The 54,235-nt window shown below is 67.4% G+C and carries 59 protein-coding genes and 1 pseudogene (2 of these 60 only partly in view); 35 read left to right on the top strand and 25 right to left on the bottom strand.

Annotated elements, in window-relative coordinates; all coding sequences use genetic code 11:
• Positions 1-379: the 5' portion of a GNAT family N-acetyltransferase gene (locus tag ABIB14_RS06380; RefSeq protein WP_354234992.1), read on the bottom strand. The gene continues 314 nt to the left of window position 1, outside the view; only the first 379 of its 693 coding nucleotides appear in the window; it begins with the start codon at positions 377-379; the stop codon falls past the left edge of the window.
• Between the two features lie 141 nt (positions 380-520).
• Here ABIB14_RS06380 and trhO point away from each other — a divergent pair, with 141 nt between their 5' ends.
• Positions 521-1,408, top strand: coding sequence for an oxygen-dependent tRNA uridine(34) hydroxylase TrhO (gene trhO, locus ABIB14_RS06375; protein ID WP_354234990.1), 888 nt, complete (start codon positions 521-523; stop codon positions 1,406-1,408).
• Between the two features lie 39 nt (positions 1,409-1,447).
• On the opposite strand, the gene ABIB14_RS06370 is transcribed toward trhO, so the two are convergent.
• The 4 genes from ABIB14_RS06370 to srmL all read right to left on the bottom strand — a co-directional run bounded on the left by ABIB14_RS06370 (position 1,448) and on the right by srmL (position 4,108).
• A complete protein-coding gene (locus tag ABIB14_RS06370) occupies positions 1,448-1,993 on the bottom strand; it encodes a DUF6023 family protein (protein ID WP_354234988.1) in 546 nt (181 codons plus the stop codon).
• Positions 1,994-2,204: 211 nt separating this feature from the next.
• The gene (locus ABIB14_RS06365) at positions 2,205-2,333 is read right to left on the bottom strand and encodes a hypothetical protein (protein ID WP_354234986.1); all 129 of its coding nucleotides are present in this window, start codon (positions 2,331-2,333) and stop codon (positions 2,205-2,207) included.
• A gap of 74 nt (positions 2,334-2,407) precedes the next feature.
• Complete coding sequence (locus ABIB14_RS06360; protein WP_354234984.1) at positions 2,408-2,863, bottom strand: DUF6023 family protein; 456 nt, start codon at positions 2,861-2,863, stop codon at positions 2,408-2,410.
• A gap of 132 nt (positions 2,864-2,995) precedes the next feature.
• Positions 2,996-4,108: a PheS-related mystery ligase SrmL gene (gene srmL, locus ABIB14_RS06355; RefSeq protein ID WP_354234982.1), complete on the bottom strand. Its 1,113-nt coding sequence runs from the start codon at positions 4,106-4,108 to the stop codon at positions 2,996-2,998.
• Positions 4,109-4,440: 332 nt separating this feature from the next.
• Here srmL and ABIB14_RS06350 point away from each other — a divergent pair, with 332 nt between their 5' ends.
• The 8 genes from ABIB14_RS06350 to ABIB14_RS06315 all read left to right on the top strand — a co-directional run bounded on the left by ABIB14_RS06350 (position 4,441) and on the right by ABIB14_RS06315 (position 13,744).
• A complete protein-coding gene (locus ABIB14_RS06350; protein WP_354234980.1) occupies positions 4,441-5,202 on the top strand; it encodes a MerR family transcriptional regulator in 762 nt (253 codons plus the stop codon).
• A 76-nt stretch (positions 5,203-5,278) separates the two neighbouring features.
• Positions 5,279-6,916 carry a DUF7059 domain-containing protein gene (locus ABIB14_RS06345; protein WP_354234978.1) on the top strand — a complete coding sequence of 546 codons (1,638 nt, stop codon included), beginning with the start codon at positions 5,279-5,281 and terminating at the stop codon, positions 6,914-6,916.
• A 104-nt stretch (positions 6,917-7,020) separates the two neighbouring features.
• Positions 7,021-7,686 (top strand): ArsR/SmtB family transcription factor, encoded by a 666-nt coding sequence (locus tag ABIB14_RS06340; RefSeq protein ID WP_354234976.1) that lies wholly within the window; start codon positions 7,021-7,023, stop codon positions 7,684-7,686.
• 167 nt (positions 7,687-7,853) lie between these two features.
• A complete protein-coding gene (topA, locus tag ABIB14_RS06335; RefSeq protein WP_354234974.1) occupies positions 7,854-10,598 on the top strand; it encodes a type I DNA topoisomerase in 2,745 nt (914 codons plus the stop codon).
• 709 nt (positions 10,599-11,307) lie between these two features.
• Positions 11,308-11,607 (top strand): putative endonuclease domain-containing protein, encoded by a 300-nt coding sequence (locus ABIB14_RS06330; RefSeq protein WP_354234972.1) that lies wholly within the window; start codon positions 11,308-11,310, stop codon positions 11,605-11,607.
• Between the two features lie 131 nt (positions 11,608-11,738).
• On the top strand, positions 11,739-12,188 hold the full coding sequence (locus ABIB14_RS06325; RefSeq protein ID WP_354234971.1) for an SseB family protein: 450 nt from the start codon (positions 11,739-11,741) through the stop codon (positions 12,186-12,188).
• Between the two features lie 78 nt (positions 12,189-12,266).
• Positions 12,267-13,283 carry a Ppx/GppA phosphatase family protein gene (locus ABIB14_RS06320; RefSeq protein WP_354234969.1) on the top strand — a complete coding sequence of 339 codons (1,017 nt, stop codon included), beginning with the start codon at positions 12,267-12,269 and terminating at the stop codon, positions 13,281-13,283.
• A gap of 119 nt (positions 13,284-13,402) precedes the next feature.
• Positions 13,403-13,744: a YciI family protein gene (locus tag ABIB14_RS06315; RefSeq protein ID WP_354234968.1), complete on the top strand. Its 342-nt coding sequence runs from the start codon at positions 13,403-13,405 to the stop codon at positions 13,742-13,744.
• On the opposite strand, the gene ABIB14_RS06310 is transcribed toward ABIB14_RS06315, so the two are convergent.
• Positions 13,741-13,926, bottom strand: a complete 186-nt coding sequence (locus ABIB14_RS06310) for a hypothetical protein (RefSeq protein WP_354234967.1) — start codon at positions 13,924-13,926, stop codon at positions 13,741-13,743. The two genes, ABIB14_RS06315 and ABIB14_RS06310, sit on opposite strands and share 4 nt — an antisense overlap.
• Positions 13,927-14,325: 399 nt before the next feature.
• On the opposite strand from ABIB14_RS06310, the gene proC reads away from it, so the two are divergent.
• Positions 14,326-15,159 (top strand): pyrroline-5-carboxylate reductase, encoded by an 834-nt coding sequence (gene proC / locus ABIB14_RS06305; protein ID WP_354234966.1) that lies wholly within the window; start codon positions 14,326-14,328, stop codon positions 15,157-15,159.
• A 55-nt stretch (positions 15,160-15,214) separates the two neighbouring features.
• Positions 15,215-15,799 carry an HhH-GPD-type base excision DNA repair protein gene (locus ABIB14_RS06300; RefSeq protein ID WP_354234965.1) on the top strand — a complete coding sequence of 195 codons (585 nt, stop codon included), beginning with the start codon at positions 15,215-15,217 and terminating at the stop codon, positions 15,797-15,799.
• A 121-nt stretch (positions 15,800-15,920) separates the two neighbouring features.
• On the opposite strand, the gene ABIB14_RS06295 is transcribed toward ABIB14_RS06300, so the two are convergent.
• Complete coding sequence (locus ABIB14_RS06295; RefSeq protein ID WP_354235125.1) at positions 15,921-16,559, bottom strand: potassium channel family protein; 639 nt, start codon at positions 16,557-16,559, stop codon at positions 15,921-15,923.
• Between the two features lie 40 nt (positions 16,560-16,599).
• A complete protein-coding gene (locus ABIB14_RS06290) occupies positions 16,600-18,033 on the bottom strand; it encodes a TrkH family potassium uptake protein (RefSeq protein ID WP_354234963.1) in 1,434 nt (477 codons plus the stop codon).
• A 103-nt stretch (positions 18,034-18,136) separates the two neighbouring features.
• Here ABIB14_RS06290 and ABIB14_RS06285 point away from each other — a divergent pair, with 103 nt between their 5' ends.
• The 3 genes from ABIB14_RS06285 (at position 18,137) to gdhA (ending at position 21,479) form a co-directional block, all read left to right on the top strand.
• On the top strand, positions 18,137-19,360 hold the full coding sequence (locus ABIB14_RS06285) for an acetoin utilization protein AcuC (RefSeq protein ID WP_354234961.1): 1,224 nt from the start codon (positions 18,137-18,139) through the stop codon (positions 19,358-19,360).
• Between the two features lie 100 nt (positions 19,361-19,460).
• Positions 19,461-19,997, top strand: coding sequence for an ArsR/SmtB family transcription factor (locus tag ABIB14_RS06280; protein WP_354234959.1), 537 nt, complete (start codon positions 19,461-19,463; stop codon positions 19,995-19,997).
• Between the two features lie 144 nt (positions 19,998-20,141).
• Positions 20,142-21,479 (top strand): NADP-specific glutamate dehydrogenase, encoded by a 1,338-nt coding sequence (gdhA, locus tag ABIB14_RS06275; RefSeq protein ID WP_354234957.1) that lies wholly within the window; start codon positions 20,142-20,144, stop codon positions 21,477-21,479.
• 87 nt (positions 21,480-21,566) lie between these two features.
• Here the strand turns inward: gdhA and ABIB14_RS06270 are convergent, their stop codons facing one another.
• A complete protein-coding gene (locus ABIB14_RS06270) occupies positions 21,567-22,949 on the bottom strand; it encodes an alpha-hydroxy acid oxidase (protein ID WP_354234955.1) in 1,383 nt (460 codons plus the stop codon).
• 88 nt (positions 22,950-23,037) lie between these two features.
• Between ABIB14_RS06270 and ABIB14_RS06265 the strand changes: the two genes are divergently transcribed.
• From ABIB14_RS06265 to ABIB14_RS06250, 4 genes are all read left to right on the top strand, one after another.
• Positions 23,038-23,727 (top strand): FadR/GntR family transcriptional regulator, encoded by a 690-nt coding sequence (locus ABIB14_RS06265; RefSeq protein WP_354234953.1) that lies wholly within the window; start codon positions 23,038-23,040, stop codon positions 23,725-23,727.
• A 249-nt stretch (positions 23,728-23,976) separates the two neighbouring features.
• On the top strand, positions 23,977-25,089 hold the full coding sequence (locus ABIB14_RS06260; RefSeq protein ID WP_354234951.1) for a 3-deoxy-7-phosphoheptulonate synthase: 1,113 nt from the start codon (positions 23,977-23,979) through the stop codon (positions 25,087-25,089).
• Between the two features lie 192 nt (positions 25,090-25,281).
• Positions 25,282-25,494, top strand: a complete 213-nt coding sequence (locus ABIB14_RS06255) for a helix-turn-helix domain-containing protein (protein WP_354234950.1) — start codon at positions 25,282-25,284, stop codon at positions 25,492-25,494.
• Positions 25,495-25,687: 193 nt separating this feature from the next.
• On the top strand, positions 25,688-25,786 hold the full coding sequence (locus tag ABIB14_RS06250) for a 30S ribosomal protein bS22 (RefSeq protein WP_003792170.1): 99 nt from the start codon (positions 25,688-25,690) through the stop codon (positions 25,784-25,786).
• Between the two features lie 104 nt (positions 25,787-25,890).
• Here the strand turns inward: ABIB14_RS06250 and ABIB14_RS06245 are convergent, their stop codons facing one another.
• The gene (locus ABIB14_RS06245; protein ID WP_354234948.1) at positions 25,891-26,709 is read right to left on the bottom strand and encodes an HAD family hydrolase; all 819 of its coding nucleotides are present in this window, start codon (positions 26,707-26,709) and stop codon (positions 25,891-25,893) included.
• 177 nt (positions 26,710-26,886) lie between these two features.
• Between ABIB14_RS06245 and ABIB14_RS06240 the strand changes: the two genes are divergently transcribed.
• Together ABIB14_RS06240 and ABIB14_RS06235 are read left to right on the top strand one after the other, a co-directional pair.
• The gene (locus ABIB14_RS06240; RefSeq protein ID WP_354234947.1) at positions 26,887-27,171 is read left to right on the top strand and encodes a glutaredoxin family protein; all 285 of its coding nucleotides are present in this window, start codon (positions 26,887-26,889) and stop codon (positions 27,169-27,171) included.
• A 101-nt stretch (positions 27,172-27,272) separates the two neighbouring features.
• The gene (locus ABIB14_RS06235; RefSeq protein WP_354234945.1) at positions 27,273-27,968 is read left to right on the top strand and encodes a redox-sensing transcriptional repressor Rex; all 696 of its coding nucleotides are present in this window, start codon (positions 27,273-27,275) and stop codon (positions 27,966-27,968) included.
• Between the two features lie 95 nt (positions 27,969-28,063).
• Here ABIB14_RS06235 and ABIB14_RS06230 read toward each other — a convergent pair whose 3' ends face one another.
• The 3 genes from ABIB14_RS06230 to ABIB14_RS06220 form a co-directional block, all read right to left on the bottom strand.
• A complete protein-coding gene (locus tag ABIB14_RS06230) occupies positions 28,064-28,747 on the bottom strand; it encodes a hypothetical protein (protein WP_354234943.1) in 684 nt (227 codons plus the stop codon).
• Positions 28,748-28,923: 176 nt separating this feature from the next.
• Positions 28,924-29,535, bottom strand: coding sequence for a hypothetical protein (locus ABIB14_RS06225; protein WP_354234941.1), 612 nt, complete (start codon positions 29,533-29,535; stop codon positions 28,924-28,926).
• 205 nt (positions 29,536-29,740) lie between these two features.
• Positions 29,741-30,289, bottom strand: coding sequence for a YceI family protein (locus ABIB14_RS06220; RefSeq protein ID WP_354234939.1), 549 nt, complete (start codon positions 30,287-30,289; stop codon positions 29,741-29,743).
• Positions 30,290-30,503: 214 nt separating this feature from the next.
• Between ABIB14_RS06220 and ABIB14_RS06215 the strand changes: the two genes are divergently transcribed.
• From ABIB14_RS06215 to ccsB, 5 genes are read left to right on the top strand one after another with little or no spacing between them, the layout of a single operon-like run.
• Entirely contained in the window at positions 30,504-31,169 is a 666-nt protein-coding gene (locus tag ABIB14_RS06215) for a histidine phosphatase family protein (protein WP_354234938.1), read from the top strand.
• A 2-nt stretch (positions 31,170-31,171) separates the two neighbouring features.
• A complete protein-coding gene (locus ABIB14_RS06210; RefSeq protein WP_354234936.1) occupies positions 31,172-31,783 on the top strand; it encodes a TlpA family protein disulfide reductase in 612 nt (203 codons plus the stop codon).
• 10 nt (positions 31,784-31,793) lie between these two features.
• The gene (locus tag ABIB14_RS06205; RefSeq protein ID WP_354234934.1) at positions 31,794-32,549 is read left to right on the top strand and encodes a cytochrome c biogenesis CcdA family protein; all 756 of its coding nucleotides are present in this window, start codon (positions 31,794-31,796) and stop codon (positions 32,547-32,549) included.
• Positions 32,549-34,366: a cytochrome c biogenesis protein ResB gene (gene resB, locus ABIB14_RS06200; protein WP_354234932.1), complete on the top strand. Its 1,818-nt coding sequence runs from the start codon at positions 32,549-32,551 to the stop codon at positions 34,364-34,366. The genes ABIB14_RS06205 and resB overlap by 1 nt, the downstream gene beginning before the upstream one ends.
• Entirely contained in the window at positions 34,366-35,466 is a 1,101-nt protein-coding gene (gene ccsB / locus ABIB14_RS06195) for a c-type cytochrome biogenesis protein CcsB (protein WP_354234930.1), read from the top strand. The genes resB and ccsB overlap by 1 nt, the downstream gene beginning before the upstream one ends.
• 101 nt (positions 35,467-35,567) lie before the next feature.
• On the opposite strand, the gene ABIB14_RS06190 is transcribed toward ccsB, so the two are convergent.
• Positions 35,568-36,362, bottom strand: coding sequence for a hypothetical protein (locus ABIB14_RS06190; protein ID WP_354234928.1), 795 nt, complete (start codon positions 36,360-36,362; stop codon positions 35,568-35,570).
• 400 nt (positions 36,363-36,762) lie between these two features.
• Positions 36,763-37,191 carry a PLD nuclease N-terminal domain-containing protein gene (locus ABIB14_RS06185; protein ID WP_354234926.1) on the bottom strand — a complete coding sequence of 143 codons (429 nt, stop codon included), beginning with the start codon at positions 37,189-37,191 and terminating at the stop codon, positions 36,763-36,765.
• A gap of 141 nt (positions 37,192-37,332) precedes the next feature.
• Between ABIB14_RS06185 and ABIB14_RS06180 the strand changes: the two genes are divergently transcribed.
• Positions 37,333-37,650: a DUF4229 domain-containing protein gene (locus tag ABIB14_RS06180; protein ID WP_354234924.1), complete on the top strand. Its 318-nt coding sequence runs from the start codon at positions 37,333-37,335 to the stop codon at positions 37,648-37,650.
• 53 nt (positions 37,651-37,703) lie between these two features.
• Here ABIB14_RS06180 and ABIB14_RS06175 read toward each other — a convergent pair whose 3' ends face one another.
• The 5 genes from ABIB14_RS06175 to ABIB14_RS06155 form a co-directional block, all read right to left on the bottom strand.
• Positions 37,704-38,585: a 1,4-dihydroxy-2-naphthoate polyprenyltransferase gene (locus ABIB14_RS06175; RefSeq protein ID WP_354234922.1), complete on the bottom strand. Its 882-nt coding sequence runs from the start codon at positions 38,583-38,585 to the stop codon at positions 37,704-37,706.
• Positions 38,586-38,643: 58 nt separating this feature from the next.
• Positions 38,644-39,792 (bottom strand): AMP-binding protein, encoded by a 1,149-nt coding sequence (locus ABIB14_RS06170; RefSeq protein ID WP_354234920.1) that lies wholly within the window; start codon positions 39,790-39,792, stop codon positions 38,644-38,646.
• Between the two features lie 7 nt (positions 39,793-39,799).
• The gene (locus ABIB14_RS06165) at positions 39,800-40,768 is read right to left on the bottom strand and encodes a 1,4-dihydroxy-2-naphthoyl-CoA synthase (protein ID WP_354234918.1); all 969 of its coding nucleotides are present in this window, start codon (positions 40,766-40,768) and stop codon (positions 39,800-39,802) included.
• A gap of 21 nt (positions 40,769-40,789) precedes the next feature.
• Complete coding sequence (locus ABIB14_RS06160; RefSeq protein WP_354234916.1) at positions 40,790-41,230, bottom strand: VOC family protein; 441 nt, start codon at positions 41,228-41,230, stop codon at positions 40,790-40,792.
• Between the two features lie 82 nt (positions 41,231-41,312).
• Complete coding sequence (locus ABIB14_RS06155) at positions 41,313-42,062, bottom strand: CPBP family intramembrane glutamic endopeptidase (RefSeq protein ID WP_354234914.1); 750 nt, start codon at positions 42,060-42,062, stop codon at positions 41,313-41,315.
• A 209-nt stretch (positions 42,063-42,271) separates the two neighbouring features.
• Between ABIB14_RS06155 and ABIB14_RS06150 the strand changes: the two are divergent.
• Positions 42,272-43,731 (top strand): annotated as a pseudogene (locus ABIB14_RS06150) (amino acid permease).
• A 111-nt stretch (positions 43,732-43,842) separates the two neighbouring features.
• Here ABIB14_RS06150 and ABIB14_RS06145 read toward each other — a convergent pair.
• Positions 43,843-44,586: a dienelactone hydrolase family protein gene (locus ABIB14_RS06145; protein ID WP_354234912.1), complete on the bottom strand. Its 744-nt coding sequence runs from the start codon at positions 44,584-44,586 to the stop codon at positions 43,843-43,845.
• Positions 44,587-44,718: 132 nt separating this feature from the next.
• A complete protein-coding gene (locus ABIB14_RS06140) occupies positions 44,719-44,895 on the bottom strand; it encodes a CsbD family protein (protein ID WP_354234910.1) in 177 nt (58 codons plus the stop codon).
• A gap of 138 nt (positions 44,896-45,033) precedes the next feature.
• On the opposite strand from ABIB14_RS06140, the gene ABIB14_RS06135 reads away from it, so the two are divergent.
• The 5 genes from ABIB14_RS06135 (at position 45,034) to ABIB14_RS06115 (ending at position 49,276) form a co-directional block, all read left to right on the top strand.
• Complete coding sequence (locus ABIB14_RS06135; protein WP_354234908.1) at positions 45,034-45,549, top strand: SRPBCC family protein; 516 nt, start codon at positions 45,034-45,036, stop codon at positions 45,547-45,549.
• On the top strand, positions 45,549-46,217 hold the full coding sequence (locus ABIB14_RS06130) for a pentapeptide repeat-containing protein (RefSeq protein WP_354234906.1): 669 nt from the start codon (positions 45,549-45,551) through the stop codon (positions 46,215-46,217). The genes ABIB14_RS06135 and ABIB14_RS06130 overlap by 1 nt, the downstream gene beginning before the upstream one ends.
• Before the next feature lie 145 nt (positions 46,218-46,362).
• Positions 46,363-47,574, top strand: a complete 1,212-nt coding sequence (locus ABIB14_RS06125) for a thiolase family protein (protein ID WP_354234904.1) — start codon at positions 46,363-46,365, stop codon at positions 47,572-47,574.
• Complete coding sequence (locus ABIB14_RS06120; RefSeq protein WP_354234902.1) at positions 47,574-48,386, top strand: enoyl-CoA hydratase/isomerase family protein; 813 nt, start codon at positions 47,574-47,576, stop codon at positions 48,384-48,386. The genes ABIB14_RS06125 and ABIB14_RS06120 overlap by 1 nt, the downstream gene beginning before the upstream one ends.
• 2 nt (positions 48,387-48,388) lie before the next feature.
• Positions 48,389-49,276, top strand: coding sequence for a 3-hydroxyacyl-CoA dehydrogenase family protein (locus tag ABIB14_RS06115; RefSeq protein WP_354234900.1), 888 nt, complete (start codon positions 48,389-48,391; stop codon positions 49,274-49,276).
• 14 nt (positions 49,277-49,290) lie between these two features.
• Here the strand turns inward: ABIB14_RS06115 and ABIB14_RS06110 are convergent, their stop codons facing one another.
• On the bottom strand, positions 49,291-49,731 hold the full coding sequence (locus ABIB14_RS06110) for an SRPBCC family protein (protein WP_354234898.1): 441 nt from the start codon (positions 49,729-49,731) through the stop codon (positions 49,291-49,293).
• A gap of 97 nt (positions 49,732-49,828) precedes the next feature.
• On the opposite strand from ABIB14_RS06110, the gene ABIB14_RS06105 reads away from it, so the two are divergent.
• Positions 49,829-50,452 carry a GNAT family N-acetyltransferase gene (locus tag ABIB14_RS06105; protein WP_354234896.1) on the top strand — a complete coding sequence of 208 codons (624 nt, stop codon included), beginning with the start codon at positions 49,829-49,831 and terminating at the stop codon, positions 50,450-50,452.
• Here ABIB14_RS06105 and ABIB14_RS06100 read toward each other — a convergent pair.
• Positions 50,449-51,285 (bottom strand): SGNH/GDSL hydrolase family protein, encoded by an 837-nt coding sequence (locus tag ABIB14_RS06100; protein WP_354234894.1) that lies wholly within the window; start codon positions 51,283-51,285, stop codon positions 50,449-50,451. The two genes, ABIB14_RS06105 and ABIB14_RS06100, sit on opposite strands and share 4 nt — an antisense overlap.
• A gap of 216 nt (positions 51,286-51,501) precedes the next feature.
• Between ABIB14_RS06100 and ABIB14_RS06095 the strand changes: the two genes are divergently transcribed.
• Complete coding sequence (locus ABIB14_RS06095) at positions 51,502-52,236, top strand: tyrosine-protein phosphatase (RefSeq protein WP_354234892.1); 735 nt, start codon at positions 51,502-51,504, stop codon at positions 52,234-52,236.
• Positions 52,237-52,259: 23 nt separating this feature from the next.
• Here the strand turns inward: ABIB14_RS06095 and ABIB14_RS06090 are convergent, their stop codons facing one another.
• Positions 52,260-52,592 (bottom strand): hypothetical protein, encoded by a 333-nt coding sequence (locus ABIB14_RS06090; RefSeq protein WP_354234891.1) that lies wholly within the window; start codon positions 52,590-52,592, stop codon positions 52,260-52,262.
• Here ABIB14_RS06090 and ABIB14_RS06085 point away from each other — a divergent pair.
• Positions 52,591-54,235, top strand: the 5' portion of a protein-coding gene (locus ABIB14_RS06085) for a S1 family peptidase (RefSeq protein ID WP_354234890.1). It continues 740 nt past the right edge of the window; 1,645 of the gene's 2,385 nt are visible here — the first part of the coding sequence; it begins with the start codon at positions 52,591-52,593; its stop codon lies beyond the right edge, outside the window. The genes ABIB14_RS06090 and ABIB14_RS06085 overlap by 2 nt on opposite strands.

Genomic DNA, 54,235 nt, shown 5'->3' with positions numbered 1-54,235 from the left:
ACGGCACCCACCTGAGATCGTCGTCGGGAAGCCAGGGGTCCTCGGAGTCCTGGGTCTCCATGTCCGCGATCATCATGGTCTGCGACGCCGAGTTCACGTTCAGCCCGTGCTGCCGGGCCAGGGAGATGAAGCGTGCCGTGTCGTTCGTGAGCACCGTAAGGATCCGGGCCGGGACCCCAACCGTCCTGGCGGCCAGGTCCGCGAACTCGGCATCGGACGGATCATGGGCGAAGTATTCCCATTCGCGGGTCGAGTCCGCCCTCAGCACCGCGGGAAAGCGGCCCTCCCGGCGTGTCTCATAACCCCGGCAACCAGCCCACCCGGCAACCCAAACCTCGAGGAGATGGGTGGTGTCCTCAACCATGGCGTCAAGACTCATGAGATGAGCGTATTCCAGCCCCGGCACAAGCAACAGGGGCACGGATCGGGTAGGGCGCCCGCAGCCGTAAACATTGCGCTCGCGGACGGACGTGAGCAGCGACCGGCGGCGCGTTTTGCCCGGCCCAGTACGCTTAAATACGTGAATCGAATTGTGCTCTTTTACGGCTTTACCCCCATCCCGGACCCGGAGGCCGTCCGGCTCTGGCAGCGCGCGCTCTGCGAAAAGCTCGGGCTGACCGGCCGGATCATCATCTCCAAAGACGGCATCAACGCGACGGTCGGCGGCGAGATCGGGGCGGTCAAGCAGTACGCCAAGACGACACGCGAATACCGGGGCTTCCGCGGCATCGATGTGAAGTGGTCCGACGGCGGAGCCGCGGACTTCCCCCGGCTCAGCGTCAAGGTGCGCGACGAAATTGTCTCCTTCGGCGCGCCGGGCGAGCTCAAGGTGGACGAACACGGCGTCGTCGGCGGCGGGACACACCTTACGCCCGAGGAGCTGCACCGGCTCGTCGAGGCCAAGAAACAGGCCGGTGACGAGGTGGTGTTCTTCGACGGGCGCAATGGCTTCGAAGCCCAGATCGGCAAATTCAAGGGCGCCGTCGTTCCCGACGTCGCGACGACCCACGATTTCATCAAGGAACTCGATTCCGGCAAGTACGACGCATTAAAGGACAAACCGGTGGTCACCTATTGCACCGGCGGCGTCCGCTGCGAGGTCCTCTCCAGCCTGATGGTCAACCGCGGCTTTAAAGAGGTCTACCAGCTCGACGGCGGGATCGTCCGCTACGGCGAGGCGTTCAAGGATCAGGGTCTCTGGGAGGGTTCGCTCTACGTGTTCGACAAGCGCATGCACCTCGAGTTCAGCGAGGATGCCAAGGCAATCGGACAGTGCGTCCGTTGCGCGGCGCCCACGAGCAAGTTTGAGAACTGCTCCAATCCCAACTGCCGCACGCTGACGCTGTACTGCGCTGATTGCGCCTCGGACCCGGCGAAGGTGTGCTGCCCCGACGGCTGCGCAACCTGACAGGCGCCCGACATCTGCGCAACCTGACAGGGCCCGGACTCAGAACCGGCTCACGCGGTAGGCGAAGTTTGCCGGCGCCAGCGACTCGATCCTGACCGACAGGACCGTGTCCGCGGCGAGCTGCACCACGTTTACCCGCGAGGTGCCGCACTGAAGGCTTAGATCCACCAGGACGCTCTCTTTGTCCGCGATGGTGAAGGACACCCGCCGGGTACTCCGGCAGACCAGCGTGATGGCGTAGGTGCCGCTCGGCAATTGCGTGGTGGTCTCATTCCGCGTCGCACCGGCGTCCAGCAGCCCGTTTCCGGTGTGGAAGACCTGGCCCTGGGTCTCCGGCAGGACGTCGGCAACCCAGCGGTCCAGTTCCGCCCCGGTCACCGGCCGGTTCCGGGCGGGGTCCTGGGGAAGGGCTGCGTCGGTAAAGGTTGGGGAGCGCGAAGTTCCGGCCGAATGGCCGTCGTCGTACTCATATTCGCAGGCTGACAGCCCGCAGGAAAGGACGGCGGCGATCACGGAGGCGGTGAGGGCGACGGCGGCGGCCTGGCCGTGCGACCGCTGTAGCCGGGGCGCCAGCGCGGTGGGCATATTCCGACTTTAGGGCCGCCCGCGGCCCCGGGCCAGAGCCGGCTGAACCGGCGCCCCGTACCGCCCGTCCGCTAGGACGAAGGTCGGCGCTCGATCCTGAAACCGGCCACGGCGCCAAGGCCCGGATCCGTCATATTCCGGAAGATTTGCACTGTGGCCAGCCCCGATTCCAGGTCCACGGCCGCCTCGACGACGCGCCCGCACTCGACGCTCAGTAGGACGCCTGCGGCGGCCGGGCTGCGGAGGGCAGGGCCGACGGGCCGGCATGGGAGGCCGGGATCCCGACGTCGTCCGCGACCTCGCAACCGGACAGCCCCGTGCCCAGCAGGATCAGTGCCATCAGCGCCGGGCCCCTTAGCCTTCCCCCGGCAGCAACCATGCACCGAGCCTACTGGCAGCGGCGCCCGGCGAAAATCAGCCTGCCGGCACCACCTGGTAGGCAAAAATGAGCGGGCCGTCGACGCTCGAGGCGCTGATCGTCAGCCGGCCCGCGGCGGGCACCGTGACCCGGGCAGTTTCGCGGCTGCCGTTGCACGCGGCCCCAGCCTCCATCAGGCGCTTGCCGTCGAGGGAGATTTCGAAGAATTCCTTGCCGCCGCCGTCGCAGCTCATCGTCAGCGTGTAGCTGCCCGCCGGGACATTGGCGTCTTTGGCAATCGGATCACGGTTCAGGATCTTGCCCGCGTCCGCCAGGACGATCCCGCTTGCCGACGGCAGCGCGGTGGCCTTCCAGGAGGCGACGTCGGTGGATTCGATCGATCCGGTCGGAGAACAGGCCGAGGCGCCGAGTGCGACGGCGACGCCGGCCGCGGCGGCGAGGACGCTCCGGGCGAGGCGGGGACGGGACGGCAAGGGGGGAGCGAACAGCATGCCTCCAACTTACCGGCTTGGGCGCGGCGGCCCGGCCCCCCGCTGGACCTGCGCCACAGACGGCGCCCCGGGGTTTGGCGCCGGCCTTGCCCCGAGGGGCGGCGCCCCGATCCCGGCGTCGTGCGGCTGCCGCTAGTCTCCCGTCAGCTCCAGCACCTTCCCCCGGTGCAGGGCCAGGTACACGCGGTCGCGCACCCGGTTCGCCTCCCCGTCGGTCAGGGTCCGGTCCAGCGGCTGCAGGACCAGCCGGACGAGGACGTTCACCTGATCCGGGCCCAGGCCGAGGCGTTCGACGGCGGCCGGCGCCAGCGCGGTGGCCGGCGTCACGGCCCGGACCTCCAGCGCCGCCAGGAGCACGGCATCCGCGCCGAGGGCGGTGCGGGCGAGGTCGCCCAGCAGCTCGACGTCGGCGTCGTCCGCCGAGCCGAGCACCAGGGACAGGTCGCGGCGGACCTCCGGCATGGCCGACACCGGCCGATACCGCGCCAGGTCCTGCAGCTGTGCCCGGACCTCCGGGTGCTCCGAGCGCAGCAGCCGGATGTCCCCGATGCCCTTGCGCGGCATCAGGGCCCGGTCCAAACCGAGGCCCAGGGCAAGCCCGGCCCAGCGCCGCGGGTCCAGCCCGGAACCCCGCAGGACCCGGGCCGCCACGAGCCCGCACTCGGCCAGTTCCAGCCATTCCCGGCTGCCGTCAGGCCGGGTGAGGCACACATCCAGTTGCTGCCCCAGCGCCGTGTAGCTGTGCTCCGCCGGCGTGGCCCGCCACTGCACGTCCGGATATTCAGCGGCCGGCAGCACGGCTTCCACCACGGCGGCCATCATCGCGTGGTGCTCGGCGGGGCCGAGCAGGCCGCGGGCCTTGAGCCGCCAGAGGTCCACCTGGTGCGGCGTGCCGACGTGGGTCCGGTCCACCGCGTCGCGCCGGTAGACCAGGCCCGGCAGTACGTGGAGCCGGTCGTAGCGGCCGAGCTCGCCGTGGAGCGCGTCCAGCACTGCAGGGACGCCGGCCGAGGTATGGCTGCGGAGCATTACGGTGGGGCTGACATGGCGGGAATAGCGCGAGTCCCGGGTGACGTCGTCGGCCGAGTAGCCCAGCCGGTCGTAGTTGTCGGCGGTGGCCACGAGGGGGCTGTACCGGTGCGTCGCCGCGGGAATGTCCCAGAGCCGTTCCAGACCGGTCACCACCTCGGCCAGCAACTGCTGGGCGGCGTGCGGTCCGCCGGCGGGATCGGACAGATCGCGCACGGCGAGGGCGGTTTTGAGCTCGGACAGGGAAAAAGATACTTCTTCATGGCGGGGTCCTTGAGGTCTTGAGGCGGGGAGGGAAGGTCACCCTCAGCCGCTGCGCCGGACGGACCCCGGCGGCCGCAGTTAGGCGCGGGTCAGGAAGCCCGTGCGGCCGGTGAGCGGCCGAGGGCTGATAAATCGCTGCCGCCTGTGCATACGTCCATGGTAAGCCCGCTGGATGCCGTGGACGCCGGGCAGCCTTGACCTTTGCCCCTTGACCTTGACGCAACGTCAAGATTTACGCTCGAGATAGCGGACCGGACAGCCCCGGGCGCGGAAAGGATGAGCTCATGGACTGGTCTGTGCAGCAGCTCGCGAAAATCGCCGGCACCACAAGCAGGACCCTGCGCCACTACGACGCCGTCGGCCTGCTCAAACCCAGCCGCACCGGGGAGAACGGCTACCGGTACTACGACCAGGGCGCACTGCTCCGGCTGCAGCGGATCCTGCTGTTGCGCGATCTGGGACTGGGCCTTCCGGCCGTCGCCGACGTCCTGGCGCACCAACCGCAGGCGGAGACCGCGCTCGCCGGGCACCTGGGCTGGCTGCGGCAGGAACAGGACAGGCTGGCCCGGCAGATCGCCTCGGTCCAGCGCACCATCGAAGCAGTAAAGGAAGGAAGGGACATCATGGCGGACGAAATGTTCGACGGCTTCGACCACACCAGGTACCGGGACGAGGTGGAACAACGCTGGGGCCAGGATGCGTACGCGCAGGGTGACTCATGGTGGCGCGGCATGAAGGCCGCCGAAAAGGACGCCTGGAAGCAGCGTTCCCGCCAGCTCGGCGGGGATTGGGCCGCCGCGGCGGAGGCGGGCGTCGCCCCGGACAGCCCCGAAGCGCAGGACCTGGCCCGGCGCCAGGTCGAATGGCTGACCGGCATCCCGGGCACCCCTGCGGCCGCCGGCGCCGCCGGGAACCTGTTGGGCTACCTGGTCGGGCTCGGCGAGATGTACGTGGCGGATCCACGCTTTGCCGCGAACTACGGCGGGGCGGTCGGGGCGGCTTTCGTGCGGGACGCCCTGCTGGCCTACGCGGCCAAGCGCCTTTGAGGGTGGTCCGCACCGGCGGCGCGCACCGGCGGTCCGCCCCGGCGGTCCGCGCCGGTGGCGCGCCTAAGCTTGTCCGGTGACCCCCTCAACGCTTTTCACCGCCGGCAACACCCCCGACGCTCCCCGCAGTGATCTCCCCGGGCTGGTCCGGGCGCTCGCCGAGGACCTGGCCGCCCTCGGCTACACGGTCGACGGCGTCGCGGGGCTGCTGGGGGACGCCGCCCACGCCGCCCTGGGCCGGGACCAGCTCGTCCCCGCCCTGATCGCCACCGAGGCCGCAGCCCGCAGCACACCGGCGACGGCGGCGCTCGCCGCCGTCGTCCGCCTTTGGCTGCTGGCTGAACCGCAGCCAGCCGGGACCCTCGACGCCGCCCTGCCCGGCATCCGCACCGAGGGGCTACTGCGGCTCGGACTCGTGGAACCGGCCACCGGGGGCCAGCTTCAGGCGAAAGCCGATCTGCGGCCCTACGGCTGGGACCCGACCGTGGAGGACGACGGCACGGCCAGCGGCGGCGCGGACCTCTGGGTGGCCAGCGACCTGGCGGCCCACCAGCGCCCGGGCGTGCTGCGCCACGACCACGTCCTGGGAATCGGCCAGGCATCCACCACCCTGGTGCAGGTCACCGCCCGGCGGCACGTGGCCCGCGCCCTGGACCTCGGCACCGGCTGCGGCATCCAGTCTTTCCACCTGCTGCACCACGCCGAACACGTCACGGCCACCGACATCTCCGAGCGGGCATTGGCCTTCGCACGCTTCAACCTGGTGCTCAACGCGGTGGCGCTGCACCTGGATCCGGCCGAGCTGGAGAGCCGGGTGAGCCTCCGGCTAGGCTCCCTGCTGGAACCGGTGGCCGGGGAGGAATTCGACCTGGTGGTCTCCAACCCGCCGTTCGTCATCACTCCGCGCGGCGCGGGGGACAGCGCCGCGGAGCAGTTCACCTACCGCGACGGCGGCCTGCCTGGCGATGACATCGTCGCCAACCTGGTCCGGGACCTTCCCTCGGTCCTTCGCCGCCGCGGAACAGCCCAGCTATTGGGCAACTGGGAGATCCCCGCGGGCACCGCATGGGCCGACCGGCCGCAAGGCTGGGCTGGCCCGGACCTCGACGTGTGGTTCATCCAGCGCGAGCAGGTCAGCCCGGAGCAGTACGCCGAGACGTGGCTTCAAGACGCCTCCGAGGCGCGCGACCGGCGGCACTACCAGGACTCCTACGCCGCATACCTGGCCGACTTCGCCGCCCGGAACGTGGAAGCCATCGGTTTCGGGATGATCTGGCTGCGGCGCCCGGCGCCCGGCGCCCGGCCCGTGATCTCCCGCTTTGAGGAGATCACCTACCCGATCGAACAGCCCGTCGGCCCGCACTTGGCCGCCGCCGTCGAACGCGCCGACTGGCTGGAAGGCAACGACCTGGAGCCCGCCCACCTGCTGGTCGCGGAGGACGTCACGGAGGAGCGGCACCAGCGCCCCGGCGCCGAACACCCCGGCGTCATCCTGCTGCGCCAGGGCGCCGGCTTGCGCCGCACCAACCTGCTGAGCACCGAGCTGGCGGGTTTTGTTTCGGCGTGCGACGGCGAGCTCTCTGTCGGGCAGATCATCGGGGCCCTTGACGCCCTGCTGGGCGGATTCGAGGGCTACGACGGCGGGGCGTTCCGTGAGAGGCTCCTGCACGAGGTCGGCAATCTGGTGCGGGACGGCTTCCTGCTCCCTGCCTGAGCCTGACGACGTCGGAGGCTCCGGATCCGCAGCGAAGTAGAGTGATCTCAACATGGTGTCAAGCATTTATTTCATAGTTTGGCGTGCCTCGTTAGACTGAGTGGGTGAATGCAGATAACCCCAAGGCGGAGCCAGTCGCCGCTCCTGCCGCCGCTGCGGCCGCAAAGCGCAGACCGCGTCCGGAAAAGAAGGTCGAGATCACCGACCCAAAGGCCATTAGGGCGCTGGCGCACGCCGCCCGCCTCGAGGTCATTTCCGAACTGTATTCAACCCAGGTCAGCCGCACGGCCACCGAGTTGGCAGCCCAGACCGGCCTCACCCCGAGTGCCATGAGCTACCATCTGCGCGCGCTGCAGAAGTGGGGCATGGTGGTGCCGGCAGCCACCGCTGGCGACGCCCGGGAACGCCGCTGGAAAGCCGCAGGCACCGACTTCACAATCCATTCGGGCGGCGGAGGGGCGAGCCCGGAGTTTGCCGTGCTCGATCTTGAACTGGATGCCTACCGGCGCCGGGTTAGGGCTTACGCCAAGACCCGGGACGAGCAGCGCCAGCGTTGCGAATCCGAAGACAAGCCATCCTCGGTGGTGTTGGCCAGCAACCTGCTCTACCTCACCCCGGCCCAGCGTGCGGAACTGAACCGGAGGCTCTTCGATCTCCTGAAGGACTACGAGCTTGAGGATCCGGATCATATTCCGGCCGGCACCCAGCGGATGGCGACGATGTGGTCGATGATTCCGGACGACCGGGGCAACGCCGCGCCGGCCTCCTGAGCACCGGCGGAGCCTGCATGGCGGCCGGGGCCGGACGCTTCAAGACCTCCGAAAGAGGTTCCGGGAAGCCTGTCTTTTCCACCCGAATGCGCGGGAATCTGCAAAATATGGTGAACTAGGCGGGTATGGGCGCATCTGCCCGAGCCACCTTTTTCTGTAGGAGCACCGTGCCAAGCAAGGCCCCCACCGGCAAGAAACTCGTGATCGTGGAGTCTCCGGCCAAGAGCAAGACCATCGCCAAGTACCTGGGCGAAGGTTTCATCGTTGAGGCCTCCATCGGTCACATCCGCGACCTGCCGCAGCCCTCGGAGCTCCCTGCAGATTTGAAGAAAACCTCGGTGGGCAAGTTCGCCGTCGACATTGACAACGACTTCAAGCCCTACTACGTGGTGTCGCCGGACAAGAGAAAAAAGGTGACCGAGCTCAAGGCTGCGCTCAAAGACGCCGACGCCCTCTATCTCGCAACCGATGGGGACCGCGAGGGCGAGGCCATCGCGTGGCACCTGCTGGAAGTCCTCAAGCCCAAGGTGCCGGTGTACCGGATGACCTTCGGTGAAATCACCAAGGAGGCCATCCACCGCGCCATGGACAACCTGCGCGATGTGGACCAGGACCTGGTGGACGCGCAGGAAACCCGCCGCGTACTGGACCGCCTCTACGGCTACGAGATCTCCCCGGTGCTGTGGCGCAAGGTGGCCCGCGGCCTCTCTGCGGGTCGTGTGCAGTCCGTCGTGACCCGCATGGTGGTGGACCGCGAACGCGAACGGATGGCGTTCAAGTCCGCGGCCTACTGGGACCTGACAGGCCAGTTCGGCGCGGATTCCGGGACTGCTGCTTCGTTCAAGGCGAAGCTGGCTTCCGTCGACGGTTCCAAGGTCGCCAGCGGCCGGGACTTCAACGACGCCGGCGAACTCACCTCGCGAAGCGTCGTGCACCTGAACCAGGAACTCGCCACGGCCTTGGCCGACGGCCTGCAGGACGCGGACTTCCGCGTCCGCTCGGTTGACACGAAGCCCTACACCCGCCGGCCCGCGGCGCCGTTCACCACCTCCACGCTGCAGCAGGAAGCCGGCCGCAAGCTGCGCTTCACCTCCAAGAGCACCATGCAGGTGGCACAGCGCCTCTACGAAAACGGTTACATCACCTATATGCGTACGGACTCGTCCGCCCTGAGCAACGAGGCCGTCACCGCCGCGCGGCGCCAGGCCTCGGAGCTGTACGGCCCCGAGTACGTCCCGCAGTCGCCCCGCGTCTACACCGGCAAAGCGGCCAACGCGCAGGAGGCCCACGAGGCCATCCGCCCCGCCGGTGACTCCTTCCGCACCCCGGCGCAGGTTGCGAAGCAGCTCTCCGGCGACGAATTCCGACTGTACGAGCTGATCTGGAAGCGTACCGTCGCCTCCCAGATGGCCGACGCCAAGGGTTCCACCGCGACGATCCGGCTCGGCGCCGTCACCGTGGGCGGCGCTGCCGCCGGCCGGGACACCGAATTCTCAGCTTCCGGCACCGTCATCACGTTTCCGGGGTTCCTTGCCGCCTACGAAGAGGGCAAAGACGAGAGCCGCGACGACGAGTCCGAGGAAGCGCGCCGGCTGCCGAACGTGGCTAAGGACGATGCCCTGACCGCCACGGAGATCGTCGCCGTCGGGCACGAAACCTCGCCGCCGCCGCGCTACACCGAAGCCTCCCTGACCGCAGAGCTGGAAAAGCGGGGCATCGGCCGCCCGTCGACCTATGCGTCCACGATTTCCACCATCCAGGACCGCGGGTACGTCCGGAAGCAGGGGTCCGCGCTGGTGCCGAGCTGGATCGCATTCTCTGTGATCCGGCTCCTCGAGCAGCATTTCCATGACTACGTGGACTACGAGTTCACGGCTGACATGGAAGCGGACCTGGACAAGATTGCCAATGGCCAGGCGGCCGGACCGGCCTGGCTCAAGCACTTCTACTTCGGCGAGGACTCCGAGCCCGGGCTGCTGAGCATCGTGAACAACCTCGGCGAGATCGATGCCCGCGAGATCAACTCCATCCCCGTCACGGACGGGATCACCCTGCGGGTCGGCAAGTTCGGCCCGTACCTGGAAAGCTCGGTCCCCACCGTGGACCCGAAGACCGGCGAAGTGGTCGAGTCCGCCCGCGCCAACGTCCCCGAGGACCTGGCCCCGGATGAGCTGACTGCGGCCAAGGCAATCGAGCTGATGGAGACCGCCGCCCCCGAGGAGCGCGTGCTCGGCGCGGACCCCCACACCGGACACACGGTGGTGGCCAAGAACGGCCGCTACGGCGCCTACGTCACCGAAATCATCCCGGAGATGACCGAGGAACAGCTATCCAACCAGCCCGTGGAGTACTACAAGAACGGCAAGCCGAAGCCGCCGAAGAAGCCTGTCAAGGCCAAACCGCGCACCGGATCGCTGTTCGCCTCGATGAGCGTTGACAGCGTCAGCCTAGACGAGGCGCTGCAGCTCATGAGCCTGCCGCGGGTGCTCGGCCAAGACACCGAGGGCAACCCGATCACGGTCCAGAACGGCCGCTTCGGCCCCTACCTGAAGAAGGGCACCGACTCCCGCTCGATCGGATCGGAAGAGGAAATTTTCACCATCACGCTGGAACAGGCGTTGGAGATCTACTCGCAGCCCAAGCAGCGCGGCGCCCGCTCCGCAGTCGCGCCGCTGGCCGAGTTCGGCCAGGACCCGGTCTCTGAGAAGAACATCGTCGTGAAGGAAGGCCGCTTCGGCCCCTACATCACCGACGGCGTCACCAACATCACCGTGCCGCGCAGCACCGCGATCGAGGAGCTGACCCGGGAACGCGCCGTCGAACTCCTCGCCGAAAAGCGCGCCAAGGGCCCGGTCAAGCGCACGACGACGGCTCGCAAGGCTCCCGCCCGCAAGACTGCCGCGAAGAAGTAGGCTGCCCCGGGACCCGGCAGCCGGGGCATGCTGGCTGCCATGGAACACCCCGATGCGTACCCGAAGGACCCTCTCGCGGAGGTCTGGGTGGACGAAGGCAGGCGCAAGGCCGCCGTTCGGTCCAGAGGCCGGTTCGGTCCGGGGCCCCGGTGCCGCCAGCAAGGGAGGGTGGGCATCACCCCCTGGCTGGGCTGCTGCCGGAGACGGCCACCATGTGGCGGACCGAGGAACTGTTGGAGCGTGGTCCCTCCGCCCGTCAGATCGTCCGGCTAACAGCCGGCGGTGCCCTCATCAGGGTAGGCCGCGGGTGCTACGTCCGCAGCGCCTTCTGGGCAGCCCTGGATGCGGATGGCGCCTCGCGCTGCCGGATCGAGGCGTACGCCCACCGGACCCTGACGAGCTCCACCGGCGCGTACGTGTTCAGTCACATCACTGCCGCGAGGTTGCACGGCCTCTATCTGTGGGAGGCGGACGACACCATCCACCTCTCGGTGCCCTATCTTCCCTCGGCCGGCAGCCATGCGAACGATCTAAAGGCGCACACCCGTCCGCTGGCGGCCGCCGACATCGTGCGGTGGGGCGGCCACCGGGTCACCTCACTGACGCGCACGGCCGCCGACAGCTGCCGGGTGCTGATCTATTCGCAGTCGCTGATTGTGATGGACCACGCCCTCCGCCTCGGCGCTAACCGGGCGGTCCTGGACCGGCAGTGCGCCGTCGGACCCCGTGGCGGCTGCGGCTGCCTGCCCCGGTGCTGCAGTTCGAGGTCCGGACACGGTTGGGGAACTGCCGGCTGGACGGTGCGTGGCCGGAGCGCCGGGTGGCCCTTGAATTTGACGGCCGGCGCAAATACTTCGACTGTTCGCCGACCGCCGACGCCGTCTTTGCGGAGCGGCGCCACGAGAAGGCCCTGATGGAACTGGGTTGGAAGTTCGTCCGGATCGAGTGGCGGGACCTGTTCCGCGAGCGGGAACTAAAAGCCAGGCTGCTCGAGGCCTTGGGGCGCTGACGTGCCGGCCCGCTCGCGGGTTCGGACCGGGCTCGGTGGGTGCGAACGCCGACGGCGTCCGGAACCCGCGAGCCGCCCCGGCAGAGCAACGGCGAATTGCGGAGGGGCCGCGGACGTGATCGAGTAGGCACATGACTGAACAGCCAGCACCCATGGATCTCCAGCCGCTCAACGACCTCGAAGAGAAGCTTGCCAAGGGGGAGCAGCCGGACGCCAATCCGGTGGACGTCATTCTGTCCTTCCTCAACAACGAGGTCTACATCGTCAGCTCGGACACAGTCGACGGCCCCGATTCCCAGGTCGAACCGCTGGTCCTCGCGAACTCCGCGGGCAAGCCGGTTCTGGCCGTCTTCTCGCACCCCAGCCGCGTCACCGAGCAATACCTCGCCGCGGCGCCCCACGTGCTCGGGACCCAGGGCGCGGCGATTCTCGGCAACCTCGGTGATGAGCTCGGCATGGTCATCAACCCCGGCGCGGCCTTCGGCTTTGAGATCGATCCTGAGGGCGTGGCGAACATCCGCCGCGACTTCAAGCCCACCGACGAGGAGCCGGACGCGGCGCATCACGACAGCCGGGCCTAGGCCCCGGACGAAACCCCGCCGTGCTTGCAGTCGCGAAGCCCGTTAGGGCAGAGCCCGTCCAGGGAGAATAATGGCAGCATGCGGCTAGGCGTCCTCGATATCGGGTCCAACACTGTCCACCTCCTCCTGGTGGACGCCCACCCCGGCGCGCGCCCGGTTGCCTTTGCCTCGCACAAGCGCCCGCTGTCCCTGGTGCAGTTCCTCGACGGGGACGGCAACATCAACGACGCCGGCCAGCATGAGCTGATCGAGTTCGTCCTGGAGGCGTGGGAGTTCGCTGCGAAGCACAAGGCCGAAGACCTGCTGGCGTTCTGTACCTCCGCGGTCCGCGATGCCACCAACGGGCCGGCCGTGTTGGCCCGCGTCAAGGAGGAGACCACCGTGACGCTGCGGGAACTCTCCGGCAGCGACGAGGCATCCATGACCTTCTTCGCCGTCCGCCGCTGGTACGGGTGGGGCGCCGGCCCCATCCTGGACCTCGACATCGGCGGCGGCTCCTTCGAAATGGCGTTCGGCCAGGATGAACTGCCTGAGTTGGCGGTTTCCGTACCGCTGGGGGCCAGCAGGCTGACCCGCGACTGGCTGCATGATGATCCGCCGTCGGCCAAGAGCGTGAAGGAGCTCCGCCGCTATATCCGCGCCACGCTCAAACCCGCGGTCCGCAGCTTCCAGAAGCTGGGCCGCGCGAACCTTGTGGCCGGCACATCCAAAACGTTCCGTTCGCTGGCGCGGATCGCCGGGGCTGCGCCAAGCACCGCCGGGCCCTACGTCAAGCGGGAATTGTTCGCCGCGGACCTGGGCCTCTGGGCGCAGCGGATTTCCGCGATGGAGGTCAACGACCGGCTCCATCTCCCCGGAGTCTCGGACGCCCGGGCCCCGCAGCTGCTGGCCGGAGCCCTCGTGGCCGAGGCCGCCCTCGAGCTCTTCGAATTCCCCAGCCTGCAAATCTGCCCGTGGGCGTTGCGCGAGGGACTCATCCTGCGCCGACTGGACCAGCTTGTCTCCGAGGGGCCGCTGGACCCCGCGCCCCACGTCACCCAGACCCGCGTCCCCGCCGAGCCGCAGTCACCCGACGCGGCGGTGCCGGTCCGGTGAAGGGATTCCCCCGGCGCCCCGAAGGCCGGTAGCCAATGTGTCGATCCGGACGCCCGCCGTTCGTCTAGAAGGTGAGAGGCCGACAAAGAGCCGGCCGCTTTTTTGAGGAGGACAGCACTATGGCACAGTACTTGCTTAGCGTCTACCAGCCCGTCGGACCGGCCCCGGCCCCGGACGTCCTGGAGCCCATCATGCAGGACCTTGACGTGTTGGACCGCGACATGAAGGCCGCCGGCGTCTGGGTGTTCGCCGCGGGCCTCGACCCCACGTCCTCCGCCACAGTCGTGCGGCAGCAGGGTACGGAGGTGCTCATCACGGACGGCCCATTCGCCGAAGCAAAGGAGCACCTCGGCGGATTCACCGTCATTGACGCGCCGGACCTCGACGCCGCCCTCGGGTGGGCCGGAAGGTTGGCCCGCGCCACGACCCTGTCCATCGAAGTGCGGCCCATCCAGCACTAGGGGCCACCGGTGATGGCCCTCGAATCCGCGTCCGCCATGCTGCCGGAGCCTGTCGGGGCGCCGAGGGCGGAGGAGGACATCGCGTCCGTCTTCCGGCAGGAGTGCGCCGGTGCCTGCGCCGGAACCAACCCGGACCGTACCAGCTCCAGGCGGCGATCAATGCGGTCCACTCTGATGCGCACGGCGCCGCCTCGACCGACGTGGGCTGCAAAACTACCACCCGTTCCACGCCGTCCGGGCCGATTTCCTGCGGCGGCCGGACCGATCTGGGGCATCAGCCGCCGCCTTCAGCGCGGGAGCTGGCTGGAGTCCCGGCGGGAAGCGGAGAGGCCGGATTGAAGAAGCGGACCATGCCGGATCACACTGCGCAGGATTAAAAGAGAATGGCACCGGCGGTCCGCCGCGGGAAAATGGGGGAAACCCGCTGCAAACCACCGGTGCCGGCAGTCATCCGCATGACTGCCATATCATCACTCGCACCCTCAATGAGGTAGTAATTACGTTAATCGCCAAGTTTGGGAGAAAGCTGCGCTGAAGATGTGAGCTGGCTGTGAATCGGGGCGGACTGCAATGATGGGGGCATGAGCAACCGAATCGCATTCCTGGGCTGTGGGTCAATGAACGAGGCAATCATGGGCGGCCTGATTGCGGGCGGGGCGGACCCCGCGGATATCGTCGCCACGGTCCGGCGGGCCGAACGGGCCGCCGAACTGGCCGAACGGCACCACGGGATCACGGCCATCGCAGGTGAGGAAGAACCGGAGAACAACGTGCAGGCCGCCATCGGGGCCGCCGTCGTGATCCTCGGCGTCAAGCCTGTGGGCATCGCGGGGCTGGCCCGCGAGATCAGTGGATCACTCGCACCGGACACCATTGTGGTCAGCGTCGCCGCCGCGGTCTCGCTGGAGCAACTGGAAGCCGCGCTCCCGGCGGGGCAGCCGGTGATCCGCTCGATGCCGAACACGCCGGCGAAACTAGGCCGCGGCGTCGTGTCGGTTTCCGCCGGGAAGCACTGCTCGGCGGAACAGCTGCAGCGGGCGAAGGGCATCTTCGCCGCCGTCGGCACCGTCGTCGAGGTCCCCGAGGAGCAGGTGGACGCGTTGTCCGCGATCAGCGGCTCGGGGCCGGCCTACGTCTTTTACCTGGCCGAAGCAATGGCGGCAGCCGGCGTCGAACTGGGCCTCGACGCCGAGCTCGCGTTGCTGCTGGCGCGCGAAACGGTCGCCGGTGCGGGGCTGATGCTCGGCGAACCGGGTGCGGACCTCACCGTGTTGCGCAAGGCTGTGACAAGCCCGAACGGCACCACGGAGCGGGCCATCGCCACGTTTGACGAGCGAGGCCTGCCCGCGATCATTACCGACGGCGCGCGGGCAGCAGCCGAGCGGGCCGCGGAGATCACCAAACAGCTGGGCTAGGCGAAAGGCAGGCGCCCCCATGACGCAGACCGGACGGGGTGGCAGGATAGGAGCCATGGAACTGCACATCACCGGGGATCCCGCGGCGGACAAACTACTCAGCGACGACGCGTTCGCCCTGCTCACCGGCATGCTGCTGGACCAGCAGGTGACCATGGAATCGGCCTTCGCCGGTCCCGAAAAGATCCGGACCCGCATCGGGTCCATGGACCCCGCCGCGATCGCCGGGTACGATCCGCAGGGGTTCGTTGAGATGTTCAAAGAGCGCCCGGCCGTCCACCGTTTCCCCGGATCCATGGCAGGCCGCGTCCAAGGCCTTGCTGAGACGGTGCACGGCGACTGGAACGGCGATGCTACTGCTATCTGGACGCAGGGTGACCCGGACGGGCAGGAGGTGCTGCGCCGGCTCAAGGCACTGCCGGGATTCGGCGAGCAAAAGGCGAAGATCTTCCTGGCGCTGCTGGGAAAGCAGTGCGGGCTCCGGGCTGAAGGCTGGCGCGAGGCCGCAGGGCACTACGGCCAGGAGGACGCCTTCCTCTCCGTCGCTGACATTGTCGATCCGGAGTCGCTAAGCAAGGTGCGGGCCAGTAAGCAGGCGGCCAAGGCCGCCGCGAAGGCGGCGAAGACCCCCGGAACCTAATCCGGCGGCCGTTGAGTCAGCGTCGCCGGAAGGACGCTCCCGACGGCGGAGGAAATCTGGTGCGTGGAGGTCGGGACCGGACGTCTCCACCCGGGAGGCTCCTAGCCTTGGGGGCGCGGTGCTACGGGCGGGCGGCGAACCGTTCCAGCAGTTCCACGTGCCCGGAGACAATGAGCATGTCCCGTGAGGAAACCTTGGTCTCCGGCCGCGCGTAGGTAAAGTCCTCGCCCGGCGACTTCACGCCCACGATCGTGACGCCGTACTTCGAACGCACCTTGGATTCGTCCAGGGTGAAACCCACGGTTTCCCGCGGCGGGTACATTTTCACGATCGCGAAGTCGTCGTCGAACTCGATGAAATCCAGCATCCGGCCGGAGACGAGGTGCGCGGCGCGGACCCCGGCGTCGGCCTCCGGATAAATGACGTGGTTGGCGCCGATCCGGGTCAGAATCTTGCCGTGCGAGGGCGTGATCGCCTTGACCCAGAGGTGTTCGATGCCAAGGTCCACGAGGTTAACGGTGATCAGCACCGAGGACTCGATCGAGGTGCCCACCCCGACGACGGCGGAGCTGAACTCCTGGGCGCCGAGCTGGCGCAGGGCGTCGATGTTGGTCGCGTCCGCTTCCACCACGTGGGTCAGGGTGCCGGCCCACTTCTGCACGAGGCTCCGGTCCCGTTCGATGGCCAGCACCTCGCGGCCCTGTTTGACCAGCTGTTCGGCGGTGGATGCGCCGAAGCGGCCCAGCCCGACCACCAGCACGGGCGCGTTGTGGGCGGGGCGGTTAACGGCGCTTGGGGAACTAGCCAATGATGGGTCTCTCTTCCGGGTAGTGGTACAACTGGCTGCGCTGGCGCAGCGCCAGCCCAGCGGCGAGGGTGACGGTGCCGATGCGGCCGGCGAACATCAGGGCGGTGAGGACGTAGACGCCGGCGGGCGGCAGTTCGGCGCTGAGGTTGGTGCTCAGGCCCACGGTGCCGAACGCGGAGATCGTTTCAAAGAGCACCCGGTCCAGCGAGGCGCCGCTGATCTGCAGGAGCAGCAGAGCCGAGACGGCCACCAGGGTGGCGCCGGCAACGATTACCGAGATGGCCACCCGCATGGCGCCCTCCGGGATGGTGCGGCCGTAGATTTTGACGTCCGCGTCGCCGCGGGCCTCGGCCACGATGGCCAGGAACATCACCGCGATGGTGGTGACCTTGATGCCGCCGGCGGTCGACGCGGAGCCGCCGCCGGCGAACATGAGCGCGTCGCTCAGCAGCATGGTGGTGGAATCCATGTGGTTTTGGTCCACCAGGTTGAAGCCGCCCGAGCGGGTCATCACGGAGGCGAAAATCGAGTGCGTGATCTTGTCGCCCACGTCCATGCCCCCGATGGTGCGCACGTTCTCCCACTCCATCAGCCCCCAGAGCACGGCGCCGGCGGCGAGCAGGATCAGCGAGACCTGGATGGTCAGCTTGGTGTGCAGGTTCCACTTCTTCCAGTTCAGGCCGTTCTGCTGCAAAACCATCACGACCGGGAAACCGAGGCTGCCCAGGAAAACGCCCACCATGAGAGGAACGAGGATCCACAGGTCGGTCTCGTACGGGACGATGCCGTCCGAGTGGGGTGTGAATCCGGCATTGTTGAAGGCTGAGATCGCGTAGAACACGCCGTGCCAGACGGCCTGGCCGAAGCCTTCACCCAAGGCCAGGAACCGCGGTATCAGGACCGCGGCCAGGACGGCTTCAATCACCACCGAGGTCACGATGACAATCCGTAGCAGGGCGCCCACCTCGCCGAGGCGACCGGCGTTATTCATGGCCTCCTGAGCGATCAGCTTGCCTCGGACGCCGAGTTTCTTGCTGACCATCAGGGCCAGCAGGGACGCCAGGGTCAGGGTGCCGAGGCCGCCGACGAAGATGCCGGTCAGGATGACCAGTTGCCCGAAGAAGGACCAGTGCACGGCGGTGGACACCACGGTGAGCCCGGTCACGCAGACGGCAGACACGGCGGTGAACAGGGCCTGGTGCAGCGGTGTCGCTTCCCCGGCAGCGGAGGACGCCGGCAGCGTCAGCAGCGCGGTGAAGATCAGGATGACGACGGCGAAGACCGTCACCGCCAGCCGGGCCGGCGAAGTGTTGGCGATGTTGTCGACGAAGTCGCGTAGCCGGGTGAAGATCCACAGGCCCTCGCGCTCCGGCTGGCCGGGGTGCCAGCTGGTCGGATTCGCAGACCTCGACTGGCTTTGCGTCATGGGTAGATTGTCCTCGGTTGAAACGGCTTCCTTCAGTAGTAAACCACTATATTCCGCGCATGGACGGGGGAGCGGGGCGGTGCGCTCCGGTAGCCTGTGATTGATGACATTCCTGCCCGGGCTCGCTCCGACCGCTCTGCCGACGACGGTGGTGTGGGATTCGGCCATGACGGCATACAACTTCGGCCACAATCACCCGATGGCGCCGGAGCGGATGGAACTCACCGCGCGGCTGGCCCGCAGCCTGGGCCTGCTGGACCTGGAGAACATCACGGTGGCCGCGCCCCTGGTCGCCACCGATCAGGAGCTGGCAACGGTGCACAGCCCGGACTACGTCGCCGCCGTGCGCCGCGTGAGCGCCGATCCCGACACCCCTGAGCTGGAACGCGGCCTCGGCACCGAAGACGACCCGGCGTTCGCCGGCATGCACGAGGCCAGCGCGCGGCTGGCCGGCGGCTCCCTGCTCGCGGCCGCCGCGGTCCTGGACGGGCGCGCCGTCCGCGCCGTGAACTTTGGCGGCGGCATGCACCACGCCTCGCGCGACCGGGCCAGTGGTTTCTGCATCTACAACGACGCCGCCCTGGCCATCCAGCGTCTGCTCGACGGCGGCGTGCAGCGGGTGGTGTACGTGGATGTCGACGCGCACCACGGCGACGGTACGCAGAGTATCTTCTGGGACGACCCGCGGGTGCTGACCATTTCGCTGCACGAGACCGGGCTGACCCTGTTCCCGGGAACGGGCTTCGCCAACGAAATCGGCGGCCCGAATGCGCAGGGCAGCGCGGTCAACGTGGCGCTGCCGGCCGGGACCGGGGATGCCGGCTGGCTGCGGGCTTTCCACGCCGTCGTACCCCAACTCGTTGGCGCGTTTGAGCCGGAAGTCATGGTCAGCCAGCACGGCTGCGACTCGCACCGCCTGGACCCGCTGACGCACCTGAACATTAGCGTGGACGGCCAGCGCGAGGCCGCCGCCGCGATCGACAACCTGGCGGCCCGCTATTGCCAGAGCCGGTGGATTGCCACCGGTGGCGGGGGCTACAACGTGATCACCGTGGTCCCGCGCTCGTGGAGCCACCTGATCGCTATTGCGGCTGGCCGTCCGGTCCCGCTGCGGACCTCCGTCCCGGAGGACTGGCGGCAGTATGTGCGGGACAAGTACGGGGCCAAGTACGGTGTGGAGCCGCCCACGGTAATGGGTGACGACGTCGACCTCTGGTGGCGTTCGTGGGAGGTCGGCTTCGACCCCAACGACGAGGTGGACCGCACGGTCATGGCCACCCGGAAGGAAGTTTTCCCGCTTTACGGACTGGATCCCTGGTTCGACTGAGACTCCCGTCGGGGGTTGCCCGGACGGGCCGGGCGGCTTCCCGGCAGACCCCCGGAACTGGTGGATGCCATCGGGCGTATATGTCGCTAGTGTGGAGGGCATGGTGACAGACGACGTATTTGCCGTCATTGCTGAGGCAACCCGGCGTGACATTCTGGGCGCCCTGCGTCAGGGGGACAAAGCGGTGGGGGAACTGGTGCAGGAGCTCGAAGCGAGCCAGCCCACCATTTCCAAGCACCTCAAGGTTCTGCGCGAAGCAGACCTGGTGACCATGCGCGCCCAGGGCCAGAAACGCTTCTATGCCCTGAACCCCAAACCGCTGGCCGGTGTCGCCAGTTGGCTCGAGACTTTCGACGTCGGCCGCCCCGCCGTAGCGGAACCGACGCCCCCGCCCGCTGCTGCCACACCGTCCGCCCCCGCTACCCTCGCCGCAGCGGCTTCGGCTTCGACTTCGGCTCCCGACCCCGCGGTCCCGGAACGGGGCGCCAGCGGTGCACTGAGCCCCGCCGTCGCCATCCCGGTAGCTACCGCGGGGGAAGATACCCGGCCCCAGCAAATCGGCCGGACGGTGGGCCGGGCCGCCACAAGGGCCGCGGACCTGCTGGCCAACCTGCCGAAATTCGGCCGCAGGAAGTAGCCCCCGCCGTTCCCCTTCCTGCCGCCGTCGTCGTCACACACGCCAGTTAGCGGCGCCCGAATGGAAATCCAGCCCCGGCCCGTTGCAGGATGGAAAGGCTTTATTGTTGCGCCCAACCCCGGGCGCTGAGGGTTAGGGAGCTACATGGACGCGCGGCTAGAGGCTATCCGGGACACGGTATTGTCGCGGAATCCGGGTGAAACCGAATTCCACCAGGCGGTCACCGAGGTCTTCGAGAGCCTCGGGCCGGTGCACGACCGGCACCCCGAATTCCTCGAAGCGGCCATCCTGGAACGGCTCTGCGAGCCGGAGCGGCAGATCATTTTCCGCGTGCCGTGGGTGGATGACGCCAGTCGCGTCCAGATCAACCGCGGCTTCCGGGTGGAGTTCAACTCGGCCCTCGGCCCGTATAAGGGCGGCCTGCGGTTCCACCCCTCCGTCTACCTGGGCATCGTCAAGTTCCTGGGCTTCGAGCAGATCTTCAAGAACGCCCTGACCGGCATGCCGATCGGCGGCGGAAAGGGCGGCTCCGACTTCGACCCCCGCGGCCGTTCCGACGCCGAGGTGATGCGCTTCTGCCAGTCGTTCATGACCGAGCTGTACCGCCACATCGGGGAATACACCGACGTCCCGGCTGGCGATATCGGGGTGGGCGGACGCGAAATCGGCTACCTCTTCGGCCAGTACAAGCGCATCACGAACCGCTATGAATCCGGTGTCCTCACCGGCAAGGGGATCTCTTGGGGCGGTTCCCTGGTGCGGCCTGAAGCGACCGGCTACGGCACCGTGATCTTCGCCGAGGAGATGCTCAAGACCCGCGGCCAGTCCTTTGACGGCCAGCGCGTCGTCGTCTCCGGGTCCGGCAACGTCGCCATCAACGCGATTGCCAAGGCCCAGGCCCTCGGCGCCAGCGTGGTGGCGTGCTCCGATTCGTCCGGGTACATCGTGGATGAGGCCGGGATCGACGTCGACCTCCTGCGCCAAATCAAGGAAGTCGAACGCGGACGCCTCAAGGACTATGAGGCCCGCCGTTCCGCCGTCTCCTACGTCGAGGGCGGCTCAGTCTGGGATGTCGACGCCACCGTGGCCTTGCCCTGCGCCACACAGAACGAACTCGACGGCGACGCCGCGGCCCGGCTGGTGCGCAACGGGCTGGTGGCCGTGGCGGAGGGGGCCAACATGCCCTCCACCCGCGACGCCGTCGCCGTCTTCCAGGAGGCGGGCGTGCTGTTCGGCCCGGGCAAGGCCGCCAACGCCGGCGGCGTGGCCACCTCTGCCCTGGAAATGCAACAGAACGCGAGCCGCGACTCCTGGTCCTTCGAACACACTGAACGCCGGCTCACGGAAATCATGGTCGGTATCCATGACCGCTGTGCAGCCACCGCCGAACAATACGGTGACCCCGGCAACTATGTGCTGGGCGCAAACATCGGCGGCTTCGTCAAGGTGGCCGACGCGATGCTGGCCCAGGGCCTCATCTAGACGCGATTGCGTTGGCGTCCGGCGCCGAGATGACAGTTAACGGCAGTGTTCTTCGACGGCACTGCCGTTAACTGTCATCTGGCCGGCTTATTTAGCCAGCAACCGCACGTGGTCCGGGGTGAGGTCCGAGATCCGGCTGACGCCCAGCAGGGCCATGGTGCGGCGCATGTCCGTCGCGAGGATCTCGATGGCCCGGTCCACCCCGGCCCGGCCGCCGGCCATCAGACCGTAAAGGTAGGCGCGGCCGATCAGGGTGAAGTCCGCCCCCAGGGCCAGTGCCGCGATGATGTCCGCGCCGCTCATGATGCCGGTGTCCAGGATGACGGCCGCGTCGCTGCGGTCCGCTTTGAGCGCCGCGGTCACGTCCGGGAGCAGATGGAACGGGATGGGCGCGCGGTCAAGTTGGCGGCCGCCGTGGTTGGAGAGCACGACGCCGTCCGCGCCGTGGTCCACCACCTTGCGGGCATCCTCGACGGTCTGGATGCCCTTGACCACCAGCTTGCCTTTCCAGGTTTCGCGCAGCCAGTCGAGGTCCTCAAACGTGAGAGTGGGATCGAACATGGAGTTAATCAAGTCCGCCACGGTGCCCGTGTACCGCGAGAGCGAGGCGAAGGTCAGCGGTTCGTGCGTGAGGAAATTGAACCACCATGCCGGCCGGTAGGAAGCATCCAGCACGGTCTTCAGTGTCAGAGCCGGCGGGATGGTCATGCCGTTGCGGACATCGCGGAGCCGGGCGCCGGCGACGGCGGTGTCCACCGTGACCATGAGCGTGTCATTGCCCGCCCTGGCCGCGCGTTCGATCAGCTCCAGCGAGCGGTCCCGGTCCGTCCAGAGGTAGAGCTGGAACCAGTTCCGGCCGTCCGGCGCGGCGGCGGCCACGTCCTCGATCGACGCCGTGCCCATCGTGGAGAGCGTGTAGGGAATGCCGGCGGCCGCGGCGGCCCGGGAGCCGGCGTACTCGCCCTCGGACTGCATCATGCGGGTGAACCCGGTGGGCGCGATCCCGAACGGCAGCCGGGCGGCCTTGCCGAGGATCTCAGTGCCAAGGTCCACGCTGGAGACGTCGCGCAGGATGCCGGGCCGGAACTCGATGTCCAGAAATGCCTCCCGCGCCCGGCGCAGGGTGATCTCCGCTTCGGCGGCCCCATCCGTGTAGTCGAAGGGTGCCTGCGGCGTGCGCCGTTTGGCCATGGCGCGCAGGTCCCAGATCGTGCTGGCGCGGCGCAGTTTCGCGGCGCGGCTGAATTCCGGCTTCTTGAACTGCATCAGCGGGGCCAGGTCGGCGTACTTCGGCACGCGGCGCCTCAAAGCGGCGGGAACCGCTCCTCGGACGTCCGCCGTCGCGGCCGCCCCGTCAGCCGCCCGGTCAGCCGCCCCGCCGGACGACGCCGCAGCGGACGCGGTGCGTGGTGCGGCGCCGTCCGGCGTGGTGGGTGCCTCGGGGTTGCCGGGGTCGATGGTCTGCGTCATTGCTGCCTCCGGGGCTTGTCGTGTCCAACACTGTGGTTGGACCAGACTCTAGGGGATGTGGTCCAACCACAACAAGTAGGATGTGGCCATGCGTACGCACCGGCTCGTCCTGCAGTGGATTGAAGACCAACTCTCCGGCGGGCAACTGCTGGTGGGCGGCCGGCTCCCCGCGGAACGAACATTGGCCGAGCAGTTAGGCGTCTCCCGTACCTCGGTGCGCGAGGCCATCCGGGTCCTCGAAGCGATGGGGGCGGTCCGGGCTGGGGTGGGATCGGGACCCGAGGCCGGCACGGTGGTGATCTCGGACCCGACGGCGGCCCTCGGCTCGGCCCTGCGGCTCCACGTGGCCACCTCGCATTTGCCGGTGGCGGACATTGTACAAACCCGGGTGCTGCTTGAATCGTGGGCCGCGGCCAGGGCCCGGCCCGGGTCACCCGCCCTCGCGGAGGCTGCCGGCCTGCTGGAACGAATGGAGGACTGCACGGAGACGGAGGAGTTCCTGGCCCTCGACGTCCGCTTTCATCTGGCGCTCGCCGACGCCGCGGGCAACGCGGTGGTCAGTGCCATGATGGGCTCACTTCGCGAAGCAATCCAGGACTACGCCGGACGACTTACCGGAAACCTGCCGGACTGGGACGCCACTGCGGCGCGGCTGCGGCAGGAACACCGGAACATCCTGACGGCCATCACCCGGGACGATGGCGCTGTGGCTGCCGTACTGGTGGCGGAACATATCGAGGGCTACTACGCGGAGGCAGGTCTGGGCGGCCGCGCCTGACGCCCGGCCGCCGCCGTCGGAATGTTACGCCCCGCTTTGCCCGCCGGCCGGGAGCGGGGCTATGGTCGGTGGCATGACTAACCGTTGGTATGCGTATTTTTCGTTGGCTCTGGAGGGGCCTGCGTCTAACTGACACGCATCCAGCTTTCCTTCAGAGCCAACAGGGCAGAGATCATTCTCTGCCCTTCGCCATTTTCTCCGGCGGGTTCTGACCAGGGCCCGCTCCGCACCCGGAACAGGACCCGAATAATGAGCATCGAAGCAGCCCGTGAAAACCAGCCTTCCACCTCTAATCTGCGGATCAGCGAATTCACCGCGCTGCCCACCCCGCAGGAATTGATTTCGGAGCTTCCGCTGGACGGCCGGGACTCCGCCGTCGTCGGCCGGGGCCGCGACGAGGTCCGCGCCATCCTGGACGGCGTTGATGACCGGCTGCTCGTGATTGTCGGACCGTGCTCCATCCACGATCCCAGAGCAGGGCTCGAATACGCCCGCCGCTTGGTCAGCCAGGCCGAGAAACACCGTGAAGACCTGCTGATCGTGATGCGCACGTACTTCGAGAAGCCGCGCACCACGGTGGGCTGGAAGGGCCTGATCAATGATCCGCGGCTTGACGGTAGCCATGACATTGCGGCCGGCCTGCGCGCCGCCCGGCAGTTCCTGCGCCAGGTCACGGCGCTGGGGCTGCCCACCGCCACAGAGTTCCTCGAACCGATCAGCCCGCAGTACATGGCGGACCTTGTGGCCTGGGGTGCCATCGGCGCGCGCACCACGGAAAGCCAGATCCACCGCCAGCTCGCCTCCGGCCTCTCCATGCCGATTGGCTTCAAGAACGGGACCGACGGCGGCCTGCAGGTGGCGCTCGACTCGTGCAGCGCCGCGGCCGCCGCCCAGGCGTTCCTGGGGATCGACGGCGACGGACGGGCCGCACTGGTCAGCACCGCCGGCAATCCGGACACACATATCATCCTGCGCGGCGGCAGCCAGGGGCCCAATTTCTCCGCCGCCGACGTCGAGGCAGCCTCCGCCCGGCTCGCCGGGCAGCAGCTGAACCCGCGGCTGATCGTGGACGCGAGCCATGCCAACAGCGGCAAGAACCATCACCGGCAGGCCGAAGTCGCCTTGGAGGTCGGCGCCCAGCTCGAGAACGGCGGAACCTCGGCAGGTGCCATTGCCGGAATCATGCTGGAGAGCTTCCTGGTGGGCGGTGCGCAGGCCCTGGATGTCGCCCAACACGCGGCGGGAACCGACCAGCTGCTGTACGGCCAGAGCGTCACGGATGCCTGCATGGATTGGGAAGTCACCGCCTCCGTGCTTGGCCAGCTGGCCGCGTCGGCGCGCACCAGGCGCACCCGGGGCTGAAACCGGGCGTAAGGAAGCCGGCCGGTGCGGGATTCCTGCGGAAATCCTCCTTGATTCCTGCGCAAGGCTTTCCCATTGGCACCACGAACCTCTAGAGTATCTAGCACATGGTTGTTTGATGGCTCAGCATCGGCACACCGCCATGTCGTTCAGACGGGGCAGCCGTTCGCTTGAGCAAAAGGAATAAGGGAAATGTCTTCGGAGGCAAACTTCTCCAACGCGCGCTTTCTCACCGTGGCCGAGGTCGCGGACGTCATGCGGGTGTCAAAGATGACCGTGTATCGCTTGGTGCACTCCGGCGAGATGCCGGCAGTGCGCTTCGGCCGCTCGTATCGGGTTCCGGAAACCGCCGTCGAACAGTACCTTAAGGGTGCCGTTGTCGACGGACGAACCGAGACGGGCTGAGACTTCTGCCGTCGCACGCGGCCAAAGCAGACCTCCTCGCGAGGCCTGAGGTCGTGGTGTGCCCCCGACAAGCGGTACTCTGTTAAGGAACGTTTTACGTCATTGTAAGAACCTGTCAGTTGTGCAGTCTGCTGCTTAGCCCGCGGACCCTATCCAACGGGCAGGTAATGCATCTAGCCGGTAAGGAACTTTCGTGGGTTCAGTTATTAAGAAGCGTCGCAAGCGTATGGCCAAGAAGAAGCACCGCAAGCTGCTTCGCAAGACGCGCCACCAGCGTCGCAATAAGAAGTAGAGATACTTCACACAAACGAAGTGCCCGTTGCCCTCCCGGCGGCGGGCATTTTCTTTTGCTTCCGGGCCCGCGTCTCGGTAGCGCGACTCCCGCTCCGGGCGGCTCTACGCGGAGGGGCCGCGGAAGCGGGAGAAGCCCCGCCAGAGGCCGTAGACCGCCCCGCCCACGGTCGCGAACTTGAGGCCCAGGGTCGCCGCCCGGCGTCCGGAACGGAAGTCGTAGACCGGCCAATTGTGTTCGCGTGCGTGGCGGCGCAGCCGGCCGTCGGGATTGATGGCCACCGGGTGCCCGACCATGCTGAGCAGGGGGATGTCGTTGTGCGAGTCGCTGTAAGCCCAGCAACGGTCCAGATCCAGGCCCTCCGCCTCGGCTACGCCGCGGACCGCCACGGCCTTCGCCGGACCGTGCAGGATCTCGCCCACGAGCCGTCCGGTGTAGGACCCGTCGCGGATCTCACCCACCGTGCCGAGGGCGCCGGTGAGGCCCAGCCGGCTGGAAATGACGGTTGCCACCTCGATCGGGGTCGCCGTGACGAGCCAGACCCGGCGGCCCATGCGCAGGTGCTGTTCGGCCAGCGCCTTGGTGCCCGGCCAGATCCGCGACTCGATCATCTCGTCGTAGACCTCCTCGCCGAGGGCTTCGATGTCCTTCACTGTGAGACCTGAGCCCAGGCTCAGGGCGCTGTCGCGGACGGCGTGGACGTCGTCGATGTTTTCGCCACGGAGCACGAACATCAACTGCTTCCAGGCGAAGCCGGCAGCCTGCGGGATTGTGAAGGCTCCGCGCTGGTGCATTTTGCGGGCGACGTGGAAGAGACTGGCACCCCGCATGAGGGTGTTGTCGACGTCGAAGAAGGCCGCCTCGCTGTGCTGCGGTGTCACAGCCGGCCGCGTGGCCACAGCGACGATCTTCTCCTCGGGCATGCCTCGAGTCTAGTCAATACCGGCGGCCCGTACGCGCAGTTGACCCGCCGCCATGCCCCCTTACCGCGTCGAAATAGCGTTGGTATACCGTTCGAATCCGTCGGGGCCGCGGAGGGGACGCCGGCGGGAGCGCGGACCGCGTCGACGCCAGGACGAGGGCAGGGCTACCGTGGGACCATGGCCAAACCCGCACCCCAGCCCGCGCCCCATCCTTGTGTAGTTTTGATCACCAAAGCCAATTGCCACCTGTGCGCTGACGCGCGCGACGCCGTCGGGCGCGTCACCGCAGCGCTGGGACTCGGGTGGTCCGAGCGGTCCATCGACGACGACGCCGGCCTGCGCGAGCGCTATGCCGAGGAAATCCCAGTGCTGCTGGTGGATGGTGTCCAGCGGGATTTCTGGCGCATCGACGAGGCGCGGCTGGCCCGTACACTGCGCCGTGCCCTGGGCCAGACGGCCTGAATACTCCCTGACCTTGGGGCCGGTGCGGCCGCGGTCTGCTTTGTGACACTTACCACCGTGGCTCTAAAGTGGAGAAACAACGCGACGCAATGGAGCAGATAGTGACTTCGCTGGATTCATCACCCGATGCCCTGCCCGGGGGAGCCGGTACTGCGGCCAAGCAGATCCCGCCGGCGGCCGTGGCACGGCTGACGCTGTATTTGCGCGCCATGACGGCAATGCTGGCCGAAGGAGTGGACCGCGTTTCCTCCGAGTCGCTTGCCGAGGCCTGCGGTGTCAGTTCCTCCACGCTCCGCAAGGACCTCTCCTACGTGGGCTCCTATGGGACCCGCGGCGTGGGCTATGAAGTGCAGTACCTGAACCGGCACATCGCCGCGGCGCTGGGCCTGACCCACGACTGGAAGGTCGCGATTGTCGGCGCGGGCAACCTCGGCAAGGCGCTCGCCCGTTACGGCGGATTCGAATCGCGCGGCTTTGACATCGTGGCGATCTTCGACGCCGACCAGATGGTGGTGGGCAGCGAGGTCGGCTGGCTGCGGGTGAGCGACGCCGCGGACCTCGAATCCGTGCTGCACCGCACGGGTACCAACATGGTGGTTCTGGCGCTCCCCGCCGCAGTGGCGCAGGGCGTGTGCGACCGCGTGGTGGCCGCGGGCGTGCGCAGCATTCTCAGCTTTGCCCCGGTCATGCTCCAGGTGCCCCCCGGAGTCAATCTCCGCAAGGTGGACATGGCCACCGAGCTGCAGATCCTCGCTTATCACGCGCAAAGGGCGCAGGATCCGGAGGACGCCGACTAGCTTCAGTCGGCTGTTCCGGATCCTGCGCCCTTAACCCCCCTGAACCCGCACTGTTATCCCGCCCGATATCCCGCCTGCGGCGGGGGTGCCCCGGTTTAGCGCCCGTACGGGTACTGGGCGGACGGGTTGGCGAAAGGCTGCTGCTTCCGGAAGTAGGGGGAGGTCGCCGGCAGGTACAGCATCACGATGCCCGCAATGCCTGCCAGCACCGCGAGGGTGCCGATGCTCAGCGGGAGCAGGCTGAAGATCGACAGTACGGCGAAGACCGTGCCGAGAATCCGTGCCCAGTTCCTGCCCTTGCGGACGTTGAGCGCCACAAGCGCGTAGAGGGCCACGCTGATCACGGCGAACACCACGATTGTCCCGGTCAGGAAGGGCTTGACGTCATTGAAATTGACGGCCGCGCCGCTTGCCGCCATCTGCTGCTGGAACATGTCCCGCAAGGCCGGGGTGTCCAGGGCACCAATGGACAGCAGGAGGGAGAGGACCCAGATTGCGCCGGAGGCGACAATCAGCCAGAAAGCGATATTGACGAGCCTGGGCACAGCACCGGGGGTCTGCTGCTGACCGTAGGGTGATTGAGCATAGGGGGACTGGCCGTAGCCCGGCGCCTGCTGGCCGTACTGCGGTGCGTTCTGGCCGTAGCCCGGCGCCTGCTGGCCGTACTGCGGTGCGTTCTGGCCGTACTGCGGGGCCGGGGCCTGCTGGCCGTACTGCGGAGCCGGCTTGCCCGACTCGGACCCGTCCGGGCTGGAAGGCTCGACTGGCGGGATACTCATGGCGGTCCTTTGCGTTTCTGTGGCGGAATGGGCTACCGGACCGGTGTCGCACCCTGCCCAGCGTGGTCTAACTCCACGGTACCCCGGCCCTGCCGAGGTTTGGGTCATTCCTCAGCGGTATTCTCGCCCACTGCATCCGCCGTCGCCGTGCGGGGTATTCTCCGGCTCAGTCGGGACTAGAGCCGGCCAGTGAAGGAGTTGAACCACGACTGCGAGTTGGGCAGCCACATCAGCACGGTCGCGGCCAGGCTAATGACAAAGCCGGGCCAGCTGCCGCCTCCGGCGATACCCGTACTGAAGGCTGCGAGGACAAGGCTGACGCTGGCGGCGATGGTCAGCGCAAAGCGGGCCCACGCCCAGCCCTCCTTCATCTTCATCGCGAGCGTGACCTGCGCACCCGCCAAGGCGAGGGCAACCAGCACCAGCAGCAGCAGCAGGATGCCCGCCGGCGGCGACACCACAAACAGAACCACCGCGCCGAAAAGCCCGATCACTCCCGCGAGCAGTCCCAGCAGGCCTCCGACCACCCACACCCAGTAGGAGATCTTCAGTTCAGGGGGCATCGCCGGGACGGTGAACATCCCGGAATAGCCGCCCGCAGGCAGGACGTCATGGAAGGTCCGCGGTCGGTGGGCGGGCCACTCAAAGCGGAACCCGCCCGGCCAGCCCGGCCCGACCGGCTGGCCGGACGCCCCGCCTAGCCGTTCCCCGCCCGGCGGTAAGCCACCCGGTTGCGGGGGAGTGCCCCGTGGCTGCTCGGGTTCGGAGGCGTCGCCGGGATTGCTCATGATTTTCACTTTAGACTCCGGGACCAGTGCTTCCTAGCGGACTCCTTCGGCGGTGCCATGTCGTCGCAAGGAGAAAGACGGAACACCGCGGGGGTCGGCCCGCTTAAGCCAAACACCCCGCTCCATCCGGGGATGGGGCGGGGCGTTTGGAAGCGTCTCCGGCGAGCGCCGGAGGAGCCTGTCCGCCCTCAGGGGGCGGCGCGGACTACGCTGCGGGGGCGATGAAGGCCAGTTCGAGGTTGATGGCAACCTTGTCGCTGACCAGCACGCCACCGGCGTCGAGGACTGCGTTCCAGGTCAGGCCGAAGTCCTTGCGGCTGATGGTGGTTTCGGCGGTCAGGCCGGCGCGGGTGTTGCCGAACGGGTCAACGGCCACGCCGTTGAGTTCGGTGTCCAGCGCCACCGGGTGGGTGACACCCTTAATGGTCAGGTCGCCCAGCAGCTCGTAGGCGTCGCCCTTGGCGACGATGGCGGTGGAGACAAAGGAGATCTCCGGGAACTTCTCGACGTCGAAGAAGTCCTCGCCGCGGACGTGGCCGTCGCGGTTGGCGTCGCCTGAGTCGAAGCTCGCGGTCTTGATGGTGGCGTTCACCTTGGAATCGATGACGTAGTTGGCGAGGTCCAGGGTCGCGTCGGCTTCCTTGAACTGGCCGCGGACCTTGCTGATGCCTGCGTGGCGGACGCTGAAGCCGATTTCGCTGTGCGAAGGGTCGAGGGTCCAGGTGCCGGTGGTGAGGTTGGTAGGAAGTGCCATGGGGGTTCTCCTTGGGTCGGGTGGGTGGTGCTCAGGTTCGACTGAGCCCAGGCCGAAGCTCCATTTGTTGAAGTCTCAACTAACTGCTCCACCCAGTATAAACATGCATTTGCATCTTTTATTCCGTCGCCGGGGAACATTTCTCAAAAAGTTTGAGTTCTACCTTTCGTAGAAGATTTCGCCATTGCCCCTGCCCTTTGAGAAACTGGTAGACATGCCCCAAGCCACTGTTCATTTGCTCCGCCACGGCGAGGTCCACAACCCCGAAGGTGTCCTGTATGGCAGGCTGCCGGAGTTCCACCTCTCCGAGCTGGGCCAGGAGATGGCCCGAACGTTAGCGGAACACTTCAGTGACCGCGCCGCACAGGGGGCCAGGATCGTGCATCTTGTAGCCTCCCCGCTGACCCGCGCCCAGGAAACCGCCGAGCCGATCTCGCGGGCGCTCAACCTTGACATCGTGACCGAGGAACGGATCATCGAGGCCGCCAACTACTTCGAGGGGCTCCAGGTTTCCAAGGGCGAACTCTTTAAGCCCAAGCACTGGCGGATGCTGCGCAACCCGCTGCGTCCGTCCTGGGGCGAGCCGTACCGCGAGCAAGCGGCGCGGGTGACCGCCGCAGTGCAGGACGCGCGGCTGCGGGCCATTGAACTCGGCGGCGCCGGCGCGGAGGCCATCCTGGTCAGCCACCAGTTGCCTATCTGGGCCGCCCGTCTCAGCGCCGAGGGCCGGCCGTTATGGCATGACCCGCGGAAACGCGAGTGCACCCTGACCTCCGTAACGTCGCTCGTGTTCGACGACGCCGGGAGGCTGCTGCGCGTCGACTACAGCGAGCCCGCTTCCGCCCTTCTGCCCGGTGCGTCCAGCACCCCGGGAGCCTGAGCATGTACGGGAAGGGTCCGCGACTGAGCCGCCGCAGCCTCCTCACCGCCGGCGGCGGTGCGCTTGCCGTTGTGCTGGGTCTGTCCGGCTGCGCCCAGGAGGACGCCCTCGCCAAGCAAGCCAAGGCGGGCGACAACAAGAACTACGTCGCCGGTGACGGCTCGGTGACCGAATTCGCCGTCGCCGACCGGAAAGCGCCGGTGGACATCAAGGGGACGCTGTTTGACGGCACCGCCGTCACGGCGTCGGACTTCCCGGGCAAGGTCACGGTGCTCAACTTCTGGTTCGCCGCCTGCGCCCCGTGCCGGGTGGAGGCGCCGTCGCTGGAGGCCCTGCACCAGGAGTTTAAAGACCTCGGCGTGCAGTTCTTCGGCGTCAACCTGCGCGATGAGAAGCCGACGGCGGAAGCGTTCGATAAGACCTTCAACCTGACGTATCGGAGCTTCAACGACAAGGACGGGGCCGTCCTGCTGGCCGTTTCCGGGCTGGTCCCGCCCGGCGCGGTCCCCACCACGCTGGTCCTCGACAAGCAGGGCCGGGTCGCGTCCCGGGTGCTCGGCGAAATCCAGAAGGGCACCCTGAAATCCCTCATCGCCGCCGCCGTGGCCGAGTAAGGCCGGCATCGTGAATAGCCCCTTCGCCGAAGCAATCCTGAGCGGTTCGCTGCTGCTTGCCATCCCGGTGGCGCTGCTGGCCGGACTCGTATCCTTCCTTTCGCCCTGCGTGCTGCCGCTGGTGCCCGGCTACCTCGGCTACGTGACCGGGCTGACCGGCGTCGACCTGCAGAAGCAGAAGCGCGGCCGGATGCTCGCCGGCATCGGGCTGTTCGTGCTCGGCTTCTCGGTGATCTTCGTCCTCCTCGGGGGCGCCTTCGGCCAGCTCGGAACGCTGATCACCGGCTCGCAGAACGCGTGGATCACGCAGCTGCTGGGCGGCCTCGTGATCGTGATGGGTATCGTCTTCATGGGCGGCTTCGGCTGGCTGCAACGCGACGCGAAGATCCACGCCAAACCGCCGGCCGGGCTGTGGGGCGCACCGCTGCTGGGCATCACCTTCGGACTGGGCTGGGCGCCGTGCATCGGCCCGACCTATTCGGCCGTCCAGCTGCTGAGCCTTTCCGGCGGATCTTCCGCGGCGAAAGGCGCCCTCCTGGCCTTCGTTTATAGCCTTGGCCTGGGCATTCCATTCCTGCTGATCGCCCTGGCCATGCGCCGCGGCATCGGCGTGCTGTCCTTCTTCCGCAAGCACCGGTTCGCCATCCAGCGCACCGGTGGCGGCATCCTGATTGTGCTCGGCCTGCTGATGGCCAGCGGGGTGTGGGGAGCCTGGGTGTCCGGGCTGCAGTACTGGTTCCAAACCGATGTGACATTGCCGATCTGATGAGCGAGCGAGTGAACGTAAAGAAGAAATCCCCGGCCCCCGGCACGCCCGAGCCCGGCACCGGCCCCGCCAGGGCTGTTTCCGCCGGCAGGGCAGACGCTGCCCTGCCCTCGCTCGGACCGGTGGGCATGCTCCGCTGGGCCTGGACGCAGCTCACCAGCATGCGCACCGCGCTGTTCCTGCTGCTGCTGCTCGCCGTCGCCGCCGTACCCGGATCGCTGTTCCCGCAGCGGCCCGCCAACCCCTCGATCGTCACCCAGTACATCAAGGACCACCCGGACTACGGCAAGATCCTGGACTCGCTGCAGCTCTACGACGTGTACTCCTCAGCGTGGTTCTCGGCCATCTACATCCTGCTGTTCATCTCGCTGATCGGCTGCGTGGTGCCGCGCGCCATCGCCCACTACAAGGCAATGCGCTCCCAGCCGCCGCGCACCCCGGCCAGGCTGTCCCGGCTGCCCGAGTACGGCACCCTGGTCATCCCCGCCGACGCCGGGATCCCGGCGTCGGGCGCCATTGACGACGCAGCGGCACTGCTGAAGAAGCGCGGCTACCGGGTGGAGGTCCGGGACCGCGACGGCGCGCGGCCCTCGCTCGGCGCGGAACGCGGCTTCTTCAGGGAGGTCGGTAACTTGGTCTTCCACACCGCTCTGATCGGCGTGCTGGTGTCCGTCGCGGCCGGCGGCCTGTTCGGCTACAGCGGGCAGCGGATCCTGGTCGAGGGCGACACCTTCGTGAACACCCTGGTGGGCTACGACCAGTTCACCCCGGGCACCAATTTTCAGAGCGGCCAGCTGCAGCCCTATTCCATCCAGCTGGACAAGTTCCAGATCACCTTTGACCGCGAATCCAAGGGCAAATTTGGCCAGCCGATCGACTTCAAGGCTGATGTGACCACCAAGGAAAACCCGGACGCGCCCGCCAAGCAGGAGGTGCTGAAGGTCAACGATCCGCTCAGCCTGGGCGGCACCAGCATCTACCTGACCGGCAACGGCTATGCCCCGGTGGTCACGGTGCGCGACGGCGCCGGCAATGTCGCCATGCAGGGACCGGTAGTGGCCAAGCTGCAGGGCGAGAACTACTACTCCTCGGTGGTCATCAAGGTCCCCGATGCCAAGCCCGAGCAGCTGGCCTTCGCGGGCTTCTTCCTGCCGACCGCGTTCGTCACCCCGGAGGGCGTGTCCTTCAGCGGCGATCCTGACTTGTTCAACCCGCAGCTGACGCTTAACTCCTACTACGGCGACCTCGGGCTGGACAGCGGCACTCCGCAGAATGTGTTTGAGCTCGACGTGAAGAAGCTGACGCCGCTGAACGCGCGCAACCTGGACACCAAGGGCATCGTGCTGACCCCTGGTGCCACCCACACCCTGCCGGACGGCAAGGGCACCATCACGTTCGACGGCGTGAAGCGCTACGTCGGCGTGGACATCCACCACAACCCCGGCCAGGGCTACGCGCTGTTTTTCGCACTGCTCGCGGTCGCCGGACTCGTCATCTCGCTCTACGTCAACCGCCGCCGCGTCTGGGTCCGCACCGGAACCCACGAGGACGGCCGGACCATGGTGGAGTACGGCCTCCTGGCCCGGGGCGAGGACCACCGGCTGGCCGGCGAAGCCAGCGCCATCCGCGGCCTGCTGGCGGCCGCCTGGCCGCTGGACGACGTCGATTCCCAGCCTGTTCCCAGCGCGAAGGCGGATAATGGCCGGGCGGAGACCTGCCCGAGCGGGGCAGCTGGCACGCCGACGTCCCTGGAACAACCCGCAGCAGACTCCATCCAGTCCACAGCAGGCTCTCCTGAGTCAAAGAAGGATCAGTAATGTTCCCCATCAACGAAACCATGGGCCAGTACAGCGAGCTCTTCATGCTGCTGGCGGCCGGCACGTACACGGTGGCCTTCATCGCCTTCGCCTGGGACCTGGCCAAGAGCAGCAAGATGCTGCGAGCGGTGGACCTGAAGGCGGCTGAACTGTCAGGCGCCGAGGCCGCGCGTGTACCGGTCGGCGCCGGCGTCGGGGCTTCATCCGCTGCCCTTGACCGCGCCGACTCCGACGTCAGCGGCCCGGCCGGGCGCGCCGAGCGTCCGACGTCGTCCGCTGCGGGCAGCCAGGGCGGCGGCGCGGGCCAGACCGCCGACGGCGCCATGCGCTACTCCGCCGAGCGGCGCGCTCCCGCCCGGATTGCCGTCGCCCTGACGGTGCTGGGTGCCGCGATCCACGCGGCGGGCGTCATCACCAGGGCCCTCGGCGCGGGCCGGGTGCCGTGGGGCAACATGTACGAGTTCCTGACCACGGGTGCGTTCGTGGCCGTGGCGGTCTTCCTGCTGGTCCTGATCCGCCGAGATCTGCGCTTCCTGGGAACCTTCGTGGTGGGCCTCGCGATCATTATGCTCGTGGCCGCCTCCATCTCGTTCTGGACGCCCGTGGGACACCTCGTGCCGGCGCTGCAGAGCTACTGGCTGATCATCCACGTCTCCATCGCGGTGATGTCCTCGGCGCTGTTCACATTGACGTTCGCCATGTCCGCGCTGCAACTCGTGCAGTCGCACCGGCAAAAGGCCATCGCCGCCGGCGGTGCCGACAAGCTCGGCTTCATGCGCCTTGTCCCGAACGCCCTGAGCCTGGAGAACCTGTCCTACCGCATCAACGCGATCGCGTTCGTCGGCTGGACGTTCACCCTCATGTTCGGCGCCATCTGGGCCGAGAAGGCCTGGGGCCGGTTCTGGGGCTGGGACACCAAAGAAGTCTGGACCTTCGTGATCTGGGTGGTCTACGCAGGTTACCTGCACGCCCGCGCCACCCGCGGCTGGACCGGGACCCGAGCGGCCTGGCTCTCGATCGTGGGCTACCTGTGCGTGGTCTTTAACTTCACCATCGTCAACCAGTTCTTCAACGGCCTGCACTCCTACTCGGGACTGTAGGGTCCCTTCACCGGGCTTGTGACGGGTACGCGGGCTTAGGTGCCGGCGCCCGGTGCCGACGGCTCCGCGGGCGCAGGTGCCGCGTCGATTCGCCATTCAGGTCAGATGGGTCGACATTCCCATGTCGGACCGGGGGCGGGCACCCAGCCGCGTTCCACTAAAGCTGCCCGCACCTTGGTCACGGCTGTCGGCTCCATGCTGTAGGCGAACGGGGTCAGATCCCACTGAGTCAGCACAACAACCCGCCACCCGGCATCCCTCGCGTTCTCGTCCCGGACGATGTCACTGCGACGCTGTGCCGGAGTGGAATGGTGCCCGCCGTCGTATTGGATAGCGATCCTTTCTTCCGCGTAGGAGAGATCGGGGTCCTGGATCCAACCGCCGGTCTCGTCGAATATCGGGACGTTGATTCCGGGTTCAGGCAGGCCATGTCGAACCTGCAGAAACCGGAGTTCGGTTTCTTTAGGCGAGTCCGTGCCGGCTCGGATCAGGGCGCGGGCCTGTATGGCGCGCCGGTAGCCTGGCCTGCCTTGCTTCCCTTCGAGATACGCCTCCAACTTGTCTATCGCGGTCAAGTGGTTCCGCCGCCGGAACAGGAAATCGCCGGCAATAACCAGTTCATCGAGGCTCAGAATGCAGGCGAGGTCGAACCACGTCCGCAATGGGGAGGTGCAGCGGACCCGGGTGCCGGCCACGATCTCGTCTGGCTCTAGTGAATGCTCATGGCCCTTTACGTTCTTGCGCCGCGGCGCCCGCCGGCCCGGCGGACTTGTCAGATGGACGACGGCCGGGTTCTCGAAAGCCTGAGGTAGTGGGAATCCCCCTAACGCAGCTGCGGATAGATGGCTCACGACCGCGCCGGTGACAGCTGCCAGGGAACGTGCGCGTTCAAGCAAACTGTCCGGGGTAGCGGCTAAAGCGCGCACTCCATGACAGGGGCTGACGAGATCACGAGCCCGGCTGCGACGTCTGCCCAGCCCGGCAGCGCGGGCCTCTGCCACGGTGAAGGGCTGGCTTCGAAGATGCGGGGGAAGTTCGCTGGGCTGGCGCATATGAGCATTCTGCGCCCGAGAGGAGGGGACACCAGCGTTATCCACAGAGGGGGCAGGGTGTGGGGGAGAAGTGCGCGTACGTGGGGCAGTTGGCCTGGGTGCCCTCGTGGCAGCGGTTTGCCGGAATTAGCCGCAACTAAGGCTTGGATTCCGGCCATTTGTGGGGAACGGGGCGGGAAGGTGCCGCTGGGAGGAAGGGAACGTGCCGAGGGAGAAAGAGGTGCTGGCGAGGAACGGGAGAGGGTTATTTGACCTCGTCGGTGCCCTGTGCGGAGTCGCCGCTGCCGTGGGTTCCGCCGGAGTCCGGGCTACGGGAGTCGTCAGTGCCGTTGCGGAGTCCGCGTTCCTTGGCATCCAGCTCGTCCTGAAGCTTCTTGAGCCGGGCCGCCTCGGCCTGGTTGCGACGGCGCTGCTCCAGGTTGTGGAGGAAGTCGGGGTCATCATCCGGGGCGGTCGGGTGCCGGTACGTGGCAGGAGTGGCTTCCGCGCCGCCGTCGCGGGGGCGGCCGATGAGGAACCACAGGATGGCCCCGATCACGGGGAGGAGAATCTGCACCACAAACCAGGCTGGCTTGGAAATGCCCTTAGTCTGGCGTGCGTCAGTCCGGATCAGGTCGATCAATCCGTAGACAAAGACGACTAGCACGATGATTGGTACCACAACACGGAGCATAGCTTCAGTTTAGCCTCCGCGGGGGTTTCCGGCGCTTGGCCCGCGAGGGTCGGCCTGCAGCGACCGGCCGACGGGGCCGGGCGACAGGGGCCCCGCCCACCAGGGCAGCCGCGGCCGGCCCGGGACGGCTAAACTGGGAGCGTGGCTTTCCTGAAATACTCCCTGATCCGTCTGGCGTTGTTCCTGCCGTTGTTCGCGCTGTTTATCTATCTGCAGCTGGGCTGGCTGCTCGCCGCGCTCTGCGCCGGAATGATGGCCTTCGCGATTAGCTTCCTGTTTTTCCAGCGGCAGCGCGACGCGGCCACCGCCTCGATCCACACCCGCTTCTCCGGCCAGGCCAAGCCTTTGCGCAGCGCGGGGGAGGTCGACGACGCCGACGCGGAGGACCGCCTCGTCGACGAGCACCCGGACGTTACCGTGCACACCGACAGCCGCCCGAAGGACCAGAAAGGCTCCTAGGCCGGGCGGAACCCGCCGGACCTCGCCCGCCGCGGGGAACCCTCAAGCCCGCCCTAGAACCCGCGGCTTAACACCAGCCCGAGCGAGAACAGCACGGCGTAGCCAAGGTTGATCAGCCCGGTCTGCTTCAGCACCGGGATCAGGCTTTTGCGGCGTCGTCCCGAAATCATCAGCCAGGACGGCATCAGGATGGCCGGAATAAGCAGCAGCACGATGAGCATCCACGGTCGGGCCGGTGCCAGCACGATCACCAGCAGGATCGCGACCGCGAGCATGAGCACGTAGCTTTCCCGGGCGTGCTTGTCGCCGAGCCGTACGGCGAGGGTCTTCTTTCCCGCGACCCGGTCGGTGGGGATGTCCCGGACATTGTTAGCCATCAGGAGGGCGCAGGCGATCAGTCCCGTGCCGATGGCGCCGACGACGGCCTCCCCGCTGAGTCGTCCGGCCTGCGTGTACGTGGTGCCCAGCGTCGCCACCAGCCCAAAGAACACAAACACGAACAAGTCGCCCAGCCCGAGGTACCCGTACGGGTTCTTGCCCCCGGTGTAGCCCCACGCGGCGAAAACGCAGCCCAAACCCACGAGGATCAGCCACCACGCCTGGGTGATGATGACCAGGGCCAGCCCGAACAGCATCGCCAGGCCGAACGCCGCGAACGCCGCACGCTTGACGTGCTCCGGCTTCGCGACGCCGGAGCCGACCAGCCGGAGCGGGCCCACCCGGTCCTCGTCCGTGCCGCGGATGCCGTCGGAATAGTCGTTGGCGTAGTTGACCCCGAGTTGGAGCAGAAGTGCCACCATGGCGGCCAGCAGCGCGTTGACGGGACGGAACGCATCCATCGCATAGGCGGCTGCGGACCCGATCAGGACCGGCGCGATCGCAGCCGGCAGGGTGCGCATCCGGGCGCCTTGGATCCATTGTGCGGCTGTGGCCACGTTCAGTACCTCGTTGATTCGGTGAAGATCTGGTCGGTCAGACTTGAGTGATGCTTTTCTATTTTCCCTGATGCCGGGCGTCCAGCAGACCGGTCATGCTCAGCCGGTCCGGTTTGCCGTTGGGCAGCATGATGAGCTCGGCGGCCGCCAGGACGGTTTTTGGCGCCAGCCGTCCCAGGCCATCGTGCCGCCTTGAGGTGAAGTCCTGGATGCCTGCCGGCGAGCTGTCTTCCAGCGCCACGTAGGCGGCGAGGGCCTGCCCCCACTCCGCTGACGGCACGCCGGCGACAAACGCGGCCCGGACGCCGTCGAGCTTCTCCAGCTCCGTCCGGACGTGCGCTGCGGAGACCTTGACGCCGCCGGTGATGATGACGTCGTCGGCGCGGCCCAGCACGGTGAGCCGCCCGTCCTGGCCCACCTCGCCGAGATCATTGGTGCTGTACCAGCGGACGCCGTCCTCCTCGACGAAGGCCGGCGCCGTCAACCCGGGCGCGTCCAGATAACCGGCGGCTATGGTGGACCCGCCCAGCAGGATGCGCCCGTCCCCGCCCAGTTTTATCTCGACGCCGTCCAGCGGCACGCCGTCGTACACACAGCCGCCGCAGGTTTCGGCGGAACCGTAGGTGGTCACCACCCGGACGCCGGCATCACGGGCCGCCGCGAGCAGCTGAGCCGAGGCGGGCGCGCCGCCCAGCAGGATCGCGTTGAAGCGCCGGAGCACGGCCAGCGTCTCCGCGGCGGGTTCCTCCAGCAGCCGTTGCAGCTGCGTGGGAACCAGCGAGGTGAGCCGGATTTTATCCGTGAGCTCCGCGGCCGCCGCCGTGAAGGCCTCCGGGGTGAACCCGCCGGAGAGGTCCATCGCCCACGGCCGGGTGCCGGCGAACAGCGAACGGACCAGCACCTGGACGCCGGCCACAAACTGCACCGGGAGCGCCAGCAGCCACTGGCCTTCACCCCTGAGCGCCAGTGCCGTCGCCATCGAGGAGGCCGCCAGGGCCTCGGCCGTCAGGACCGTGGCCTTGGGTGTTCCGGTAGAGCCTGACGTCCGCACGACGACGGCGGCGTCCTCGAATCCCGGGGTTTCCACCAAGGTGACGACGGGGGAGCCGTCCGCGCCCGCGGACAGCTCGACGGCGGGCCCCTCACCGCGGAGGGCGGCAGCGAGGGCTGCGAGGGCGGGTTCGATGGTCACGGATCCGGAAGTCATGGCGGCCTTAGAAGTAGTGCGGGAACTTGGACCAGTCAGGATCGCGCTTCTCCAGGAAGGCCTCTTTGCCCTCCACCGCCTCGTCCGTCATGTAGGCCAGCCGCGTCGCCTCCCCGGCGAAGACCTGCTGGCCGGCCAGGCCGTCATCTGCGAGGTTGAAGGCGAACTTGAGCATCCGGATGGCCTGCGGCGACTGCCGGGCGATGTCCGCGGCGTATTCCAGCGCCACCTCTTCGAGCCGCTCGTGGTCCACGGCCTCGTTCACGGCGCCCAGCCGGACCATGTCCTCAGCGGAATATTCGCGGGCCAGGAAGAAGATTTCGCGGGCGGACTTCTGGCCGATCTGGCGTGCCAGCAGCGCCGAGCCGTAGCCGGCGTCGAAGCTGCCCACCGTCGCATCGGTCTGCTTGAACTTGCCGTGCTGCCGGGAGGCGATGGTGAGGTCGGAGACGACGTGCAGTGAGTGACCGCCGCCGGCCGCCCAGCCGTTGACGACGGCGATGACCACCTTGGGCATGGTGCGCATCAGCCGCTGGACCTCGAGGATGTGCAGCCGGCCGGCGCGGGCCGGGTCGATGGTCTCTATGGTGTCGCCCTCGGCTGTGTTCTGTACTGCATACCGGTACCCGTCCCTGCCGCGGATCCGCTGGTCTCCGCCGGAGCAGAATGAGTGGCCGCCGTCCTTGGCCGAGGGACCGTTGCCGGTAAGCAGGACCGTGGCAACGTCCGGAGTCATCCGGGCGTGGTCCATGGCCCGGTAGAGCTCGTCCACGGTGCCGGGGCGGAAGGCGTTACGGACCTCCGGACGGTTGAAGGCGATCCGGACGGTGGACAGGTCCCGCACCACCGAGCCATCCGCGGACCGCTCCACCTGCCGGTGATACGTCATGTCCTGGAAGTCGTCGAAGCCGGACACGGTGCGCCAGCGGGATGGGTCAAAGACGTCGGATACTTTGGCGGGGATTTCGTTGCTCACACTCCGAGTCTAGTAATCGGCTCAGCTGATGCAGAACTCGTTGCCCTCCGGGTCCGCCATGGTGTGCCAGGAATGCGGTCCCTCGTTGGCGGTCCACAGGAACGTGGCGCCGCGGGCTTCCAAGCCGGCGCGGACCGCGTCCTTGTCCGCACCGGACAGATTCACGTCCCAATGAACCCTGTTCTTGACTCTTTTTTGCTCCGGCGCCGTCTGGAACAGGATCCGGCGGGTGGGCGGCTTGGCGTCGAGGTCCTCCGGCGGACGAATAGCGGCGCCGGCCCGCCAGACCAGCTTCCCCTGGTGCAGCTTCGTTTCCGCGTCCGTCGCGTAACCCTGCTTGATCATGGACCGGATAAAGTCCGCGTCCTGCGGCTCCACCGCCCAGTCGAGGGTTTCAGCCCACCAGTCCGCGAGGCCGTGCGGATCGACGCAGTCGACAGCAATCTGGATGTTCAATGCCATGAGAGAAACCTACGACGGCGGCGCCCGCGGCGCTAGGTGCCGGGGAAGGTCCCGGCCAGCGTTGCTTGGGCTGTCCTTGGACTTAACGCAATTGCTCGAGGATTTCCGGCGGGATGGCGTAGATGAAGATGACGGCCAGCAGGTTCTTCGCGGCGTGGACGAAGTAGGAGAACATGACGTTCTTGCCGGTCCAGACGTAGACGAACACCAGGGTGGCGCCCATGGCAAGGTACGGCATCAGGACCGGCAGGGTCAGCGCCTCCTGGCCCACGATGTGCAGGGCCGCGAACAGTACGACGGAGAGGGCGCAGCAGAGCCAGATGTTCAGCTTCCGGCTCAGCTTGCCGATCAGCAGGTGCCGGAAAATGTACTCCTCCACGAAGGGGCCTACCACCACCAGCAGCGGCACCATCAGCCACGCCGGGACCTGCTGCATGAGGGCCTGCAGTCCGGCCTGGTTGGCGGAGGTCTGTGGCACCCCGGCGAGGGCTGCCAGCACCGCGGTCAGGACCATCGCGGCCACCACCGCCACCGGCACCATCAGCAACGTGAACCACGGGCGGGTGGCCAGCACGCGCAGATCCCGGCCCGCCACGCGGCGTGCCGCGGCCAGGGCGAGCAGGCCGATGCTGCCGTAAAAGAACAGATTGACGGCGTACGACGCCACCGCCGGGTTCGGCGAGAGCTGCAACAGCAGCGGGCCCAGCAGCCCGGAAGCGGTGGTGAAGAACGCGGCCACGGCCGCATAGAACCCCGCCGTGATCAGGTCCAGCCGGGAAAAAGCGTACAGTTCCGGACGCGGCAGAGGGAGTTGACGGAGGGCGGTGTCCATAACATCAGCCTAACGTCGACCCGGTCCGGGATGTTGCCCGCGTCACGGTACGGCCCCCACAGCTAGTAGAATAGATGAGCCGAGCGACGCTCCGAGCCCTTGAGGGCTCCGGTGCCACCGCTGACCCCCCACCCCGGGCTTGTTTCCGCTTCCATGCGGCCGGGGCCCGCGTTCCCGTCCCGGCAAGACCCTAGCTACAAGGAACTGTTGTGCCGAAAAGTACTTCCATCGAACCTCAGAACGCGCCGGCGCAGACCGCCGTCGCCGACCCAACACTAGCGCCGAGGGCTACAAGAAGTCCCTGACCGGCCGCCAGGTCACCATGATCGCCATGGGCGGCGCCATCGGCGTCGGCCTCTTCATGGGCGCCGGCGGCCGACTGGCCTCCACCGGCCCCGCCTTGATTTTTTCCTACGCCATCGCCGGCGTCCTCGCCTACCTGCTGATGCGTGCCCTGGGCGAACTCATCATGTACCGCCAGACTTCCGGCTCCTTTGTCAGCTACGCCGGCGAGATGTTCGGCAAGAAGGGCGCCTACCTGTCCGGCTGGATGTACTTCATCAACTGGGCCATGACGGGCATTGCGGAGCTGATCGCGATCGGCCTGTACTTCCAGTTCTTCTTCCCCAACGTGCCCGTGGAACTGAGCGCCATCGCAGCGCTGCTGCTCCTCGTAGGGGTGAATCTGTTGAGCGTCAAGGCGTTCGGAGAGTTTGAATTCTGGGCCTCGGTCCTGAAAGTCGCGGCCATCCTGATCTTCCTGGCCGTCGGCACCTTCATGGTGGTCACCAACGCCAGGGTCGGCGACGGCCATGCCTCTGTGTCGAACCTCTTCGCGGCCGACGGCGGGATGTTCCCTAAGGGCGCCCTGGTCATGATCCTGGTGCTCAACGCGGTGATCTTCGCCTACAACGCCATCGAACTTGTCGGCATCACCGCCGGCGAGATGGAGGACCCGGCCAAGGAAGTCCCGAAGGCCATCCGCGCCGTCGTGATCCGCATCGTCGTGTTCTACATCGGCTCGGTGACCCTCCTTGCCATGCTGCTGCCTTCCGACCAGTACAAAGCCGGCACCTCACCGTTCGTCACCGTTTTCGGTCAGATGGGCCTGGCGTGGATGGGCGACGTCATGAACTTGATCGTCATCACCGCGGCGCTGTCGTCCTGCAACACCGGGCTGTATTCGATCGGCCGGATCTTCCGCACCATGGCCAACAACGGGCATGCCCCGCAGTGGCTGACCCGGATGTCCAAGAACCACGTGCCCTACGCCGCGATCCTGGCGATCGGCTGCGTCTATCTGATCGGCATCCTGCTCAACATCTGGCTCGGCGGCTCGCACGCCTTCGACCTCGCACTGAACACCGCCTCGATCGGCGTCATCTTCACCTGGGGGTCGATCTTCGCCAGCCAGATCGCGCTGCGGAGGATCAAGGGCAAGGCCTCGCCACTGCCCATGCCGGGTTCCCCATGGACCAGTTGGGCCGGAATAGTGGCGCTGCTGGCAGTCACGGGGCTGATCGGTTTCGACACCATGACCAGCAAGTCCGGCGAGGTCTTCCAGCTGGGACTCTGGACCCTGGCGACCATCCCGTTCTTCGCAGTGGTGCTCTGGCTCGGCTGGCAGAAGGTCAAGAACAACGAACCCAAGAACGAGCTGTTCAGCTAGCACCGACCGCCGTCGTCTAACACCGTCGTCGTCTCCGGCATCGATTGCTCCGCAAGTGCCCTATTGGGGCCTCAAAAGGGCCTCTGGGGAGCAATCGACGGGGTTTGGGACTCACACTTTGAGATGCCGGGCGAAGTGGTCCTCGATCCGGCGCCAGGCCTCGGGCGCGGACCGCGGATCCGGGCCGATGCCGAGCACCCGGAAGAGCGGCCGCAGCGGCAGCGGACCGGCCGGTGCGTCACTGAGGAAGGAGTGCCCGGCCGTCTCGAACTCCTTGATATCGTGTTCCACGCCCACCCGGTGAAGCACGGCCGCGAGTTTCGCCGCCTCACCTGGAAGCATGCGGTCCTTCGCCCCGAAGTTGCCTACGATGGGGCAGGCACCTGCCAGCGCCGCCTCGGGCTCCTTGGGGAGCCTTCCGTAGTTCACGGCCGCGGCGTCGAAGCCGTCATTGGCCAGCAGCAGGGCGAAGCCGCCGCCCATGCAGAAACCGATGACGCCGATTTTTCCCGTGCTGCGGCCGGAGTCCAACAGCCACTGCCGGGTCGTCGACAAGTCGGTAAACGCCCGCCCCTCCCCGGCGACGAGCGATCGCATGGTCGAAACCAGGCAGCGGCGGGCGCCGCCGTCGCTGAACAGGTCCACGGCCAGGGTTAGATAGCCGGCGGCCGCCATCCGTTCCGCATGCCGGACCGTGATGTCGTCGAGGCCGAAGACCTCGTGGATCATCAGGACCGAAGGGAACGGCCCGTCCCCTTCCGGCGCCGCCAGGTAGCCGCGCAACACCGGCGAGCCACCTGCCGCGATGCTGGCCCGGCTGAGATCGACATTGTGCAAATCCGGGCCGTTGCCCATGCGTGCTCCCTTGTCAGTACCGTCGCAGTGCTGGTGACGTATTCAGTCTTGCATCCGGGCACAAGAAACGGCGCCGGGCATCCCCCAAAGGAATGCTCGACGCCGTCGCTGTTGACGCCTTCTAGGTGGGGACTAGTCCCGCTTGACGGCGTCCTTAACGTTCTCGCCGACCTTCTTCGCGTCAGCGACGACCTGGTCTTTCTGGCCCTCGGCCTTGAGGCGGTCATTGTTCGTGGCATTTCCGGTAGCTTCCTTGGCCTTGCCGCCGAGGTGCTCCGCTTCGTTCTGAATCTTGTCTCCGATACCCATGGTGTGTAAACCTTTCGTTTCCGGTTGACATGGACGCGCCTTCACCATAACACAAAGCATGCTTACTAATTCCAGATGACCTGCCAGTATTCCGCCCCGGAACTGGGGATTCCGCCGGGCCGGGCTAGGCTCGGATGCATGGAGCTCAAAACCACCATCACCCAGCACATCAGGGCCAGCGCGGACAAGGTGTGGGCTGTCGTGACGGACGTTCCGGGCTCGGCGGCGACGCTGACCGCGGTGGAATCCGTCCAGCTGCTTACGGAGGGCCCCTACGCCAAGGGAACCCGGTGGAAGGAGACGCGGACCCTGCTGGGCCGGTCCGAAACCCTGGAAATGTGGGTCTCCCGGTGCGAGCCTCCCGCCGGGGATCGTTCTGGCGGCCCGGCCGGCAGCACCACGGTCCAGGCCCGCCAGAACGGCACCGATTACACCTCCCGGTTCAGCATTGCCGAGCGCGACGGCGGGACGGACCTCACGCTGACCTTCGCCGCCGCCCGGGTGGGCTCCGGCCGGGTGGGCTCCGCCCGGGTGGGCTCCGGCCGGCTGGGCAAGGCGCTGATGACTGTGTTCGGTCCGCTCGGGATGCGCATCACCCGCAAGGGCCTCGCCCGGGATCTGGCGGAGATAGCTGCCAGGGCGGAGGCGCAGTGATGGCGGCCGCTTCCAGCAAGCCCAAGGTCGCTCCACCGCGCCTGACTCCGGTCCGGCTGGCGGACCTCGTGCAGGATGCGGCGCCGGAATTCCGGCGCGGGGAGCGCTACGACGGGTTCGCGTACAGCCGGGCGGCGGCTGACGGGCTGGAGCTCAGCGGTACCGATTTCGCCGAGTGCGAGTTCAGCGGAGTCTCCCTCAACGAAACCCAGTTGCGCGGCGCGACCTTTCGCGACTGCATCTTGGCCGAGCCTTTTGCCCCAGTTTTCATGGCGGCTCGTTCAAGCCTGCGCGACGTCGAGATCCGTAATCCCCGCTGGGGCTCGGCGGAACTGTACGAGAGTGGCTGGCAGTCCGTGCGGCTCGACGGCGGCAAGCTGGACTACGTCAATCTCCGTGGCTCCACACTCGTGGACGTGCAAATCAGTGATTGCATCATCAATGAACTGGACCTAGGTTCGTGTTCGGCTACCCGTGTGGCGCTGAAAAATTGCACCATCGGCAGCCTGGACCTCAGCGGTGCCCGGCTCAAGGATGTCGACCTTCGGGGCACGGAGTTCCGGTCGGTCAGCGGCCTCGGCAGCCTCGCAGGACTGGTAGTCGATGAGTACCAACTCACCCTGCTCGCGCCGCTCCTGGCCCACCACCTCGGCCTCATCGTCGCCTGAGCCGTCACCTGGGACTCAGTCCGGGCCGTCACCGCGTCATCCGGGGCCGCCCGGTTGACCGCCATGACCCGCCGTGTAATCGTTATAGAACGAACGGTCGGTAATTTATCCTGCCGGCCCTGCTCCCTTGGTGAAGGATGTTCTCATGGTCGAGGCTTTTCTTGTTGGCGGTGCCCGCACTCCCGTGGGTCGTTATGGCGGCGCGCTTTCCGCGGTACGTCCCGATGACCTGGCGGCGCTGGTGGTCCGCGAAGCCGTGGCCCGCGCCGGCGTGGACCCGGACTTCATCGACGAGGTCATTCTGGGCAACGCCAACGGCGCCGGCGAGGAAAACCGTAACGTCGCCCGGATGGCCACCATCCTGGCCGGCCTTCCCCTGCATATCCCCGGAATCACCGTCAACAGGCTTTGCGCGTCCGGCCTGAGCGCCATCATCATGGCCAGCCAGATGATCAAGTCCGGCGCCGCGGACATTGTGGTGGCCGGCGGTGTCGAGTCCATGAGCCGGGCCCCCTGGGTCCAGGAAAAGCCGCAGGCCGCGTTCGCCAAGCCGGGCCAGATCTTCGACACCTCGATCGGCTGGCGCTTCGTCAACCCCTTGTTCCAGAAGGGCGATCTGTCCCGCGGCAGCAAGATGACTTATTCCATGCCGGAAACCGCCGAGGAAGTAGCCCGCGTGGACGGCATTTCCCGCGAGGACGCCGACGCCTTCGCCGTCCGTTCCCACGAACTCTCGCTCGCCGCGATAGCCGGCGGACGCTTCGCTGACGAGATCGTGCCGGTGACGGTCAAGACCCGGAAGGCGGAGACGGTGGTGGACACCGACGAGGGGCCGCGCGCAGGCACCACCATGGAGGTGCTCGCCGGGCTGCGCCCCGTCGTCGCCGGCGGTTCCGTGGTCACTGCCGGGAACTCCTCCACCCTGAACGACGGCGCCTCCGCGATTATCGTCGCCTCCGAAGCCGCGATCCGAAAGCTGGGCCTCACTCCGCGTGCCCGCATCATCGACGGCGCCTCCGCCGGTTGCGAACCCGAAATCATGGGCATCGGGCCCGTCCCGGCCACGCAAAAGGTGCTCGCCCGGGCCGGGCTGGGAGTGGGTGACCTCGGCGCCGTCGAACTCAACGAAGCGTTTGCCACCCAGTCGCTGGCCAGCATGCGCCGGCTCGGGCTGGACCCGGAGATCGTAAACCGCGACGGCGGAGCGATCTCCCTCGGGCACCCGCTCGGATCGTCGGGCTCCCGGCTCGCCATCACCCTGCTGGGCCGGATGGAACGTGAGGATGCCAAGATCGGCCTCGCCACCATGTGCATCGGCGTCGGCCAGGGCACCGCCATGCTGCTGGAGCGCGTCTAATGGCGGAGCGGCCCGGCGGGTTGGATACCGCGGGCTTCGGCACGCTTCTGGTCGAGGAACACGAAGACCGGCTGGTGGTGCTGCTCAACCGCCCTGAGGTCCGCAACGCGATTGACCAACAGATGGTCGATGAGCTGCACCGGGTCTGCGCGTATCTGGAACAGACGCCCAAGGTGCTCATCCTTGCGGGCACCGAAGGAGTATTCGCCTCCGGCGCGGACATTGCGCAGCTGCGGGAACGCCGCCGCGACGACGCCCTGCAGGGGATTAACTCGACGATCTTCGTGCGGATCGGCAAGCTGCCGATGCCGGTCATTGCTGCCCTCGACGGCTTCTGCCTCGGCGGCGGCGCCGAGCTGGCCTACGCGGCCGACTTCCGGATCGGCACCCCCGGGATCCGGATCGGAAACCCCGAGACGGGCCTTGGTATCCTGGCCGCCGCCGGGGCCAGCTGGCGCCTCAAGGAGCTGGTGGGGGAGCCCGTGGCCAAGGAGATCCTGCTGGCCGGAGCGGTGCTGCGCGCCGACCGGGCGCTCTCCGTCGGGCTCATCACCGAGATCCACGAACCCGCGCAGCTGATGGACGCCGCCCATGATCTGGCGGACCGGATCGGCCGGCAGGACCCGCTGGCGGTGCGGATCACCAAGTCCGTGTTCCATGCCCCGGCGGAGGCGCACCCGCTGATCGACCAGTTGGCGCAGGGAATCCTCTTCGAATCGCAAGCGAAATTCGACCGCATGCAGGACTTTCTGGACAAAAAATCGGCCAAGAAATCCGCAGCGTCAGACCCCACTCCGGACCGGAAGAAGTAGACATGAGCAACTCCGTACTCCCCGCAAAACTGCCCGACGGCGGCCTTCCCCACTTCGTGGGCGTGCTCGGCGGCGGCCGGATGGGCGCCGGCATCGCCCACGCCTTCCTGATCAACGGCGCCAACGTCCTCGTCGTCGAACGTGACGAGGAATCCGCCGAAGCGGCCCGCGAACGGGTGGAATCGGCGGCGGCCAAGAGCATCGAACGCGGCGCAATCGACGGCAACCTGGACGAGATGGTCTCCCGGCTCGCAGTGACAGTGGACTACGACGATTTCAAGGACCGCGAGCTCGTTATCGAGGCCGTACCCGAGGACTGGGACCTGAAGGTGTCCTCGCTGCGGGGGATCGAGGAACGGCTCGCCGCGGACGCCTACCTCGCCTCCAACACGTCATCGCTTTCGGTCAACGGTCTGGCGCGGGAGCTGAAGCGGCCGCAGAATTTCCTGGGCCTGCACTTCTTCAACCCGGTCCCCGCGTCCACCCTGATCGAAGTGGTCCTCGGCGAGCGGACCGGGGAGACCCTCGCGCACGCCGCCCGGGGGTGGGTGGAGGCACTCGGGAAGACCGCCGTCGTGGTCAACGACGCCCCCGGCTTCGCGTCCTCCCGCCTAGGTGTGGCCATCGCCCTTGAGGCGATGCGGATGGTGGAAGAAGGCGTCGCGTCGGCCGAGGACATCGACAACGCCATGGTCCTGGGCTACAAGCACCCCACCGGGCCGCTGCGCACCACCGACATCGTGGGTCTGGACGTACGGCTCGGCATCGCCGAATACCTGGCCTCCACACTGGGTGAACGTTTCGCGCCGCCGCAGATCCTCCGGGACAAGGTGGCCCGCGGCGAACTCGGGCGGAAGTCCGGCAAGGGCTTCTTCGACTGGGCCGACTGAGCCCGCCGGCGTGGTTACCTCGGGGCCCGCGAGTCGAGCGCCTTTTTCATCCCGTCCATGGCGGGACGGGCAAGTGACTGGAATGCCGGCTTCACGAATGGTTCGGCGAGCTTGAGCCATCCCTTGAGCTGGAATTCGGCCGTGTACCGCACCTCCGCACCGGAACCGGACGTCCGGACATCGATGGTGTCCACGGAGATGACGGTCTTGTTTTCACCGCGCAGTTTGATGACGGTTCCTGCCAGCTCCACGACCTCGTAGATCAGCGTCTGCCGTTTGCCGCGGAACTCCGCTTCGGCGTGATAGCGGTGTCCCACCGCCACCGGGCCGTCGGAGAGCTTTTTCACCACCGGGGTTCCGGGGTCCCACTCCGGGGTGTGCTCGAAAGCTGCGAGATACGCGAAGGCCTCGCCGGCCTCCAGTGTGGTGCGGACCGTGCCGGTGACTGTGATCATGGCCCCAGCCTACCTACAACTTCGGGCCACGGGCGGGGGCGTGCGCGGATCGCCGGTGATCCTTTGGGCCGCCGCTTCCCGCGTCTAGGATGGGCGGGTGACTACCCCGGCGCCGCCCCGCATTGAACCGATCACCCTCACCGGCAGGTTCGTGGTCCTGGAGCCGTTGAGCCGGGACCACCACGACGGGCTGGTGGACGCGGTCCGGGACGGCGAACTCTGGCGACTTTGGTACACCTCCGTCCCCGCCCCGGAGGCGATGGCCGCGGAGATCGACCGGCGCCTGGAACTTCAGGATCAAGGCTCGATGCTGCCGTTCACCACCCGGCTGCTCGATCCGGTCACCGGAACCCCCGGACAGGCCATCGGCATGACCACGTACATGAACATCGACGCCGCCACGCCGCGGGTGGAGATCGGTTCCACTTGGAACGCCGCCTCTGCGCACGGCGGCGGCAGCAACCCGGACTCCAAGTTGCTGTTGCTGCGGCACGCCTTCGAAACACTCGGCTGCCCCGCGGTCGAATTCCGCACCCACTGGCTCAACCACCAGTCCCGCGAGGCGATCGCGCGGCTGGGCGCCAAACAGGACGGCGTGCTGCGCAGCCACACAAGAACGGACGACGGCGCGCTGCGCGACACCGTGGTGTTTTCGATCCTGGAGCATGAGTGGCCGATGGTCCGCAATGGCCTTGAGGCCCGGCTGACCAAACGGCGCTAACGGGCGGAATAGACGTGGGCGCCGTTCAGCGCTGTGAGGTACGCCTTATAGCCCGCGGCGTTCGGGTGGAAGTTATCGGGACTGCCCAGGTTGGCAAGGTCCAGATTGATCCACGGAGTTACCGAGTTGATGCCGTGGCCACGGAAAGCAGCCCTGACGTCGACGTACGCCGCTCCCGTGGCGCCGGCGGCAACGGTGATGGACCCGTTCAGACCATCAGCCAGACGAGCGGCCTGGTAGATGAAGACGGACATCGGATCAGCTGGATTGGGGATTACCGGGTCGTAGAGGTAAGGGTAACCGGTCACCACAATCTTGGCGTTGGGCGCGGCAGCCTGAACCCTCTGGACCATCGAGGCCACATCGCCGGCGAGTTGTCCGCTGGCGATCTGGGCCGCCGCGTCAGAGCTGGCCTTGGCGCACAGCGGAGCGACCGTGGGATCGAGCACGGCAGCGCCGCACGTCGTGACGATATCCGCAAACTTGAGGTTGTTGCCGCCCGCCGTAATGGTCACCAGTTCCGTGCTCTTGTTCAACTGGCGCAACTGGGTGTTCACGACGTCCTGGGTCGTTGTGCCGCTGCAGGCCGCGTTCCTGACCAGCTTGATGGCCTTGGCGTCCGCGGCGAGTTCGGAGTAGGCGTTCTCACTTCGGTAACAAGCATCCAGATATGGGCCGGCTCCCTGCCCGGCCGCGTAGGAGTCGCCCAGCGCAATGTATTTGGTCTTGTCCAGGGCCTGTGCCGGGACCGCCGCCAAACCGACCGCCATCGCCAGAGTGGCGAGACCGGCCGCCAGCGCCGTCCGCCGGCGTCGAAGTTTCAAAGTTCCCATGGTGTTCTCCTCGGTAGCACGCAGGTTCAGCCCCCGTGCCGCGCCGAGGTGACAGTCCCGGCAGCCGGCGGGCCGAAAAAGAACCCGGCAGCTACCGGATTCACCGCAACCCTACGCCGGTGCCGGACTGCCGAACCCTGCCATTAGTCCCGGTGTGGACATCTTGCGCAAATCCAGCCTGTGGCTCGGCGTATGACCGTGTGCTTAGCTGTAAGGATGACATTTCCTGCCGCGCCGGGCCCGGCGGAGGGGACGACGGCGCCCAAGCCGATGTACTGGGACGGGGCGGTCAACGCCTGGCACATTGGTGGCGGTGTGCACCGGATGGGGCGCCGGGAGTGGCTCACCGAGACCGGCTGGCAGCAGGCGTACGCCGACGGTATCCGGACGGTGATCGATCTCCGCAACCCGGTGGAGGTCCGCCGCCGCGAGACCGATCCCGTGGTGGGCGAGGCGACCCTGGCGGCGTTCGACGTCGTGCACGCGCCCACGGAAGACCCCGCCAACAGTGAATTCCGCGCGCTCTGCGTTCCCTACCTGAACGACCCTGCGTCCTACGCGGACAATGCCAGGATCTTCCCCGGGAAGCTCGCGCAGGTGTTCAGGGCGTTGGCGGCGGCACCCGGAGGCGTCGTGATCCACTGCTCGGCCGGGCGTGACCGCAGCGGCATGATCGCGGCCATGTTGCAGGATCTCGCCGGAGACGGAGAAGACGCGATCGCCCTTGCCTATGAACGCGCAATGCGGGGCATCAACGAACACCACCGGGTGTCCGGCATCCCGCATCCACATGAGCGGTACCTGCCCGAGGAACTCCTCGCGCCGCTGATCGAAAGACGCCAGGAAAGTTTGCTGCGCTTTGTGCGCGACCTCAAGATAGCCGCATTTTTGCGCCACAATGGGGTAACGGTCCCGGAGTTGGCGGCCATTGTGGGCAAACTGGGGCGCTAAAGTAACCGGGTGAAGACTCCCAACTACGCGATGGTGATGAGGGCGGTGGCGGCCGCCGCCGTCGTGCTTGCCGGATCGTCCCTCGCCGTGCCCGCCTTCGCGGAAACCGGCGCAGCCCAGCCCGCGGCTACGGCCACGGCGTCCCCGGCCGCGCCGGGCAGCGGCAGCCTCACAACGCCGGCGGCCGCACCGACGGCGACCGACTCGCCGACCGCGTCCTCGGCCGCACCGACGGCGACCGGCTCGCCGACCGCGTCCCAGCCCGCGTCCCCGATGCCGTCGCGGGAGTCCTCGCCCGCCGCCCCGGCCATCAGCGAGGCCGGGCTCGCCGAGGCGATTCGGCGGGATCTTGGCATGGCGCTGGACGAATTTAACGCCGCGGGGGAGCTGGGAAGGCGAGCCGCCGACGCCGCGCCGTCCCTGAGGGGGCTCCCCGGCTATGTCGGGATCAGCCTGAAGGACGGCAAAATCGTTGTCGAAGGCCGTGGTGCTGAACTCCAAACGCGGATCGACCAACTGAACGCGGCCGGCTCGCCTGTTTTTGAGCTCCGAGCCCCCGCAGCTTTTACCGCGAGTGCGCCCCCCTCTCCGGCGGCTCCCGCTGCGGCCGAGCTGGTGGCCTCCAGCACCGAACAGCTGTTCCAGGACTATCTCCGGGACGTAGGGGCCGCCGGGCTGCAGGCCGTTGCTTACACGGACGGTCACTTTGTCATCCGAACGGGCGGAATCTACATGCCCGAAGCCCTAGCCCCGGCCGTTCTGGAGCCGGAACTACCCTCGACGTTGAAGGCGACGGCCGCAACCCCGGCGGCGGTACCTGCGGCGCCGGGCAAGATCTCTCCCGCCGCATTCGTGGCCCGTTACGCCAACGTCCAGCTGGTGGAGAAGGCCGCACCGGTCAGGACCGAAGCGGACGTTTACGGCGGGTCCGGATACGTCATTGATGCGGCATCCTGGCGGACCATATGCTCCATCGGCTTTGGTGCCTTCAGTTCGCTCGGACTGCCGGTGATGTTGTCAGCAGGGCACTGCGCCGCGGACGGCGCTGGCGCCGTAGTTGGGCTGGAGCCCCCGAGTTCCTCGACCGCTGGTGGTTCGTTGCCCCTGCCCGGCACGCTGCCCAAGCTCGGCCGCTTCGGTTTCAGTCAATTCGGCGGAGTCAATAATGCACCTGTCCTCAACCCGAACTGGACAACCAGTAATCCGGGCGACCCCGGCAACGTCGGCACCGATATTGCCGTGATCGAGTCACTCGACGGAGGAGTAAACGTCCAGCCTGCCGTGGCGAAGTGGGACAACGTCGGGAACCCTGCCCCGACCTCCGTAAAAATCATCGGCGCCCTCGCCCCGTTTGCCGGCCAGGACGTCTGCCGCTCCGGGCGGACCACGGGGTGGTCCTGCGGGAAGGTGAGTGAGCTGGGAATCTACGTCGCAGGCGGTATTTCCCCCAGCGATACCGATTCCCGGGCGTTCCGCGGATTCCTCTCCCGGGACGTGAAGTCCAGCGGCGGCGACTCGGGCGGCCCGTGGATCAGCGGCAACTATGCCGTCGGCACCCACACGGGGGCCGAACGCGACGCCGGCAAGCAGGTCAGCGCCATCGCCACGACTCTGGCGGATGCCCTCACGCACATCCCCGGCGGCGTTCAGCTGCAGCTCTTCCTGAATAAGCCGGAGCTGGTCGGAACGTTGACTGCAAGCACCGTCGCCCCGAGCAGCCTCATTCATGGGCGGGTGGCCGCCGCCCCGGCCTCGGCTGTCGCGGCCAACTCCAAGGTGCGCCTGGTTATCCCTAACCAGAGCGCAGTCGACATTCCGGTGGACGAGGCAGGAAACTGGTCATTCAATGCACCGGCGGCCGAAGGGTCGTACCAGTTCACGGCCGAGACCGTGAATGGCTACAGCCGGTCGGGCACGACAGCCTTCAGTCTGAACGTCTCTGAGCTGGTCGCACCGACAATCAGCACCCCTGCCGCGGGAGCCACCCTTGCCGCCCTGG

Origin of the sequence: Arthrobacter sp. UYEF3, from assembly GCF_040546245.1 — a bacterium.
Taxonomy (GTDB): domain Bacteria; phylum Actinomycetota; class Actinomycetes; order Actinomycetales; family Micrococcaceae; genus Arthrobacter.
The sequence above is the reverse complement of the archived record's forward strand: the minus strand, read 5'-3'. Positions and strand labels throughout refer to the sequence as shown.

Excerpts from the sequence above, each read along its gene's own strand:
- ABIB14_RS06265 (WP_354234953.1), top strand. The coding sequence starts at position 23,038 with ATGCGTACGCACCGGCTCGTCCTGCAGTGGATTGAAGACCAACTCTCC.
- ABIB14_RS06130 (WP_354234906.1), top strand. The coding sequence starts at position 45,549 with ATGGCGGCCGCTTCCAGCAAGCCCAAGGTCGCTCCACCGCGCCTGACT.
- ccsB (WP_354234930.1), top strand. The coding sequence starts at position 34,366 with ATGTTCCCCATCAACGAAACCATGGGCCAGTACAGCGAGCTCTTCATG.
- ABIB14_RS06115 (WP_354234900.1), top strand. The coding sequence starts at position 48,389 with ATGAGCAACTCCGTACTCCCCGCAAAACTGCCCGACGGCGGCCTTCCC.
- ABIB14_RS06270 (WP_354234955.1), bottom strand. The coding sequence starts at position 22,949 with ATGACGCAGACCATCGACCCCGGCAACCCCGAGGCACCCACCACGCCG.
- ABIB14_RS06225 (WP_354234941.1), bottom strand. The coding sequence starts at position 29,535 with ATGAGCAATCCCGGCGACGCCTCCGAACCCGAGCAGCCACGGGGCACT.
- ABIB14_RS06120 (WP_354234902.1), top strand. The coding sequence starts at position 47,574 with ATGGCGGAGCGGCCCGGCGGGTTGGATACCGCGGGCTTCGGCACGCTT.
- ABIB14_RS06290 (WP_354234963.1), bottom strand. The coding sequence starts at position 18,033 with ATGACGCAAAGCCAGTCGAGGTCTGCGAATCCGACCAGCTGGCACCCC.
- ABIB14_RS06140 (WP_354234910.1), bottom strand. The coding sequence starts at position 44,895 with ATGGGTATCGGAGACAAGATTCAGAACGAAGCGGAGCACCTCGGCGGC.
- ABIB14_RS06230 (WP_354234943.1), bottom strand. The coding sequence starts at position 28,747 with ATGAGTATCCCGCCAGTCGAGCCTTCCAGCCCGGACGGGTCCGAGTCG.
- ABIB14_RS06170 (WP_354234920.1), bottom strand. The coding sequence starts at position 39,792 with ATGACTTCCGGATCCGTGACCATCGAACCCGCCCTCGCAGCCCTCGCT.
- ABIB14_RS06300 (WP_354234965.1), top strand. The coding sequence starts at position 15,215 with ATGGAACTGCACATCACCGGGGATCCCGCGGCGGACAAACTACTCAGC.
- ABIB14_RS06320 (WP_354234969.1), top strand. The coding sequence starts at position 12,267 with ATGCGGCTAGGCGTCCTCGATATCGGGTCCAACACTGTCCACCTCCTC.
- ABIB14_RS06135 (WP_354234908.1), top strand. The coding sequence starts at position 45,034 with ATGGAGCTCAAAACCACCATCACCCAGCACATCAGGGCCAGCGCGGAC.
- ABIB14_RS06360 (WP_354234984.1), bottom strand. The coding sequence starts at position 2,863 with ATGCTGTTCGCTCCCCCCTTGCCGTCCCGTCCCCGCCTCGCCCGGAGC.
- ABIB14_RS06315 (WP_354234968.1), top strand. The coding sequence starts at position 13,403 with ATGGCACAGTACTTGCTTAGCGTCTACCAGCCCGTCGGACCGGCCCCG.
- ABIB14_RS06215 (WP_354234938.1), top strand. The coding sequence starts at position 30,504 with ATGCCCCAAGCCACTGTTCATTTGCTCCGCCACGGCGAGGTCCACAAC.
- gdhA (WP_354234957.1), top strand. The coding sequence starts at position 20,142 with ATGGACGCGCGGCTAGAGGCTATCCGGGACACGGTATTGTCGCGGAAT.
- ABIB14_RS06125 (WP_354234904.1), top strand. The coding sequence starts at position 46,363 with ATGGTCGAGGCTTTTCTTGTTGGCGGTGCCCGCACTCCCGTGGGTCGT.
- ABIB14_RS06240 (WP_354234947.1), top strand. The coding sequence starts at position 26,887 with ATGGCCAAACCCGCACCCCAGCCCGCGCCCCATCCTTGTGTAGTTTTG.
- ABIB14_RS06365 (WP_354234986.1), bottom strand. The coding sequence starts at position 2,333 with ATGGCACTGATCCTGCTGGGCACGGGGCTGTCCGGTTGCGAGGTCGCG.
- ABIB14_RS06370 (WP_354234988.1), bottom strand. The coding sequence starts at position 1,993 with ATGCCCACCGCGCTGGCGCCCCGGCTACAGCGGTCGCACGGCCAGGCC.
- ABIB14_RS06095 (WP_354234892.1), top strand. The coding sequence starts at position 51,502 with ATGACATTTCCTGCCGCGCCGGGCCCGGCGGAGGGGACGACGGCGCCC.
- ABIB14_RS06145 (WP_354234912.1), bottom strand. The coding sequence starts at position 44,586 with ATGGGCAACGGCCCGGATTTGCACAATGTCGATCTCAGCCGGGCCAGC.
- ABIB14_RS06210 (WP_354234936.1), top strand. The coding sequence starts at position 31,172 with ATGTACGGGAAGGGTCCGCGACTGAGCCGCCGCAGCCTCCTCACCGCC.
- ABIB14_RS06100 (WP_354234894.1), bottom strand. The coding sequence starts at position 51,285 with ATGGGAACTTTGAAACTTCGACGCCGGCGGACGGCGCTGGCGGCCGGT.
- ABIB14_RS06160 (WP_354234916.1), bottom strand. The coding sequence starts at position 41,230 with ATGGCATTGAACATCCAGATTGCTGTCGACTGCGTCGATCCGCACGGC.
- ABIB14_RS06350 (WP_354234980.1), top strand. The coding sequence starts at position 4,441 with ATGGACTGGTCTGTGCAGCAGCTCGCGAAAATCGCCGGCACCACAAGC.
- resB (WP_354234932.1), top strand. The coding sequence starts at position 32,549 with ATGAGCGAGCGAGTGAACGTAAAGAAGAAATCCCCGGCCCCCGGCACG.
- proC (WP_354234966.1), top strand. The coding sequence starts at position 14,326 with ATGAGCAACCGAATCGCATTCCTGGGCTGTGGGTCAATGAACGAGGCA.
- ABIB14_RS06280 (WP_354234959.1), top strand. The coding sequence starts at position 19,461 with ATGGTGACAGACGACGTATTTGCCGTCATTGCTGAGGCAACCCGGCGT.
- ABIB14_RS06220 (WP_354234939.1), bottom strand. The coding sequence starts at position 30,289 with ATGGCACTTCCTACCAACCTCACCACCGGCACCTGGACCCTCGACCCT.
- ABIB14_RS06245 (WP_354234948.1), bottom strand. The coding sequence starts at position 26,709 with ATGCCCGAGGAGAAGATCGTCGCTGTGGCCACGCGGCCGGCTGTGACA.
- ABIB14_RS06185 (WP_354234926.1), bottom strand. The coding sequence starts at position 37,191 with ATGCTCCGTGTTGTGGTACCAATCATCGTGCTAGTCGTCTTTGTCTAC.
- ABIB14_RS06260 (WP_354234951.1), top strand. The coding sequence starts at position 23,977 with ATGAGCATCGAAGCAGCCCGTGAAAACCAGCCTTCCACCTCTAATCTG.
- ABIB14_RS06325 (WP_354234971.1), top strand. The coding sequence starts at position 11,739 with ATGACTGAACAGCCAGCACCCATGGATCTCCAGCCGCTCAACGACCTC.
- ABIB14_RS06155 (WP_354234914.1), bottom strand. The coding sequence starts at position 42,062 with ATGGACACCGCCCTCCGTCAACTCCCTCTGCCGCGTCCGGAACTGTAC.
- ABIB14_RS06255 (WP_354234950.1), top strand. The coding sequence starts at position 25,282 with ATGTCTTCGGAGGCAAACTTCTCCAACGCGCGCTTTCTCACCGTGGCC.
- ABIB14_RS06285 (WP_354234961.1), top strand. The coding sequence starts at position 18,137 with ATGACATTCCTGCCCGGGCTCGCTCCGACCGCTCTGCCGACGACGGTG.
- ABIB14_RS06110 (WP_354234898.1), bottom strand. The coding sequence starts at position 49,731 with ATGATCACAGTCACCGGCACGGTCCGCACCACACTGGAGGCCGGCGAG.
- ABIB14_RS06090 (WP_354234891.1), bottom strand. The coding sequence starts at position 52,592 with ATGCCAAGATCCCGCCGAATCGCCTCGGCGAGCCCGGCCTCGCTGATG.